Source organism: Nocardia amikacinitolerans NBRC 108937 (genome assembly GCF_001612615.1).
Taxonomy (GTDB): Bacteria; Actinomycetota; Actinomycetes; order Mycobacteriales; family Mycobacteriaceae; genus Nocardia; species Nocardia amikacinitolerans.
Genome location: NZ_BDAU01000020.1, coordinates 57,672 through 113,735, shown reverse-complemented (window position 1 = coordinate 113,735; position 56,064 = coordinate 57,672). Strand labels below are relative to the sequence as shown.

At 68.5% G+C, this 56,064-nt stretch carries 49 protein-coding genes and 3 tRNA genes; 26 read left to right on the top strand and 26 right to left on the bottom strand.

Annotation, left to right across the window (positions count from 1 at the left end; all coding sequences use genetic code 11):
* Window positions 1-146 precede the first annotated feature (146 nt).
* Complete coding sequence (locus NAM01S_RS17170) at window positions 147-923, bottom strand: RDD family protein (RefSeq protein ID WP_067786402.1); 777 nt, start codon at window positions 921-923, stop codon at window positions 147-149.
* Window positions 924-967: 44 nt separating this feature from the next.
* Between NAM01S_RS17170 and NAM01S_RS17165 the strand changes: the two genes are divergently transcribed.
* On the top strand, window positions 968-1,987 hold the full coding sequence (locus tag NAM01S_RS17165; protein ID WP_067786400.1) for a stage II sporulation protein M: 1,020 nt from the start codon (window positions 968-970) through the stop codon (window positions 1,985-1,987).
* A gap of 330 nt (window positions 1,988-2,317) precedes the next feature.
* On the opposite strand, the gene NAM01S_RS35060 is transcribed toward NAM01S_RS17165, so the two are convergent.
* The gene (locus NAM01S_RS35060; RefSeq protein ID WP_157107771.1) at window positions 2,318-2,746 is read right to left on the bottom strand and encodes a hypothetical protein; all 429 of its coding nucleotides are present in this window, start codon (window positions 2,744-2,746) and stop codon (window positions 2,318-2,320) included.
* Window positions 2,743-4,923: an MMPL family transporter gene (locus tag NAM01S_RS17160; protein ID WP_253798929.1), complete on the bottom strand. Its 2,181-nt coding sequence runs from the start codon at window positions 4,921-4,923 to the stop codon at window positions 2,743-2,745. Before NAM01S_RS17160 ends, NAM01S_RS35060 begins: the two co-directional genes overlap by 4 nt.
* A 40-nt stretch (window positions 4,924-4,963) precedes the next feature.
* Here NAM01S_RS17160 and NAM01S_RS17155 point away from each other — a divergent pair, with 40 nt between their 5' ends.
* Window positions 4,964-5,659, top strand: a complete 696-nt coding sequence (locus NAM01S_RS17155; protein ID WP_253798931.1) for a TetR/AcrR family transcriptional regulator — start codon at window positions 4,964-4,966, stop codon at window positions 5,657-5,659.
* Between the two features lie 547 nt (window positions 5,660-6,206).
* Here NAM01S_RS17155 and NAM01S_RS17150 read toward each other — a convergent pair.
* Window positions 6,207-6,974: an SDR family NAD(P)-dependent oxidoreductase gene (locus NAM01S_RS17150; RefSeq protein ID WP_067786394.1), complete on the bottom strand. Its 768-nt coding sequence runs from the start codon at window positions 6,972-6,974 to the stop codon at window positions 6,207-6,209.
* A 474-nt stretch (window positions 6,975-7,448) separates the two neighbouring features.
* A tRNA-Leu gene (locus NAM01S_RS17145) sits at window positions 7,449-7,531 on the bottom strand.
* A gap of 236 nt (window positions 7,532-7,767) precedes the next feature.
* On the opposite strand from NAM01S_RS17145, the gene NAM01S_RS17140 reads away from it, so the two are divergent.
* From NAM01S_RS17140 to NAM01S_RS17105, 8 genes are all read left to right on the top strand, one after another.
* Window positions 7,768-9,183 carry an FHA domain-containing protein gene (locus NAM01S_RS17140; protein WP_067786392.1) on the top strand — a complete coding sequence of 472 codons (1,416 nt, stop codon included), beginning with the start codon at window positions 7,768-7,770 and terminating at the stop codon, window positions 9,181-9,183.
* A 204-nt stretch (window positions 9,184-9,387) separates the two neighbouring features.
* Window positions 9,388-9,855, top strand: a complete 468-nt coding sequence (locus NAM01S_RS17135; RefSeq protein WP_067786390.1) for an FHA domain-containing protein FhaB/FipA — start codon at window positions 9,388-9,390, stop codon at window positions 9,853-9,855.
* Window positions 9,852-11,354: a PP2C family protein-serine/threonine phosphatase gene (locus NAM01S_RS17130; protein WP_067786388.1), complete on the top strand. Its 1,503-nt coding sequence runs from the start codon at window positions 9,852-9,854 to the stop codon at window positions 11,352-11,354. The genes NAM01S_RS17135 and NAM01S_RS17130 overlap by 4 nt, the downstream gene beginning before the upstream one ends.
* Window positions 11,354-12,826 carry an FtsW/RodA/SpoVE family cell cycle protein gene (locus NAM01S_RS17125; RefSeq protein ID WP_067786386.1) on the top strand — a complete coding sequence of 491 codons (1,473 nt, stop codon included), beginning with the start codon at window positions 11,354-11,356 and terminating at the stop codon, window positions 12,824-12,826. The genes NAM01S_RS17130 and NAM01S_RS17125 overlap by 1 nt, the downstream gene beginning before the upstream one ends.
* Entirely contained in the window at window positions 12,823-14,289 is a 1,467-nt protein-coding gene (locus NAM01S_RS17120; RefSeq protein ID WP_067786384.1) for a peptidoglycan D,D-transpeptidase FtsI family protein, read from the top strand. Before NAM01S_RS17125 ends, NAM01S_RS17120 begins: the two co-directional genes overlap by 4 nt.
* A gap of 37 nt (window positions 14,290-14,326) precedes the next feature.
* Entirely contained in the window at window positions 14,327-15,835 is a 1,509-nt protein-coding gene (locus tag NAM01S_RS17115) for a protein kinase domain-containing protein (RefSeq protein ID WP_067786382.1), read from the top strand.
* Complete coding sequence (pknB, locus tag NAM01S_RS17110) at window positions 15,832-17,736, top strand: Stk1 family PASTA domain-containing Ser/Thr kinase (RefSeq protein WP_067786380.1); 1,905 nt, start codon at window positions 15,832-15,834, stop codon at window positions 17,734-17,736. The genes NAM01S_RS17115 and pknB overlap by 4 nt, the downstream gene beginning before the upstream one ends.
* 131 nt (window positions 17,737-17,867) lie before the next feature.
* A complete protein-coding gene (locus tag NAM01S_RS17105) occupies window positions 17,868-18,287 on the top strand; it encodes a CBS domain-containing protein (RefSeq protein ID WP_067786378.1) in 420 nt (139 codons plus the stop codon).
* Between the two features lie 110 nt (window positions 18,288-18,397).
* Here NAM01S_RS17105 and NAM01S_RS17100 read toward each other — a convergent pair whose 3' ends face one another.
* From NAM01S_RS17100 to NAM01S_RS17090, 3 genes are read right to left on the bottom strand one after another with little or no spacing between them, the layout of a single operon-like run.
* A complete protein-coding gene (locus NAM01S_RS17100; protein ID WP_253798933.1) occupies window positions 18,398-18,871 on the bottom strand; it encodes a deaminase in 474 nt (157 codons plus the stop codon).
* Between the two features lie 30 nt (window positions 18,872-18,901).
* Window positions 18,902-19,591 (bottom strand): RibD family protein, encoded by a 690-nt coding sequence (locus NAM01S_RS17095; RefSeq protein ID WP_067786376.1) that lies wholly within the window; start codon window positions 19,589-19,591, stop codon window positions 18,902-18,904.
* A complete protein-coding gene (locus NAM01S_RS17090) occupies window positions 19,588-20,232 on the bottom strand; it encodes an aminodeoxychorismate/anthranilate synthase component II (RefSeq protein WP_067786373.1) in 645 nt (214 codons plus the stop codon). Before NAM01S_RS17090 ends, NAM01S_RS17095 begins: the two co-directional genes overlap by 4 nt.
* A 198-nt stretch (window positions 20,233-20,430) precedes the next feature.
* Here NAM01S_RS17090 and crgA point away from each other — a divergent pair, with 198 nt between their 5' ends.
* The gene (gene crgA, locus NAM01S_RS17085; RefSeq protein ID WP_067786371.1) at window positions 20,431-20,694 is read left to right on the top strand and encodes a cell division protein CrgA; all 264 of its coding nucleotides are present in this window, start codon (window positions 20,431-20,433) and stop codon (window positions 20,692-20,694) included.
* A 91-nt stretch (window positions 20,695-20,785) separates the two neighbouring features.
* Complete coding sequence (locus NAM01S_RS17080) at window positions 20,786-21,250, top strand: PH domain-containing protein (protein ID WP_067786369.1); 465 nt, start codon at window positions 20,786-20,788, stop codon at window positions 21,248-21,250.
* A gap of 124 nt (window positions 21,251-21,374) precedes the next feature.
* On the opposite strand, the gene NAM01S_RS17075 is transcribed toward NAM01S_RS17080, so the two are convergent.
* Together NAM01S_RS17075 and NAM01S_RS17070 are read right to left on the bottom strand one after the other, a co-directional pair.
* Complete coding sequence (locus NAM01S_RS17075; RefSeq protein WP_067786366.1) at window positions 21,375-22,244, bottom strand: rhomboid family intramembrane serine protease; 870 nt, start codon at window positions 22,242-22,244, stop codon at window positions 21,375-21,377.
* 4 nt (window positions 22,245-22,248) lie between these two features.
* Window positions 22,249-22,776, bottom strand: coding sequence for a peptidylprolyl isomerase (locus NAM01S_RS17070; RefSeq protein ID WP_067786429.1), 528 nt, complete (start codon window positions 22,774-22,776; stop codon window positions 22,249-22,251).
* 169 nt (window positions 22,777-22,945) lie between these two features.
* On the opposite strand from NAM01S_RS17070, the gene NAM01S_RS17065 reads away from it, so the two are divergent.
* Window positions 22,946-23,158, top strand: coding sequence for a hypothetical protein (locus NAM01S_RS17065; RefSeq protein ID WP_067786364.1), 213 nt, complete (start codon window positions 22,946-22,948; stop codon window positions 23,156-23,158).
* Window positions 23,159-23,164: 6 nt separating this feature from the next.
* Here NAM01S_RS17065 and NAM01S_RS17060 read toward each other — a convergent pair whose 3' ends face one another.
* The 4 genes from NAM01S_RS17060 to NAM01S_RS17045 form a co-directional block, all read right to left on the bottom strand.
* Entirely contained in the window at window positions 23,165-23,983 is an 819-nt protein-coding gene (locus NAM01S_RS17060; protein WP_067786427.1) for an ABC transporter permease, read from the bottom strand.
* Between the two features lie 35 nt (window positions 23,984-24,018).
* Window positions 24,019-25,071 carry an ATP-binding cassette domain-containing protein gene (locus NAM01S_RS17055; protein ID WP_067786362.1) on the bottom strand — a complete coding sequence of 351 codons (1,053 nt, stop codon included), beginning with the start codon at window positions 25,069-25,071 and terminating at the stop codon, window positions 24,019-24,021.
* 829 nt (window positions 25,072-25,900) lie between these two features.
* The gene (locus NAM01S_RS17050) at window positions 25,901-26,827 is read right to left on the bottom strand and encodes an acyl-CoA dehydrogenase family protein (RefSeq protein WP_067786360.1); all 927 of its coding nucleotides are present in this window, start codon (window positions 26,825-26,827) and stop codon (window positions 25,901-25,903) included.
* 48 nt (window positions 26,828-26,875) lie between these two features.
* Window positions 26,876-27,373, bottom strand: coding sequence for a pyridoxamine 5'-phosphate oxidase family protein (locus NAM01S_RS17045; protein ID WP_067786358.1), 498 nt, complete (start codon window positions 27,371-27,373; stop codon window positions 26,876-26,878).
* A 79-nt stretch (window positions 27,374-27,452) separates the two neighbouring features.
* On the opposite strand from NAM01S_RS17045, the gene NAM01S_RS17040 reads away from it, so the two are divergent.
* The 3 genes from NAM01S_RS17040 (at window position 27,453) to NAM01S_RS17030 (ending at window position 30,191) form a co-directional block, all read left to right on the top strand.
* Window positions 27,453-27,878: a winged helix-turn-helix transcriptional regulator gene (locus NAM01S_RS17040; RefSeq protein ID WP_067786356.1), complete on the top strand. Its 426-nt coding sequence runs from the start codon at window positions 27,453-27,455 to the stop codon at window positions 27,876-27,878.
* A 197-nt stretch (window positions 27,879-28,075) separates the two neighbouring features.
* Window positions 28,076-28,801: a YoaK family protein gene (locus NAM01S_RS17035; protein ID WP_067786354.1), complete on the top strand. Its 726-nt coding sequence runs from the start codon at window positions 28,076-28,078 to the stop codon at window positions 28,799-28,801.
* A 37-nt stretch (window positions 28,802-28,838) separates the two neighbouring features.
* Window positions 28,839-30,191: a TIGR01777 family oxidoreductase gene (locus NAM01S_RS17030; RefSeq protein WP_067786352.1), complete on the top strand. Its 1,353-nt coding sequence runs from the start codon at window positions 28,839-28,841 to the stop codon at window positions 30,189-30,191.
* 8 nt (window positions 30,192-30,199) lie between these two features.
* On the opposite strand, the gene NAM01S_RS17025 is transcribed toward NAM01S_RS17030, so the two are convergent.
* On the bottom strand, window positions 30,200-31,036 hold the full coding sequence (locus tag NAM01S_RS17025; RefSeq protein ID WP_067786424.1) for a MerR family transcriptional regulator: 837 nt from the start codon (window positions 31,034-31,036) through the stop codon (window positions 30,200-30,202).
* A 136-nt stretch (window positions 31,037-31,172) separates the two neighbouring features.
* On the opposite strand from NAM01S_RS17025, the gene NAM01S_RS17020 reads away from it, so the two are divergent.
* From NAM01S_RS17020 to NAM01S_RS17010, 3 genes are all read left to right on the top strand, one after another.
* Window positions 31,173-31,772, top strand: coding sequence for a lipocalin family protein (locus tag NAM01S_RS17020; protein WP_067786350.1), 600 nt, complete (start codon window positions 31,173-31,175; stop codon window positions 31,770-31,772).
* 103 nt (window positions 31,773-31,875) lie between these two features.
* Window positions 31,876-33,189: a cryptochrome/photolyase family protein gene (locus NAM01S_RS17015; RefSeq protein WP_067786348.1), complete on the top strand. Its 1,314-nt coding sequence runs from the start codon at window positions 31,876-31,878 to the stop codon at window positions 33,187-33,189.
* A 45-nt stretch (window positions 33,190-33,234) separates the two neighbouring features.
* Window positions 33,235-34,422 carry a DUF1444 domain-containing protein gene (locus NAM01S_RS17010; RefSeq protein ID WP_157107770.1) on the top strand — a complete coding sequence of 396 codons (1,188 nt, stop codon included), beginning with the start codon at window positions 33,235-33,237 and terminating at the stop codon, window positions 34,420-34,422.
* A gap of 50 nt (window positions 34,423-34,472) precedes the next feature.
* On the opposite strand, the gene NAM01S_RS17005 is transcribed toward NAM01S_RS17010, so the two are convergent.
* The 11 genes from NAM01S_RS17005 to dnaA form a co-directional block, all read right to left on the bottom strand.
* Window positions 34,473-34,545: transfer RNA gene (locus tag NAM01S_RS17005), tRNA-Ala, on the bottom strand.
* 24 nt (window positions 34,546-34,569) lie between these two features.
* On the bottom strand, window positions 34,570-34,677 hold the full coding sequence (locus tag NAM01S_RS36150; protein ID WP_218018413.1) for a DLW-39 family protein: 108 nt from the start codon (window positions 34,675-34,677) through the stop codon (window positions 34,570-34,572).
* Between the two features lie 29 nt (window positions 34,678-34,706).
* Window positions 34,707-34,780 (bottom strand) — tRNA-Ile (locus NAM01S_RS17000).
* A gap of 410 nt (window positions 34,781-35,190) precedes the next feature.
* Entirely contained in the window at window positions 35,191-36,294 is a 1,104-nt protein-coding gene (locus NAM01S_RS16995; RefSeq protein WP_067786344.1) for a DUF3566 domain-containing protein, read from the bottom strand.
* Window positions 36,295-36,335: 41 nt separating this feature from the next.
* Complete coding sequence (gene gyrA, locus NAM01S_RS16990; protein ID WP_067786342.1) at window positions 36,336-38,849, bottom strand: DNA gyrase subunit A; 2,514 nt, start codon at window positions 38,847-38,849, stop codon at window positions 36,336-36,338.
* 55 nt (window positions 38,850-38,904) lie between these two features.
* On the bottom strand, window positions 38,905-40,950 hold the full coding sequence (gene gyrB / locus NAM01S_RS16985; RefSeq protein ID WP_067786340.1) for a DNA topoisomerase (ATP-hydrolyzing) subunit B: 2,046 nt from the start codon (window positions 40,948-40,950) through the stop codon (window positions 38,905-38,907).
* Window positions 40,951-41,253: 303 nt separating this feature from the next.
* Complete coding sequence (locus NAM01S_RS16980) at window positions 41,254-42,159, bottom strand: alpha/beta fold hydrolase (RefSeq protein WP_067786338.1); 906 nt, start codon at window positions 42,157-42,159, stop codon at window positions 41,254-41,256.
* A 187-nt stretch (window positions 42,160-42,346) separates the two neighbouring features.
* Entirely contained in the window at window positions 42,347-42,910 is a 564-nt protein-coding gene (locus NAM01S_RS16975; protein ID WP_067786336.1) for a DUF721 family protein, read from the bottom strand.
* A gap of 366 nt (window positions 42,911-43,276) precedes the next feature.
* Complete coding sequence (gene recF, locus NAM01S_RS16970) at window positions 43,277-44,458, bottom strand: DNA replication/repair protein RecF (RefSeq protein ID WP_067786334.1); 1,182 nt, start codon at window positions 44,456-44,458, stop codon at window positions 43,277-43,279.
* A 54-nt stretch (window positions 44,459-44,512) separates the two neighbouring features.
* Window positions 44,513-45,688 (bottom strand): DNA polymerase III subunit beta, encoded by a 1,176-nt coding sequence (dnaN, locus tag NAM01S_RS16965; RefSeq protein ID WP_067786332.1) that lies wholly within the window; start codon window positions 45,686-45,688, stop codon window positions 44,513-44,515.
* An 843-nt stretch (window positions 45,689-46,531) separates the two neighbouring features.
* Window positions 46,532-48,535, bottom strand: a complete 2,004-nt coding sequence (gene dnaA / locus NAM01S_RS16960; protein ID WP_067786330.1) for a chromosomal replication initiator protein DnaA — start codon at window positions 48,533-48,535, stop codon at window positions 46,532-46,534.
* A gap of 606 nt (window positions 48,536-49,141) precedes the next feature.
* On the opposite strand from dnaA, the gene rpmH reads away from it, so the two are divergent.
* From rpmH to NAM01S_RS16930, 7 genes are all read left to right on the top strand, one after another.
* Complete coding sequence (rpmH, locus tag NAM01S_RS34085) at window positions 49,142-49,285, top strand: 50S ribosomal protein L34 (RefSeq protein ID WP_006550910.1); 144 nt, start codon at window positions 49,142-49,144, stop codon at window positions 49,283-49,285.
* A 21-nt stretch (window positions 49,286-49,306) separates the two neighbouring features.
* Entirely contained in the window at window positions 49,307-49,771 is a 465-nt protein-coding gene (rnpA, locus tag NAM01S_RS16955; RefSeq protein WP_084483016.1) for a ribonuclease P protein component, read from the top strand.
* Entirely contained in the window at window positions 49,768-50,121 is a 354-nt protein-coding gene (gene yidD, locus NAM01S_RS16950; RefSeq protein ID WP_067786328.1) for a membrane protein insertion efficiency factor YidD, read from the top strand. Before rnpA ends, yidD begins: the two co-directional genes overlap by 4 nt.
* A gap of 4 nt (window positions 50,122-50,125) precedes the next feature.
* Window positions 50,126-51,202, top strand: coding sequence for a membrane protein insertase YidC (gene yidC / locus NAM01S_RS16945; protein ID WP_067786326.1), 1,077 nt, complete (start codon window positions 50,126-50,128; stop codon window positions 51,200-51,202).
* A gap of 124 nt (window positions 51,203-51,326) precedes the next feature.
* Window positions 51,327-51,833 (top strand): Jag family protein, encoded by a 507-nt coding sequence (locus tag NAM01S_RS16940; RefSeq protein ID WP_245910296.1) that lies wholly within the window; start codon window positions 51,327-51,329, stop codon window positions 51,831-51,833.
* Between the two features lie 232 nt (window positions 51,834-52,065).
* Window positions 52,066-52,860, top strand: coding sequence for a 16S rRNA (guanine(527)-N(7))-methyltransferase RsmG (gene rsmG, locus NAM01S_RS16935; RefSeq protein WP_084483015.1), 795 nt, complete (start codon window positions 52,066-52,068; stop codon window positions 52,858-52,860).
* Window positions 52,861-54,333: 1,473 nt separating this feature from the next.
* Window positions 54,334-55,107 carry a DUF5984 family protein gene (locus tag NAM01S_RS16930; RefSeq protein ID WP_067786418.1) on the top strand — a complete coding sequence of 258 codons (774 nt, stop codon included), beginning with the start codon at window positions 54,334-54,336 and terminating at the stop codon, window positions 55,105-55,107.
* The last annotated feature ends 957 nt before the right edge of the window (window positions 55,108-56,064 follow it).

The following is a 56,064-nucleotide window of genomic DNA, read 5'->3' as shown; positions in this document are numbered from 1 at the left end:
AGCGACTGCCCGACAACGAACGAGACCCAGCGCAAGCGGCGCGTGAGAGCGACTACGCGACACGAACGAAGCCCAGCGCAAGCGGCGCGCGAGGGCGACTGCCTGACAACGAACGAGGCCCGGCGTAAAGCGGCGCGTGAGAGCGACTACGCCACGCGGACCAGGCCCGGCGCGGGTGGGGTGAGGGCGCGGCGTTGGCGTTCCGCGACGATGGCGCCGAGTATCTGCACGGGCGGGTAGCCCTGGGGAGGAGGCACGCGCAGCTGTGCGCAGAGCGCGGTGACGAGCGCGTGGCCGAGGCTCGCCTGGGCGGCGGGGGTCAGGGTGCGCAATCGCGTCAGGTACTGGCGGATGGCGAGGGCCAGATCCTCGGGGATGCCGGAGAGGTCGAGGCGGGCGGCCCAACCCGCCAGCCAAGGGGGCGCGAAAGCCAGTGCGGGGGCGGGCAGGCCGCGCTGGGCGTGCACGACGACGGTGCCCGCGAGCACGTCACCGACGCGGCGGGCGTTCGGCGAACACATCGAGGTGATCACCGCGATCGCGCCGAAACCGCCGAGCATCCAGAAATCGACGATGGCGCCCGCCAGTCCGCGCGTCATGGCGTGCCGGAAGTCGATGGGTCCGCCGTCGGTGCGCACGACCCGCAGCCCGAGCGCCAGCTTGCCGAGCGACCGGCCGCGACTGAGCGTCTCCCACGCCACCGGATAGCCGACGAGCACCACGACGACCGTCGCCAGCATGATCGCGTCCACCCACGCCGAGTCGGCGTCCGCGCGCACGACCAGGACGCCCGCCAGCGCCATCAGCAGCACGCCGAGCGTCAGTTGCGCCACCAGGTCGATGAGGAACGCGGTGGCGCGCGTCGGTATCCGCGCGATCGGAAGCTCGAGGGCGACCGCTTCGCCGGTGGTGAACTCAGCCATCTCGATAGCATTCTTGCGACCGGCGGTAGTGGGAGGCAACCGATATGGACGTAGACGCATACAGTTACGCGCACCGGCGGTCCTGGGACCGGCTCGACCAGCTGTCGCGCAGGCGCAAGCTGACCGGCGCCGAGTCCGACGAACTGGTTGCGCTGTACCGGCGGACTTCCCAGCAGCTGGCCCGGTTGCAGTCGCACAGTCCCGACCCAGAACTCATCGCGGGCCTCAGCGCCCTGCTGGCCAGGGCGCGCGGACGGGTGCTCGGCACCAAAGCGGACACGTGGGGTGAGATCGCCCATTTCTTCACCCACCGCTTCCCGGCCGCCGTCTACCGCGCGTGGCCGTGGTGGGCGTCGGTGGCCGCGCTGTTCGTTGCCGTCACGGCCGGGCTCGCGATCTGGATCGAGGGGTCGGGCCGCGCCCGCGAGCTGCTCGGCATCAGCGGAGACAATTCCGCGATCACCGCGCCGGGCGGGGCCTTCGAGACGTACTACACCGAACACCCGAACGACGCGTTCGCCGCGCAGGTGTGGACCAACAACGCGTGGGTGGCGGCGATCGCGCTGTTCACCGGCGTGCTGATCCTGCCAGCGGTGTATCTGCTCTTCATGAACGCGCTGAACGTCGGCATCACCGCCGGTCTGATGGCCGAGGCCGATCGGCTCGATTCGTTCTTCGGTTTCATCCTCCCGCACGGAACCTTGGAGCTGACCGCGGTTTTCGTCGCGGGCGGTGCGGGACTGAAGCTGGGCTGGACGCTCGTCGACCCCGGTCGGTTGAGCCGGATCGAGGCGGTCGCCCGGCAGGGCAGGGCAACGGCGACCATCGCGCTCGGTCTGGTCGGCGTGCTGTTCGTTTCGGGGCTGCTGGAGGGTTTCGTGACGCCGAGCCCGCTTCCGGCCCCGGTGCGGATCGGGATCGGCTTCGCGGCGGAGGCGCTGTTCTTCGCGTACGTGTTCGGCGCGGGGCGTCGCGCGGCCCTCGCACAGGATGCGACGGCGAGTTCGGCGATCGAGGAGATCACTCCGGCGGAACGCTGGCAGACAACCCCGGGCACACGCTGACTGGAAACGCTTCGGACAATCGGCAGCAACGCCGTGTCACGGATCGGTTGCGATATCCCCCATTTGAGTTCCGCTGGCCGCAGCGAGTCGTGCTCGAGCTGCGGCCAGCGTTGCCGTCAACTCTACACAATCGTTATGCCCGCGCAACCCTCCACGCCGGTGTCGAGCGTATAAAGCAGCGCGCCAGCAAACCCCTCTGACCACACGGTTTTTCAGACTCGCAGCAAACTCGTGGCTGCCGCTCGGACGGTCGGATTTCGACCCATCCACGATCCTCCGAAGCGGAGTTGAAAACCACTACTGAAACCTGTCCGCGAACCGAACAATTGGCTACGTAATGGTTAGCCGAAGCGGCTCGCGCACATCGGTATGTAATCCTCCCGGCGCATCTACCAGGTAGTTTGTCAACTGGTTTTCGGGTTGCCATACGTTCTTGAAGCTCAAAGCGACCCCAAGTATGTTTATGGCCGAATAAACAAGATTCCCACCCCGCCGGGGCGGCATACGGTGTACACGCATCAAGCCGATCCGGATGATTGCCAGACGCGCAATTGGCCGCCAGCGACCGAACATCGAGCGATACCCCAGCACCGAAACCGCAACCGAAACCGCCCGTGTGATCTTCGCCTCACCATCTCGCTCAGCGGGGCGAAAGCCCAGGACCGGGCCGGTTTCCGGTAATGAAACGACCACGTCCGGCCGAGCTCGAAAACTCGGCCGGACGCATTCGGCGGCGCGGAATAAAGTGGCCTGGATCACGCTTCCGCGAGGCCGAGCCGCGCGTGCACCAACCGCAGCGGGCGCGGCGCGAACCAGGCCGCCGGACCGAGCAGTCGCATCGCCACCGGAACCAGCACACCGCGCACCAGGGTGGCGTCGATGAGGATGGCCAAACCGGCGCCGAGCCCGAAGAACTGGATGAACCGAACGTCGCTGGTGACGAACGCGAGGAAGCTGATCGAGATCAGCGCCGCCGCCGTGGTCACCAGCCGGCCCGTGCGCGCGAGTCCCTCGACGACGGCGTCCCGGGTGGACGCGCCCCTGTCGTGCATCTCCTTGATCCGGCTGACCACGAAAACCTCGTAGTCCATGGACAACCCGAAGGTGATGCAGAACAACAGCAGCAGCATCGACACGTCCAGCGGCGCGGGCGTGAAGCCGAGCAGACCCGACAGGTGCCCGTCCTGGAAGACGAAGACCATCAACCCGAGCGTGGCCGCGAGGCTCAGCACGTTCGACAGCAGCGCCCGCAGCGGCTGCACGATGCTGCCGGTGAACAGGAAGAGCAACACGAAGGTGGTGAGCACGATCCACGCCACCGCCACCGGCAATCGCGACCCGATCGAGGCCAGGCTGTCGCGCAGCTCGGCCACCTGACCGCCGACCAGCGCCGTCGCGGGCGCTGGCACGTCGCGCACCCGGTCGACGAGTTCGCGCGCCTCGGCCGAATCGCGGTCGAGCTCGGTGAGCACGGTGAGTCGCTGCGCGTCCGGCTTGGCGAACCTGGCGTCCGCGGGCGAACTCGCGGTGCGCTCACCGCGCACGAAAGTGCCCGCGCTGGAATCGACCTGGGTGACGTGGGTCACGCGGGAGAGCGCCGCCGCGTACTCGGCGAGCGGGCCCGCCTCGACGCCGGAGGTGGTGACCACGGAAAGGGCGTTGCTGTCGCCGCCGCCGAAATCCTCGCGCAGCGCGTCGCCGACCTGACGAACCTCGGTGCTCGTCGGCAGCACCCGATCGTCGGGGGTGCCGAACTGTACGTTCAGCAGCGGAGCCGCCGCGAGCAGCAGCGCCGCCACCACCGGAACGCCGGTCAGCAGCGGTCGCCGCATCGCGAAGCCCGCGACTCCCGCCCAGAACGGCGCCGCGTCACCGCGAATGCCGCGCACGCCGGGCACTTTCCACGCGTCGGCCTTGGCGCCGAGCGCGACGAGCAGCGCGGGCAGCGTGAGCACGGCGGCCGCCGCCGAGATGGCGACCACGCCGATGCCCGCGTAGGCGAACGAGCGCAGGAAGTACTGCGGGAAGATCACCAGCGAGGAGAGCGCCGCCGCGACGGTCGCCGCGCTGAACACGATGGTGCGCCCGGCCGTGGCGACCGCGCCGACCACCGCGTCGTCCGGCGACGCGCCTGCCGCGCGCCGTTCCCGGAAGCGGCTGACCATGAGCAATCCGTAGTCGACGGCGAGGCCGAGGCCGAGCGCAGTGGTCAGGTTCACCGCGTAGACCGACACGTCGGTCACCGAGCCGAGGATCGAGAGCTCGGTGAAGGTGCCGAGGATCGCGACGCCGCCGACCACCATCGTGAGCAGCGCGGCGACCACATTGCCGAAGGCGAGCACCAGCAGCGCGAGGATGAGCGGCACCGCGATGCCTTCGGCGATGCCGAGATCCTTGCCGATCTGCTCGGTGATGGCGTGGAAGATCGCGTTGTTGCCGCCGACCTGGACGTCGGCGATCGGCCCGTCCGAGCGGTATTCGGCGACGACATGCTCGGCGATCTCGGTCGCCCTGGTCGGGTCCTGGTCGGCGCCGCCGGCCAGGACGACCGCGGCAGTGCCGTCCGCGGACCGCATCGCAGGCGAGCCGGTGTCCCAGTACGAGACGACGTTGGTGAGCCGGTCGTCGGCGGCCAGCCTGCGCGCGAGTTCCCTGCCGAAGCCCGCGGTCGCCTCGGCGTCGACGCCGCCCTGCTCGGCGCGGATCAGGAAGACGTAGTCGGTGTCGGCGCCGAACTTGTCGGCGAGTTGCGCTGTGGCGGTGCTGGATTCCGCGTTCGGGTCCTCCTGACCGCCGGGTTGCATCTTGCTGAACGCGGTGACGCCGAGCGCGCCACCCGCGATCAGGGCGAGCACGCTCGCCACGAGTATCCAGCGGGCGTGTCGGGCGACGAAGCGGCCGAGTCGTTCGAACATGTCGAGCCTCCAGGCGAGCATGTTGGCATACGTAAACTTTATGGGCGTTAACTTGCCATCGATGTGTGCGAGTGTCAACATCGAGGAGATGACGAGATCCGAGCGAGAAGGGCCCTATCACCACGGTGACCTGCGCAATGCCCTGGTGCGCGCGGCCGCCGAACTCGCCGAGACCGGCGGACCAGAGGCGGTCACCGTGCGGGCCGCCGCGCGCCGGGTCGGCGTCACGCCCACCGCCGCCTATCGGCACTTCACCAATCACGAGCAGTTGCTCGGCGCCGCGCAGGAGCAGGCGCAGCAGAGCCTGTTCGACGCGATGGCCGAGACCATCAAGACATTCCCGCCCGACGCCGACGCGGTGACCCGCCTGTTCGCGGTCGGGCGCGGCTATATCGTCTTCGCGCTGCGCGAACCCGGCCTGTTCCGCACGGCGTTCTGCAACAGCGAGCAAGAGAGCTCGGAGAACTGGAACTCCCCCGCCTTCGACCTGCTCTCGAAGCTGCTCGACGAACTCGTCGAGATCGGCTTCACCGATCCCGAGCACCGGCCGGACGCCGAATTCGCGGCATGGTCGGCGGTGCACGGCATCGCGTCGCTGCTCATCGAGCGGGCCCTGCCCGAGCAGGATCCCGAGGTGCGGGATCTGGCGATCGCGCGTGCCCTGGCGGTCGTCGAGCGCGGACTCGCGACCGGCCCGAAGGCCGCTGAGATCCGCGGCGGTACACGGCACACGGCGATGCCGGAAGCGGCGGGCTGAGCACCGCGCCGCACACAACCTGTGGATAAACGCACGTAGGTCATTGTGAGCGGGCGCGGTTCCGTGTTCCCACCCGGATATCCACAGGCCGCGCCTGCGGTCGGCGCTTCGAGAATATTCGATCTACCAGCAGAATGTGGCGTACCGCCGGTGTGGACAACGCACTCACGCTGGCGCGCAAGGACTTTCACAGGCGACGGTTCGAGTTGTCCCCAGCTCGCCCACATCGCCTGCGCCGCACACGTTTTCCACAGGAAGGCCGGGGATATCCACAGGTTGTCAGCCGACCCACAAACACCGGCAACCGTCCTTCCGCTCGGGCCGCCGAGATGCTGTTGACCACCAGCTCACCAGCCACAGCCTGCGATGCTGCCGCGCCCGCTTGCCGCCGAGCGCAAAGAACTCGAAGCGGCGAAGCGCGCCGCCGCCGCGACCACCAGGGGGAGCCGGTCGACGATGCCAGGCCGACGGACCAGTCTGTCGGCGCACGCGAGCGATGCTGCCCGTAGGACTTACGAAATTGGAGTGCGCGCCCCCGCGAACTCGCTCACATCAGCGCGCCGCCGTCGATGCGGATCTCGGTGCCGGTCATGTAGCGACCGTCGTCGGAGGCGACCATCGCGACAACGCCCGCGATGTCCTCCGGCGTGCCGAGCGCGCCGCCGTTGAGCCACCCGGTCAGCCGTGCGAACAGGCTGTAGTCCACACCTTCCGGCTGGTCCAGGATCGACTTGGTGGTGATGCCGCTCGTGATGCCCGCGGGCACGATGTTCACCGCGCGCAACCCCTGCTTGGCGTACTCGAGCGCGATCGAATGCGTGAACGCGCTGACCCCGCCCTTCGACGCGGCGTACGCCGCGAGATAGGGAGCCGCGCTGTAGGCCGCGGTCGACGACAGATTGACCACCACCCCGTGCCCCGACTCCACCAGCGCGGGCAGTGCGGCCTGCGTCATCAGGAAGGTCCCGGTCAGGTTGACCGTGATGACCTGATTCCACGCGTCCAACGGCATCTCGTGCGTCCGCGCGGGCCGCAGAATCCCCGCCGCGTTCACCAGCACGTCCAGCCCGCCGAGAAACTCGAGCGCCGCCGCCGTCCCCGCCCGCACCGACTCCACATCGGCGATGTTCACCTCGACGGCCCGAAACCGCTCCCCCGCCTCCCCCGCCTTCTCAGCGGTGACATCCAACCCCGCCCGATCGATGTCCACCCCCACCAACTGCGCCCCCTCGTCGAGCAGCCGCAGGGCGATCCCCTGCCCGATCCCCGACCCAGCTCCGGTGACGACAACCCGACGACCCTCGTATCTACGCATGCCCAAAATTAGAACAGGTTCCTACAAGGAATCAACCCATCCCACCACCATATTTCCGGTCGAACCCCCTGCAACCGGTTCCCAAACCACACGAGCCCCACGCACGCCCGCGACGCACACATATAGATAAGGCCATCCACCTCGACCCCACCCGCGGGCACCACGAAGCAACGCACTCGTTCAGCGCCGAGGACTCGCCGCGCCAATCCTGCGGGAACAGTGACCAACGGCCGAAGCCCCACGGGGCGGCCACCAGATCCAGAGCCCTACTACTCGGCACCCATCGAGTCGATCCGCTCCGCCACCAAAGCCCCATTCGGCACCTACCAAATAGCGCCCACTCGGCACCTACCAAACGGGGGGCTAGGGGGCAGAGCCCCCAGGCGGGGTGTGGGGGTCGCACCCCCACAAAACACACAGAAACGAGAAGAGGCTCATGCTCTCAGTGAGCATGAGCCTCTTATCGAGTTGACGTGGGCGAAGGGGGACTTGAACCCCCACGTCCCGAAGGACACTGGCACCTGAAGCCAGCGCGTCTGCCATTCCGCCACTCGCCCGAGCGACTCCGGAACACTATCACGCGGCCGGTCGAGAAACGAAATCGGCTGCTCAGTGGGGCTTGTGATGCCTAATGGGCATCAGGGGAACCTCCTGGGATTTCCAAGAGTTACAGGTGTGGAGGATCGTGGATATCATGCAATGAACGTGTTCGTCGGACGACACGCCATGCGCGTGTGTCGTTGTTATGAAGCTGGGAATGACATAGGAAGACGCTCACCGAAGGGAGGCCGAGATGGGCATCGTTTCGCGGTTCGAGCGTCGCCTGCAGGGCGCCGTCGGTGATGTGTTCGCCCGGGTCTTCGGGGGCAGCGTCGTGCCCCAGGAGGTGGAGGCGGCGCTGCAGCAAGAGGCCGCCGATCACGTCCAGGACGTGGGCGGTGGTCACCTGCTGGCTCCGAACAGCTATGTGATCACCATCAACTCTTCCGACCACCAGCAACTGGACGCCGATCACGACCTCACGACCCGCGCGTTCGCCAAGCACCTCCAGGACTACATCCGCGATCAAGGGTGGCAGACCTATGGCGAAGTACACGTAGCGTTCGAGGCATCACCTACGCTGCACACCGGACAGTTCAGGGCGAGCGGCCGCGTCGATCCGGACGTCGGCCGTCGAGCTGCACCCGCTCGAAGCCCGGAACCCACGCCACAACGACCTGCAAACCCGCAACCAGGAGCTGGCCCCATGACGCAGAACTCTGGCTACGACCCGAGCCGTGAGCCCGCGGAGTCCGATCCACGCAATCGCGGGTACGCACCTCCGCCAAGCGGGCGGGCCGGTGGTCCCCAGAACGGTGCGTACCGCGACGAGTACGGGCGTGGCGCCGCGCCTTATGGCGCCTCGGAATACCAGGCGCCGGATTCGCAGCAGGCATACGGCGATTACCAGAACGGCTACGACTACCAGCAGGGCGGCCAGGGTTACGGCCAGCAGGGCGGGTACGCCGATCAGGGGTACGGCCAGCAGGGCTACGGCGAGCGCGGCGGCTACGGCCAGCAAGGTTTCGGCGACCAGGGCTACGGCGCGCAGGGCTACCAGGAGCCCGGCTACGGCCAGCAGGGCGGCGGCTACGGCGAACCGGGTTACGGTCAGCAGGGCTACGGCCAGCAGCAGGGCTACGGTGACCAGGGCTACGCCGACCAGAACTACGGCCAGCAGGGCTACGCGGGCCAGCAGGGCTACGGCCAGCAGGGCTACGCGGAGCCCGGTTACGGCGAGCCGGGTTACGCCGACCCGAGCTACGGTTCCGAGGAGCAGGCGGGCTACGGCCAGGCCTACTCGCAACAGTCCGGCTACGGCGGCCAGCAGGCGGGTTACGCCGCGCCGTCGTACAGCGGTGGCGCCGCCGCCGCGGGCTCCGGCTACTCGGCCACCCTCCAGCTGGACGACGGCAGCGGCCGCACCTACCAGCTTCGCGAGGGCAGCAACATCATCGGCCGAGGTCAGGACGCGCACTTCCGGCTGCCGGACACCGGTGTCTCGCGCCGCCACATCGAGGTCCGCTGGGACGGCCAGACCGCTATGCTGTCCGACCTCGGTTCGACGAACGGCACGCTGGTCAACGGCTCCCCGGTCCAGGATTGGCAGCTCGCGGACGGTGATGTGATCCGCGCCGGGCATTCCGAGATCCTCATCCGTATCGTCTGATCCCGTAAGCTCGCGGTGCAGGTCACGACATGGCTCTCACGGTTTGGTCGGTCGTATCGTGATCGGAATCGACTGACAGCCCTATGATGCTGCCAACGCGCGCGGCCCCGAAACCGGGGCCGGCAAGCCCGGCAGGCCGTGGGGGTGGGTCGAACCGCACCTACGGCACCGACATACCTACGGTCGAACAGGAGGTGGAACGCCGTGCAGGGACTGATCCTGCAATTGACCCGTGCGGGGTTCCTGCTGCTGTTGTGGCTGTTCGTGTGGGCGGTCCTGCGGACCTTGCGCAGCGACATCTACGCGGCATCCGGCATACGGATCCAGCCCAGGGCCGCACGCGGTTCCGCGGTGCTGCCTTCCTTCAGCCGAGGCCAGAAGGGCGCCAAATATCTTGTGGTGACTCAAGGTTCACTCGCCGGCACTCGCATCTCACTCGGCACCCAACCGGTGCTGATCGGGCGTGCGGACGATTCGACGCTGGTGCTCACCGATGATTACGCCTCCACCCGACACGCGCGACTGTCCCCGCGCGGTGACGACTGGTACGTCGAAGACCTCGGCTCGACCAACGGCACCTACCTGGACCGTGCGAAAGTCACCACCGCCGTGCGGGTTCCGCTCGGCACTCCCGTCCGTGTCGGCAAAACAGTGATCGAGCTCCGATCGTGACACTCGTTCTCCGCTACGCAGCGCGCAGCGACCGCGGTCTGGTCCGAGGCAACAACGAAGATTCCGTCTACGCGGGTGCCCGCCTGCTCGCACTGGCCGACGGCATGGGCGGACACGCGGCGGGTGAGGTCGCGTCGCAGTTGATGATCGCCGCGCTGGCGCATCTCGACGACGACGAGCCCGGCGACGATCTGCTCGGCAAGCTCGACGCGGCGACGCGGGCGGGCAACGCCGCCATCGCCGATCAGGTCGAGGAGGAGCCCGAGCTCGACGGCATGGGCACCACGCTCACCGCGATCCTGTTCGCGGGCAAGAAACTCGGGCTCGTGCACATCGGCGATTCGCGCGCCTACCTGTTGCGCGGCGGCGAGCTTGCGCAGATCACCCGCGACGACACGTTCGTCCAGTCGCTGGTCGACGAGGGCCGGATCACGCCCGAGCAGGCGCACACCCACCCGCAACGTTCGCTGATCATGCGCGCCCTCACCGGCAACGAGATCGAGCCGACGCTGATCATGCGCGAGGCCCGCGCGGGCGATCGCTACCTGCTGTGCTCGGACGGTCTCTCGGACGTGGTGAGCGACGAGACCATCGCCAACACCATGCGCGAGGGCAGCACCGACGAGTGCGCCGACCGACTCATCGAACTCGCGTTGCGCAGCGGCGGTCCCGACAACGTGACCGTGGTGGTGGCCGACGTCATCGATCTGGACTACGGCCAGAGCCACCCGATCGTCGCGGGCGCCGCCTCCGGTCAGGACGAGGACACCCCGCCGCCGAACACCGCCGCTGGTCGCGCCGCGGCCATGCGTCCGCCGCGCGCCGCACCGCCGCGCCGGGCCGCCGCGCCGGAACCGCCGCCGCCGAGCAAGTCGCATCGGCTGCGCTGGATCATGCTCGCGGTCGCCTTGGTGGTCGCCGTCGCCGTCGGTCTGCTGGTCGGCTACAAGATGATCCGCAACAACTACTACGTGGGCGCGGACAACGGCCAGGTCGTGATCATGCGCGGGCTGCCCGGTTCGGTGCTCGGGTATTCGATCCACGACGTGGACACGGTCGGCTGCGTCGACCGTGGTGGCGACCTGACCATCGTCAAGTCCGGATCGGATCTGCCGTCCGGCTGCCGCCAGCTGCGGGTCAGCGATCTCGAGCAGACCGGTCGCGACAAGGTCAACGCGGGCCTGCCGCCCGGTTCCCTCGGCAAGGCCGAGGAGCAGATGCGGCTGCTCGCCCAGCAGGAGCTGTTGCCGCCGTGTCCGGCGCGGGAAACCACCCAGCCGCCGCAGCCCGGCGTGCCGCAGCCCGGTGTCGTGCCGCCCGGCGAGCCCGCGCCGGGTCCGGTCGCGCCGGCCCCTACGCCGAACCCCGCACCGACCACCGACCCGGGTGACACCGGGGGCACCGACGCGGCGACACCCACGAAGGTGGAGCAGGCGCCGACGACGACCCCGGCGCCGAACCCCCAGATCTCGGGGGAGAACTGCCGGGTGACGGACTGATGTCCGTACCGGCACCACCGTCCGCGGGGGCCTTCCCGAGTCCCCCGGGCGGGTTCGCTCCAGCACCGCCTCCGTCCACCAGACGCAACGCCGAACTGCTTCTGCTCGGGTTCGCCGCGCTGATCACGACCGTCTCGCTCTTCCTCGTCGAGGCCAGCCAGGAACAGTCGGTCACCTGGGACATCGCCAAGTACGGCCTCGCTTTCCTCGCCCTGTTCGGCATCGCGCACCTGGCCGTGCGCCGGTTCGCGCCGTTCGCCGACCCGCTGCTGCTGCCGATCGTCGCGCTGCTCAACGGTCTTGGCCTGGTGCTCATCCACCGCCTCGATCTCGGCGCGGCGCAGAACGCGGAATTCAATTCCGACCCGATCCCCTCCCCCGACGCCAACCAGCAGATCCTGTGGACCGCGCTCGGCATGGTCGTCTTCGTCACGCTGCTGATCGTGCTGCGCGACTACCGCACGCTGGCCCGCTACAGCTACACGCTCGGCCTGGTCGGGCTGGTCGCGCTGATGATTCCCGCCCTGCTGCCCAGTGCGTACTCGGAGACCAACGGCTCCAAGATCTGGATCAGGCTGCCCGGATTCAGCGTGCAGCCCGGCGAGTTTGCCAAGATCCTGCTGATCATCTTCTTCGCCTCGGTGCTCGTCGCCAAGCGCGACCTGTTCACCACCGCCGGACGGCACATGCTCGGCATGGAGTTCCCGCGCGCCCGCGACCTCGGCCCGATCCTGGTGGTCTGGGTGGTGTGCATCGCGGTGCTCGTCTTCGAGAAGGACCTCGGCACCTCGCTGCTGATCTTCAGCACGGTGCTTGTGATGCTCTACATCGCGACCGAGCGGGTCGGCTGGCTGATCATCGGCGGCAGCCTGCTCGTCATCGGGTTCGTCTTCGCCTACCAGGCGTTCAGCCACGTGCGGGTGCGCACCAACACCTGGCTCGACCCGTTCGCGGATTACCACAACACCGGGTACCAGATCTCGCAGTCGCTGTTCGGCCTGGCCACCGGCGGCCTCGCGGGCACCGGGCTCGGCAGCGGACGGCCGAACCAGGTGCCGTTCGCCAACACCGACTTCATCGTCACCACCATCGGTGAGGAGCTCGGCCTGATCGGGCTCACCGCGGTGCTGATCCTGTTCCTCGTCTTCGTGATGCGCGGCCTGCGCACCGCCCTCGCCGTGCGCGACAGCTTCGGCAAGCTGCTGGCGGCCGGGCTCTCGTTCACCATCGCCGTCCAGCTGTTCGTCGTGGTCGGCGGCGTCACCAAGCTGATCCCGCTGACCGGTCTGACCACACCGTTCATGTCGTACGGCGGTTCCTCGCTCTTGGCCAACTACGCGTTGCTCGCGCTGCTGATCAAGGTCTCCGACGCGGCCCGCGCACCGGCGCCCGCGCGCAAGAAGGACCCGGCGCCGATCGCGGACGCACCGACCGAGCTGCTGCGCCGCTCGGAATCGAGGCCGCAGGAATGAACACTCCTCTACGGCGGGTCGCGGTCGCGGTGATGGTGATGGTCGTCGCGCTGCTGGCCAACGCCACCTACATACAGGTCATCAAGGCCGACGACTATCGAAGCGATCCGCGCAACTCGCGCGTGCTGCTCGACGAGTACTCGCGCCAGCGCGGCCAGATCTCGGCGGGCGGCACGGTACTGGCCAACTCGGTCGAGACCGACGACCGCTACAAGTACCTGCGCACCTACCCGACCGACCCGGAGGCGTACGCGCCGGCGACCGGCTTCTACTCGATCCAGTACGGCAGCGCCGGACTCGAGCGCTCCGAGGACCAGGTGCTCAACGGCTCGGACAGCCAGCTGTTCGGTCGCCGCCTCATCGATCTGGTCTCGGGCCGCGATCCGCGCGGCGGCAACGTGCTGACCACCTTGAACCCGGTGATGCAGCAGGTCGCCTACGAGCAGCTCACCGCAAAGGGTTACACCGGCTCGGTGGTCGCCATCGAGCCGAGCACCGGCAAGATCCTGACCATGGTGTCCACCCCGAGCTACGACCCGAACCTGCTGGCCGGGCACGACGGCGCCGCGACCACGCGGGCGTGGGAGTCGCTGAGCCGTGATCCAGACCAGCCGATGCTGAACCGGGCCGTCTCGCAGACCTACCCGCCTGGCTCGACGTTCAAGGTGGTGGTCACCGCGGCCGCGCTGGCCAACGGCGTCGCGACGCCGGACGACCAGTTCACCGCCGCGCCCAACATCACCCTGCCAGGAACGAGCACCACGCTGGAGAACTACAACGGCTCGAACTGCGGGTCCGGCCCGACGGCCTCGTTGACCGAGGCTTTCCGGCTGTCCTGCAACACCGCGTTCGTCGAGCTCGGCATCAAGGTGGGCGCGGCGAACCTGAAGGACGAGGCCGCCGCGTTCGGCATCGGCCCGCACCGCGGCATCCCGATCCCGGTGGCGGAGAGCACGGTCGGCACCATCTCCGACAACGCCGCGCTCGGCCAGAGCAGCATCGGTCAGCGCGACGTGGCGCTCACCCCCCTGGACAACGCGGTGATCGCCGCGACCATCGCCAACGGCGGGGTTCGGATGGAGCCGTACCTGGTCGACGCGACGCAGGGACCGGATCTGAGCGTGTTGTCCAAGACGAAGCCGGTCTCCGTCGGACAGGCGGTGAGCGCCCAGGTAGCGTCTCAGCTGACCTCCTTGATGGTCGCCTCCGAGGAGAACACCGTCGGATCACGCCAGTCCCGATACACGATCGCGTCCAAGACCGGAACCGCCGAGCACGGCAGCAACCCGCGCAATACGCCGCCGCATGCCTGGTACATCGCCTTCGCGCCCGCGCAGAACCCCAAGATCGCCATCGCGGTGATCGTGGAGAACGGCGGGGATCGGGCGCTGGCAGCCACCGGCGGTTCGGTGGCCGCACCCATTGCCAGGGCCGTGCTCGACGCCGGTCTGCAGGGGGGCTGAACGATATGAACGAGCGAGTTGAAGTTCGGGGGCCCCGATGCTGAACAACGGTGCGATGATCGCCGATCGCTACCGCCTGCAACGTCTGATCGCCACCGGCGGCATGGGTCAGGTGTGGGAGGCGCTGGACACCCGCCTGGACCGCCGGGTCGCGGTGAAGGTGCTCAAGGCGGAGTTCTCCGCCGACCCGACCTTCCGGCACCGGTTCCGCACGGAGGCCAAGACCACCGCGCAGCTGAACCACTCCGGGATCGCGGGCATCTACGACTACGGCGAGACCTACGACCCGAGCGCGGGCGAGACCGCCTACCTGGTCATGGAGCTGGTGCAGGGCGAGCCGCTCAACACCGTGCTCAACCGCATGGGCAGGCTCTCGGTGCTCCAGGGCCTCGACATGCTCGAACAGACCGGCCGCGCGCTCGACGTCGCCCATGCCGCTGGCGTGGTGCACCGGGACGTCAAGCCGGGCAACATCCTGGTGACGCCGACCGGTCAGGTGAAGATCACCGACTTCGGCATCGCCAAGGCGGTCGACGCGAGCCCGGTGACCAAGACCGGCATGGTGATGGGCACCGCGCAGTACATCGCGCCGGAGCAGGCCGTCGGCGAGGACGCGACCGCCGCCAGTGACGTGTACTCGCTCGGCGTCGTCGGTTACGAGGCGCTGGCCGGACAGCGGCCGTTCACCGGCGACGGCGCCATCACCGTGGCGATGAAGCACGTCCGCGAGAATCCGCCGCCGATGCCGGAGGATCTGCCGCCCAACGTCCGCGAGCTCATCGAGATCACGATGGCCAAGGACCCGAACATGCGCTACGCCACCGGCGGCGAGTTCGCCGACGCGGTGGCCGCGGTGCGCGCGGGTCACCGTCCGCCGCCGCCGCTGAGCGCGGGTTCGGCCGCCGGGCCGCTCACCGCGGGCGCCACCCGGGTGCTGCCGCCCGGCCCGACGGTCATCCTGCCCGCGGGTCAGGCCGACGGGGCGACCGTGCGGTACAGCACGCCCGCGGCCGCCGCCATCGGCGGCGCGGCGGCGAGCGGGCCCGCGACCATGATGAACCCGGGCGGATCGAACGATCAGCCGCCCGGCAAGAGGCCGTGGACGACGACGCAGAAGGCGCTGGCCGGTCTCGGCGCAGGCGCGGTGCTGCTCGGCGGCGCGGCGATCTGGCTGCTGTTCGGCGGCGACACCAACCCGGATCCGGTGCGCGATCCGGTCACCTCGTCGGTGGCACCGCCGCCCGCGCAGATCACCACGACGGTGCCGCAGACCACCACCAGGTTCGTGCCGCCCCCGCCGCCGGTCACGTCCGACGAGCCGACGCCGACCACCACCGAGCCGCCGACGACGACTCCGGAACCCACGACGACGGCGCCGCCGAGCACTACGGCGCCGACTACGACGAAGACGACCAAGACGACGAGTCCGACCACCACCCGCACCCTGTTCCCGACTTTCGACTTACCATTTCCGGAGAATCCCGGTGCCTCGGGTCCCGGTAACACTCGCAGCGCGCCCGCTACTCCTTCACAAGGACAACGATGACGACCCCGAAGAATCTCTCTTCCCGCTACGAGCTGGGCGAGATCATCGGCTTCGGCGGTATGTCGGAGGTCCACAAGGCGCGCGATCTGCGGTTGAGCCGGGATGTGGCGATCAAGGTGCTGCGCGCCGATCTGGCCCGCGACCCCACGTTCTACCTGCGCTTCAAGCGTGAGGCGCAGAACGCCGCCGCACTGAACCACCCGGCCATCGTCGCGGTCTACGACACCGGCGAGGCCGAGGTGGACGGCGGTCCGCTGCCCTACATCGTGATGGAGTACGTGGACGGCGAGACGCTGCGCGACATCGTGCGCGGCAAGGGTCCGCTGCCGCCGCGGCGCGCGATGGAGATCATCGCGGACGTCTGCGCCGCACTGGATTTCAGCCACAAGGCCGGGATCGTGCACCGCGACATGAAGCCCGCGAACATCATGATCAACCGGGCGGGCGCGGTGAAGGTGATGGACTTCGGCATCGCCCGCGCGCTGGCCGACAGCTCCAACCCGATGACCCAGACCGCGGCCGTCATCGGTACCGCGCAATACCTTTCGCCGGAGCAGGCCCGCGGCGAGACCGTCGACGCCCGCTCGGACGTGTACTCGGTGGGCTGCGTGCTCTTCGAGATCCTCACGGGCGAACCGCCTTTCACCGGTGACTCACCGATCGCCGTCGCCTATCAGCACGTGCGCGAGGATCCTCGGCTTCCCTCGCACGTGCACGCGAGCGTGCCGCGCGAGCTGGATTCCGTTGTGCTCAAGGCGATGAGCAAGAACCCGGCCAACCGGTACCAGACCGCCGCCGAGATGCGCGCGGATCTGATCCGGGTGCTCGGCGGCCAGAAGCCGAGCGCGCCAATGGTGATGACCGACGAGGATCGCACCACCGTATTCGGCAACACCGAGCCGGCGCCGCGCAGCTTCCGCACCGTCGAACGCAACGACGACACCGCCGAGCAGGAGCCCGCCGAACCGGGCGACTCGCGCCGCACCGCCTACCTCGCGCTCGGCGCGGCCGCCGCGCTCGCCGTGGTGTTCGGGCTGTTCTGGGTGCTGATCGGTCCGGGAAGCAAGCCGGACCAGGTGGCCGTGCCCGATCTGTCGAACAGGTCGCAGTCGCAGGCGCAAGACGCGCTGGAGAAGCTCGGCTTCACGGTGGCCATCCACCAGAAGGCGGACAGCAAGGTGGCCGACGGCAACGTCATCGCGACGCAGCCGCTCGGCGGTTCCCGCATCGACAAGGGCAGCACGGTGACGCTGCAGGTCTCCAGCGGGCCCGACCAGGTGCAGGTACCGCGGTTGGACGGACTGACGGTGCAGCAGGCCGAGCAGGAACTCAACGCCCTCGGCTTGCGGATGGATCCGAACGTGGTGCGCAAGGAGTCCAGCGCACAGGATCTGGACAAGGTGATCGGCACCGAGCCTTCGGCGGGCGCGCGGGTCGACGTGGACCAGGCGATCGTGGTCTGGCTCGGCAAGGGGCCGGAGAAGGTCCGGGTGCCGAGCCTGGTCGGGCAGGACATCAGCGTGGCCCAGCCGAACCTGGTGGACAGCGCCGGTTTCAAGATCGTCATCGAGGAGGTGCAGTCCCCGCGGCCCAAGGGCGAGGTCATCGGGACGAACCCGGCGGGCGGCACCAACGCCGACAAGGGCTCGACGGTGACCGTCCGGGTGTCCAGCGGCGACATCAGCATGCCGAGCCTGGTCGGCCTCACGCCATCCCAGGCGGTGGAGAAGCTGCGCCAGAGCGGCTGGACCGGCAGCACGAGCCAGATCAACCAGAACACCACCGGCACCTTCGACGCGGGCAGCGTCGGCCGCATCATCAGTCAGCAGCCGTCGCCCGGTTCGTCGATCTCCAACAACGGCACGATCACCATCACCACCGGAGTGCTCGGTCCGCCGTGATGCCGGGGCCGGTCTGACCCGAGCCCGGCCCGATCGTTATCGGAAAGAGGCGACCGGTCGGTGTGATCGGCGCGAGAATTGTGGCTGCTCCATCCGAACCCAGCAATCAGCATGGAACAGGAGGCAGCCCCATGACCACTGCCAGGGACATCATGAAGCCCGGCGCTCAGTGGATTTCCAAGGACGAGACGGTCGGCAAGGCGGCGCGCATGATGGCCGAGCTCGGCGTCGGATCCCTCGTCATCGCGGACGAGAACGAACGGATGTGCGGCATCATCACCGACCGCGACATCGTGGTGAAATGCGTGGCGCAGGGCCGCGCACCGGCCAACACCCGCGCGGCCGAACTGTGCGAGGCGACCCCGCGGTGGATCGCGGCCGACGCCGATGTCGAGGAAGTGCTCGAGGAGATGGAGAGCCATCGCATCAAGCGCATGCCGGTGATCGACAACAAGAAGCTGATCGGCATGATCAGCGAGGCCGATCTGGCCAGGCACCTCGACGACAACCAGCTCAGCGAATTCGTGACGGCGGTCTACGGCAGGCCGTGACCAGGTAGCTGCCTCAGCGGAGGCGGAAGTGTGCCCGTCGTCCGGAGCCGCAGACTTCCGGGCGGCGGGTTCGGAAACCCGTCCGACTCACCAACGGCACGGTGCTGTTGTTACGACAGATCCAGGTGCCGATTCATCGACATCGCCTCGTCGGCCAGCTCCGGCAGTTCGACCACCTCGACGCCGTGCTGCCGTAGCTTCTCCACGCCGACGCAGTTCACCACGAAGGTCGTCGGCTCCCGCCAGGCGATGACGACGCGCCCGATCCCGGCGCGCAGGATGCGATCGGTGCACGGCGGCCTGCTCGCCGTCGCGCGCCGCGAACACGGCTCGAGTGTGCTGTAGATCGTCGCCCGCGCCAGCCGCGGATCGTCGGCGGGCAGCTTGTTCAGCGCGGATTCCTCGGCGTGCACCTTTTCGTCGGTCTCCCGCGAGTAGCCCGTCGCGATCTCCGCGCTGTCGGCGACGACGACCGCGCCGACCGAGAACGCGGTGTCGCTCGGCGGGCACTGGCGCGCGAGTTCGATCGCTCGGCGCATGAAGCGGCGGTCGGCCTCGGACCGATCGGTGTGGTCGGCGTTCACGACACAGCTCCGTTCATGACCGAGCTCCGTTCACGAGGCGGCTCCGCTCCCTGGACGGAGGAGGTAGCGCAGCACGGCCATATCGCCGACCCTCTCGACCCCGGCGAGCGTCCTGCGGCGGGTCGAACCGCCGGGGAATCGAGCGTCGGCGAGGAACCGGGGCGCGGCCGAATCACCGACGACGATCGGCGCGACGGCCAAGTGCAGTTCATCGGCGAGATCCGCCGCCAGGAACGCCGTGTGCATCGCGGTGCCGCCCTCGACCATCAGACGGCCCACACCGCGGCGGCCGAGATCGTCCAGCAGCGCCCCGAAGTCGAGCTCCGCGCCGAGCGCGACCACGTCGGCGATGCCGACCAGCCGATCGGCGAGCCGCGCCGCGCCGGAATCGGTCGTGTAGACGACCTTCGCCCCGCTGTGGTGCCAGAAGTTGAGCTCACGGTCCAGATCGCCGCGCGCGGTGACGGTGACCTTGAGCGGGAACTCCGGCTTGCCCGCCGCCACCCGCGCCGCCCGGCGCTCGGCACTGTTGACCAGCAGCCGGGGATTGTCGCGGCGCAACGTCTCGGCCCCGACCAGGATCGCGTCGGACTCGGCGCGTACCCGGTCGACGCGGTCGAAATCCGCCGGGTCGGAGAGCAACAGCCGCTCCGGACCGGCGTCATCGATGTAGCCGTCCAGGCTGACCGCCACCGACAGCAGCACGTACGGCCTTGTCACTGCAACACCAGTGCCGCGACCTCCGCCTCGAGCATCTCCACCAGACCCTCGGCGGGCCGCTCGCCGCAGACCTCGAGCCAGTTCGCCAGCATCCGGTGCCCGCCCTGGGTGAGCACCGATTCGGGATGGAACTGCACGCCGTGGATCGGCAGGGTGCGGTGCCGCATGGCCATCACGATCCCGGATTCGGTGCGGCCGAGCACCTCGATGTCCTCGGGCAGGGTGTCCTCGAGCACGGTGAGCGAGTGGTACCTGGTCGCGGTGAACGGATCGGGCAGACCGGCGAGCACGCCGGCGCCGACGTGGAACACCGAGCTGGTCTTGCCGTGCAGCAGTTCGGGCGCCCTGGTGACGGTCGCGCCGAAAGCCTCGCCGATCGCCTGGTGCCCGAGGCAGACGCCGAGCAGCGGCGTGTTGCTTCGGGCGCAGGCGTGCACGAGGTCGATGCTCGCACCCGCCCGATCGGGCGTACCGGGGCCGGGACTGATCAGAATGCCGTCGTAATCGGCGGCCACGGCGTCCACGTCGGCGAGCTGCGGATCGTCGTTGCGCCAGACCTCGGCCTCGGCCCCGAGCTGGCCCAGGTACTGCACCAGGTTGAAGACGAAGCTGTCGTAATTGTCGACGACCAGTACACGCATGGTTCGAGATTACGTGGCGACGCGGGAGGCCGTCGCATCCATTACCAGTTGGGATAGCCTAGGGGGAACACCGGAGGGCCTCCGAGCCTCGCCCCGGCCGTTCGCGCTGTCGCCGGAACGGCCGCGGCGACGTCGCTCGGTAGACAGTCAACTGAATCAGCCGCCGGTACCGACCTGAACGCCGAATACGAGGACGTCATGCCCAAGTCGAAGGTCCGTAAGAAGACCGACTACACGATCAACCCCGCCAGCCGGACCCCGGTGAAGGTGAAGGCGGGCCCGTCGCCGGTCTGGTACGTCACGATCATGCTCGGCTTCATGCTGGCCGGTCTGGTGTGGCTGCTGGTCTACTACCTGGCCGCCGAGCAGATCAGCTGGATGAACGACCTCAACGCCTGGAACTTCCTGATCGGTTTCGGGCTCATGGTCGTCGGACTGATTATGACCATGCGGTGGCGCTGATCCACCTCCTTCGGGATTACAGACGTGTCATTCATGCACACCTGTGGATGACCCTGTGGACAACTCGAGGACCGATTGGGGAGAGTGCCGCGTGAACCCTGAATCCCCCTCTGTGGAACCGCGTCTCGCGTGGACCACGCCGACCCCCGCGCTCGTCGCGGTGGCCGTCGGCGGTGTGATCCTCGCGGGTGCGGCGATCTTCGCAGCGGATGCCGCGAGTCGGCTGCTCATCGGGTTGGCCGCGGCGGGTCTGCTCGCCCTGGCCGGGCTCGGTTTTCGGCAGCGACCGCGCCTGTCCATCCATACCGGCGCCGATCCTCGCCTGGTGGTGCGGGGTCTGCTCGGACCTGCCGAGTACCGGCCCGAGCAGATCGTCAAGGCGCGGGTGGTGAGCTACCGCCGCCTCGGGCGCAAGTCGCCGATGCTCGAGATCGATGTCGAGCACGAGGGCCAGGAGCGGCTGTTGATCTTCGGCCGTTGGGACCTCGGCACCGCGCCGCAGGACGTCTTCGAAGCGCTCGTCGCGCACCGGCTCGCGTACCTGCCCTCGGATTAGGCATACCTCCGCATTCGCTCCGGCCATACGCGGAGGTCGGATGCACTCTCGCCGACAGCGGCTCGGCGCACACGATCAGACCTGCGGCAGCGGATGTTTCACGTGAAGCGAGCCGAAAGCCGGCTCAGGACACCATCGCCGCCGCGACGCCGATGACCGCGAGCGAGACGGCGCCGACCGCGCCGATGGCGACCCACCCGATGGTGCGAGCCGACTCGGGGCTCTTCGCGCGCACCCACTGCGGCAGGAACAGCACGCCCATCGTCGCCAGCGTGCCCGCGACGAGTCCGCCCAGGTGCACCCACAGCGACACGCCTGGCAGCGAGAGGCTGAGCAGCACGTTGATCGCGATGATCACCAGGATCTGGGTGGCGTTCATCCGCAGCCGGATCAGCAGCACCGCGACCGCGCCGAACATCCCGTACACCGCGCCGGACGCGCCCGCCCCGATCGTGTTCACCGGCTCGAGCAGCATGCCGCCCGCCGAGCCGCCGACCAGGGCGACCATATAGATGGCGAGCATCCGTGCCCGCCCGAGGAACGGCTCCAACTGGATGCCGACGATGTAGAGCGCGAACATGTTCAGCGCCAGGTGCAGCGGCCCCCAGTGCAGGAAGCCGGAGCCGATCACCCGGAACCACTCGCCGTCGGCCACCAACCGAGGGACCAGCGCCCAGCGCAGGAACAGGCTGGACCGGTAGTTGTCGGCCAGGCTGCTCGCCTGGACCGCGGTGATCGCGTAGAACAGCACGTTCAAAGCGATCAACCCGTAGGTCACGAGCGGGGCGGTCGAGGTGGCGACCGGCGCGCCCGCGACCGTGCGGACCGGACGGACCTGGGTGCCCGCCGCACGCACGCAGTCGACGCAGTGCTGCCCGACCGCGGCGGGCCGCAGGCAGTCCGGGCAGGCGGGCCGCCCGCAGCGAGTGCACGCCAGGCCGGTCGGTCGATTCGGATGGCGGGCGCACGTCGGTGCGGGCGGCTGAGGATTCATCGCTTCAATCGATCGTGATGGTGGAGATACGGACGGGCTCTTTGGGACGGTCGTTGCGATCGGTCGGCGTCGCCGCGATGGCGTCGACGACCTTGCGCGAATCCGGGTCGACGACCTCGCCGAAGATCGTGTACTTGCGATTCAGGTGCGGCTGCGGGCTCACCGTGATGAAGAACTGCGAGCCGCTGGTGCGGGCGCCGACGTTCGCCATGGCCAGCAGGTAGCCGCGGTCGAAGCGCAGCTCGGGGTGGAATTCGGCGGCGATGTCGTAGCCGGGGCCGCCGCGACCGGTGTCACCGGGATCGCCGCCCTGGATCATGAAGCCGTCGATCACCCGGTGGAAGGCGGTGCCGTCGTAGAACGGGCCGGTGGTGCCTCCGCTCGCGTTCTCGGTGGTGTACGCCGCCGAGCCGTCGATCAGCCCGAGGAAGTTCCGCACCGTCTTCGGCGCGTGATAACCGAAGAGCGCGAGCTTGATATCGCCGTGGTCCGTGCAGAGCGTCACACCGGCGGTCTGAATCGGTGAGGTCACGACCGCCATGCTAGATCAGCGCCGCAGGACGAAGCCCGTAGCCGCGCGTGGCCGCGGCGATGGCGGAGGTACGCCGGGCGATCCGGCGCACCGCCCGGGCGGGCTCGGGGCGCGTCGAGACCGGTCGGCACTTACTGCGCTATTCACCCGGCTGTGCCAAAGTGGTCGAATGAGCTTGGGGCGTCTACGCGTATCCGCACGTTCTCGAAACCGGCTGATCGCCGGGGGTCTCGCCGCGCTGGCGGGCGGCGTGGCCTGGCTGGTCCGCAGCAAGCGACCGCTGCCGCCGCAGCCCGCGCCGGAGCCGCCGCGCATCGGCTACTCCCGAAACGGCTCCGCGCCGACCCCCGTCGCGGGAGCCGGCGCGGAAAACAGCCGCTGACCTCGGTCAGCGGCTGACCGTGCGCTTGTACTGGCGCAGGGCCAGCGGCACGAACACCACCAGGATCACGACCACCCAGATCAGCGTGGTCGCCACCGGATGCTGCATCGACCAGGCGTCCGAGACCGGCACCATCGGGCTGGTGTTGCCGAACAACTCGCGGGTCGCCTGGGTCAGCGCGGAGACCGGGTTCCACTCGGCGAACACCTTCAGCACGGTCGGCAGGTTTTCCATCGGCACGAAGGTGTTGGCCAGGAAGGTCAGCGGGAACATGACCATGAAGCTGGCGTTGTTGAACACCTCGGGCGCCCGCACCAGCAAACCGACGACGGCCATGATCCAGGACACCGCGTAGGCGAACAGCAGCAGCAGGACGTAGGCGAGCACCGCGTCGAAGAACGAGCCGCGGATCCGCCAGCCGACGAGCAGACCGGTCAGCGACATGACCACCAGGCTGACCACGTTGATCACCACATCGCTGACGGTCCGGCCGACCAACACAGCCGACGACGCCATCGGCAACGAGCGGAACCGGTCGATGATGCCCTTCTGCATGTCCTCCGCGAGACCCGCGCCGGTGAACGAGGAACCGAACACCACGGTCTGCGCGAAGATGCCCGCGATCAGGAACTCGCGGTAGCCGCCCTCCATGCCGGGCACCTGGATCGCGTTCCCGAACACGTACGCGAAGAGGAGCACGAACATGATCGGCGACAGCGTCGAGAAGATCAGCACGTCGGGCACGCGCTTGATCTTGATGACGTTGCGCTTGGCGATGGTCACGCTGTCGCTGACCACGATGGAGAGGCGTTCGCCGAGACCCATGCTGGGCGGGGCCTCCACAACTGTCGTCGTCGCGGTCATCGGGACTTTCCTTCCGTAGCTTCGAGTCGTTCGGCGGCTTTCGCTCCGCCGGAGCCGTTCGCCGCGGCGTCTCCCGCGCGCTTGTCCACGGCATCGCCACCGACGAGCTCCTCGGCCTCGTGCCCGGTGAGCGTCAGGAACACGTCGTCGAGCGACGGACGACGCAGGCCGACGTCGTGCACCTGCACGTCGCTGGCCGCGAGCAGGCCGATCGCGTCGACGAGCGCCTGGGACCCGTTGCTGACCGGCACCGTGATCCGGCGCAGACCTGGTTCGAGGTGGATCTCCCCGTCGGCGAGGCCCTTCAGCGCCTGCTGCGCGATGGCGAGCTTGTCCACGTGGTCGACGGTGAGTTCGACACGATCGCCGCCGACCAGGGTCTTCAGCTCGTCGGCGGTGCCGCGGGCGATGACCTTGCCGTGGTCGATGACGGCGATCGAGTCGGCGAGCCGGTCGGCTTCCTCCATGTACTGGGTGGTGAGCAGCAGCGTGGTGCCGCCCGCGACCAGCTCCTCGATGACGTCCCAGAGGTCCAGCCTGGCCCTCGGGTCCAGACCGGTGGTCGGCTCGTCGAGGAACAGCACCGGCGGGTTGGCCACCAGCGCGCCCGCCAGGTCGAGCCTGCGGCGCATGCCGCCGGAGTAGCCGCGGACCGGCCGGTCGGCCGCGTCGCTGAGCCGGAAGCGTTCCAGCAGCTCGCGGGCGCGCTCCTTACTGCGCTGCACGCCCATGTGATAGAGCCTGCCCACCATCTCGAGGTTCTCGAAGCCGGTGAGGTATTCGTCGACGGCGGCGTACTGGCCCGACGCACCGATCCTGGACCGCAGGGCCTGCGGATTCCGCAGGACATCGATGCCCGCGACGGTCGCCCGGCCCGCGTCGGGAACGAGCAGGGTGGTGAGCACCCGGACCGTGGTGGTCTTGCCCGCGCCGTTGGGGCCGAGCAGGGCGGTGACGGTGCCCTCCGGCACCGTCAGGTCGAGTCCATCGAGGGCAACCAGCTGGCCGTAGCGTTTGACCAGACCCTCGGCGACTATTGCGTCGGGCATGATTCTCCTGACGTTCGTGAATTCTCGATGTCGAATGACGTTCGACGCCTCCCGCCCGGGCGTCGAGGCGTTGTCAACGGATCGGACGACCGACCGATACGGGGGTCAGTATTGTCCTGACTCCGGTTGTGCGCATCCCCTTTGTTCGGGGGCCGCTCACCTCGGGCCGGACAGCGAAAGGCCGCATCCCGGTCCAGGCGGTGCTCGGGGGTACCGGAACGGGATGCGACCGGTTCGATGGTCCCGCGCGCGACCCAGCCGGGTCGCGGGTAGGCGACTACCCGTTTCCCGCGCGCGCGGTACTCACGCCGCGCCGTTCCGCACGCGGCGGCCGCCGTACCGGTTCCAGTGACCACCGGCACATACTCGCACCGGGGTACGACAGATTTCGGCAGCCGCCCGACATGCCCAGACCGCCGCGACACGCGACAAACCCGGCAGAATCAAGCCCGCTCGCGGGTCGGCGGAGGGATTCGCGCCACACTGCGACCACTCGGAATGTTTCCGCTCGGAACCGCTTTTCGCGCCGCCGCTCCGGAATCGTCCTGGAAAGGGCTGCACCGCAACGTCTTTGACAAACGCCAGGTCACGGACCTGCCGCACGACTCGCACGGGGCGCGCGGTCGACGCCGCGACCGAGCAATCGCACCGCGTGCCGCCGTGCCAAATTTCTTCGAAAGTGGCTACCCCCATGCGCACACAATCCCAAATCTTCGCGTAGGATCAGTCACGTCGGCCCCTCCCCCCCGGGCCGACCTTACGCGGGCCTCGGCTAACTCCCCCCCTTCGCCGAGGCCCGCTCCCCATTTCCGGACCTTTTCGCTCGCCTTCAGTCGGTGCTCTCGGTGTCGAAGCCGACCGCGCGCCAGGCGGTTGCCAGCCGCTGCGCCCGCACCCGGCCCGCGGTGCCGAACAGCGGGCGATCCCGCTCCCAACGGTCCCGCGCGACCGGATCCGCGATCCGCCAGAGCGGCGCGAGCTCGTCGACCACCCGGCCGAACTCCTCGAAGACGCCGCCGAGCGCGATGTGCACACCGGGCGATCCCGACCGGTTCAGATCCAACCCGCGCACCGCCGCCACCAGCGCGAGCAGTTGCTGAAGCACGGGGCGCGGCCAGGACGACTCGCGCGCGACGCGCACCAGCCAGCCGAGCGCGGCGGCGAGCACGTGCACGTCCTCGATGGTGCGGAACGGCTTGAGGAAATCGGTGTAGCCGTCGCCGGGCAGCACGGTCGCGGGCGCGTCGGTGAAAGTGACGGTGGCGTGCGGAATCTCGGGTGCGAACGGCGCGGCGGGCAGATCCGTCACCGCGACGCCCGGCGCCGAGGTCTCGACGAGGGCGGCCCGCAGGATGTTTCGGCCGTCGTCGGCGCCGCCCGCGCTGGCGACGACAAGGAGCTTGCGCGCCAGACTGCCCAGCGTGGTGAATGTCTTGGTGCCGTTGATCGTCGCCGCGCCGTCGCGCTCGGTCAGCGCGGTGCGGATGGCCGAGGGATGCGCGCCGCCCGCCTCGGTGGCCGAGACCGCGACGGCGTCCTCGGCAGGCAACTCAGGCAGCAGGGCGCGCAGCGCCTCCTGGTAGCCGGAGAGGAAAGCGAAGCCGAGCCGGTCGGCCGCGAAACCGCCCGCGATCGCGGCATCCACCGGCGACGCGAAACGGGCCGCGACCGCGCGGTGCCCGGCCCAGGCGGCCGTCACGGAGTCGACCGGTGCGCCGGGCGGTTCGGTCAGGAGATAGTCGAGCACAGAATCCACTCCTGCACGCTAGCCCGATCGAAGGCCGCGTCCGACCGACTCGAGCACTTACCCGGTCCGCGCGACCTCGACGGCGGGCTGCCAGATCCGGCTGCGCAGATCGGCGCCGCGAATCACCTGGACGCGCCACGGTTCCAACCGCATGATGTGCAGCGTCGGATCGTCCGGCGCGCGCCAGAACTGGCCGAGGTGATAGCCGGCGCCCGGCGGGCTGGTCTGCGCGTACAGGTCCCAGACCCGTCGGCGCGTTGCGAGGTCGTCCACCCACTCGGCCGTCGCGTCCACCGCGACGGAGTTGTTGCCGCGCGCCAAGTAGGAGAAGTTGACGTGCGGGTTCCGCGCGATGTGCGCCGCCTTGACCGGCGTCTTGTAGGTGGCGAGCCAGCCGAGCGGAGCCCCGTCGACCCGCTCCCAGACCGGGATGAGCACGCGGGTGCGCGGGCGGTTCTTGCTGTCGACGGTCACCATCGTCGCGTACACGATGCGCCCCACGTAGGCGTTGAACTCCGCCTCGATCTCGTCGAAATCCTCGACCTTCTGGGTCATGCCGAAGTCCTTTCGGTTCCCGATGCGACTGTCGGTTACTTCTTGTAACCAAGGGCATCATCGGACACCATGAAGAGCTGTGGAAGACGGCACTTCTGAGTCACTCGGTTACTGCGCGGATACCGAGGACTACACCGCACGCCAGTGGGACACCCGCGAGGACTGCGATGTGCGCCAGATCCTCGACCGCATCGCCGACAAGTGGTCGCTGCTGACCATCGCGCTGCTCGCGGAACGCACCATGCGGTTCACCGAATTGCGCCGCGAGATCGACGGGGTCAGCCAGCGCATGCTCACCCGTACGCTGCGTCACCTGGAGCGCGACGGCCTGGTGCGACGCACCGTGTATCCGGTCGTCCCGCCGCGGGTCGACTACGAACTGACACCGCTCGGCGGCAGCCTGCACGAGACCATCCAGGCGCTGGTCACCTGGACCGAGGATCATCAGCGCGAGATCGCCGAGGCGCGGACCGCCTACGACGCGGCCGCTGCTGCGCCGGTGTGATCCGAAGAGCAGGTCCGCAGCCAGGCGACGGCAGCACGGCGCCAGTGTGATCCGGCCGCCGAGTCCCCAGCAGGGTGACGGGGTCGACAGCACAAGTCCGGCAAACCCCTGGACACACCCAGCGTCGGGTCAGCTGATTCTCAGGACGCGCGGGTATCACTGGGGAGGTCGCATCCACCGCGTGAGGAGTCTGACCTGTGAAACAGCCGGATGAGGACCGCAGAAAGGAACTCTTCGACGCCGATGCCCGACTCTCCTGGGTACTGGCCGCGCTGGCCGGTTTGATCGGCGCCGCGGCGTTCATGCACACCGCCGGCTACTTCGTCACCTTCATGACTGGCAACACCGAGCGCGCGGTACTCGGCGCGTTCCACGACGAACCCGACCTGGCCGTCGCGGCCGCGCTGCTGTTGACCGCGTTCCTGTCCGGCGTGGTCGTGGCCTCCTGGTGCCGCAGGCACTACTGGTCGGGTCATCCGCACGGACCCACCCTGCTCACGACCGTGTGCCTCGCGCTGGCCTCGATCATCGACCTGGTGCTCTACAACGTGACCGATACGTCCCGGATCGATTTCGTCCCGATCCTGTTCGTCGCCTTCGGCGTCGGCGCGCTGAACACCTCGTTCGTCAAGGACGGCGAGGTCTCGGTGCCGCTCAGCTACGTCACCGGGACACTGGTCAAGTTGGGCCAAGGCATCGAACGCCATATCGGCGGCGGCGATTACGCCGACTGGCTCGGGTATTTCCTGCTGTACCTGTCCTTCGGGCTCGGCGCGCTGATCGGCGGTCTGCTGAGCTTGCTGGTCGCGGGTTGGGCGATGCTGATCACGGCGACGGTGGTGTGCATGCTCGTCACCGGCTACACGTACCTGCACCTGGACAAGCACGGTCCGCTGCCGATCGAGAAGCCGAACGACGCATAAACGTTTCATCCGAGCGGCACGCGACTACAGTCGAGACATGGGCATCGAGTGCTCGAGCGTTGTCGCCGCGCCCCGGTCCGAAGTCTTCGCCTGGTACGCGCGCCCAGGCGCGTTCACCAGGCTCGCGCCGCCGTGGCAGCCGGTCTCCCCGATCGCCGAGGCCGATTCGCTGGCGGGCGGACGCGCCGTGCTCGGTCTGCCCGGCGGGTTGCGCTGGGTGGCGCGGCACGATCCCGACTGCTACCTCCCACCGCAACGGTTCGTCGACGCCGTCGCCGCGAACGGACTCGCCTCGCTGCCCGCCGCGGGGCTGCTCCGCTGGCGGCACGTGCACGAATTCGAGGAGGTCGGCGCCCGCCACACGCGCGTGATCGATCGGGTGCGGACGCCGATTCCCGAGTTCGTGCTTCGCCCGATGTTCGACTACCGGTACCGCCAGCTGGCCGACGACCTGCTCGCCCACCACCGCGCCGCCGAGCACGGCTTCGGTCCGGCGACCATCGCGGTGACGGGCGCGTCCGGCCTGGTCGGCACCGCGCTGTGCGCCTTCCTGAGTACCGGCGGCCACCGTGTGCTGCGGCTGGTGCGTCATCCGGCCCGCACGCCCGAAGAACGCCAGTGGAATCCCGCCCATCCCGACCCCGCGCTGTTCGACGGTGTCGACGCGGTGGTCCACCTGGCGGGCGCGTCGATCGCGGGACGGTTCACCGAGGGGCACAAGCGGGCGGTCGCCGACAGCCGGATCCAACCGACCCGCAAGCTGGCCGAACTCGCCGCGCGCTCCGGACTTTCGGCATTCGTCAGCGCCTCCGCCATCGGCTACTACGGCTACGACCGCGGCGACGAGACGCTCACCGAGGAGGCGGACTGGGGCGACGGTTTTCTCGCCGACGTGGTCGCGAACTGGGAGGCGGCGACCCGCCCCGCCGAGAAGGCCGGAGTACGGACGGTCCGTATCCGCACCGGCATCGTGCAGTCTCCGCGCGGCGGCACCCTGCGGCTGCTGCGCCCGCTGTTCACCGCGGGCCTCGGCGGACGGATCGGGGACGGCAGCCAATGGCTTTCCTGGATCGCGCTGGACGACCTGGTCGACGTCTACCACCGCGCGCTGTGGGACGAATCCCTAGCGGGAGCGATCAACGCCGTCGCGCCGTATCCCGTACGCAACAGCGAATACACCGAGGTGCTGGCCCGCGTGCTGCACCGTCCCGCGCTCCTTCCTGTGCCCGACTTCGGCCCGAACCTACTGCTCGGCAAGCAGGGTGCGCGCGAACTCGCGGCCGCGGGCCAGCGCGTCCTGCCGACCCGGCTTGTCGCGGCGGGACACGAATTCCGCACTCCCGGCCTCGACGCGGCGCTGCGTCATCTGCTCGGGCGGACCAGGCACTGACAAGGAAGTCAGCGCAGCCGATCGACGGCGTCCGCCAGACTCGCCACCCGCGCGGCGGCGTCCGGCAGGATCACGTCGTCCCAGCCCGGACCGCCGAGGAGTACGCGCGCACCTGCCGCGAGACACGCGCGAACAGCCGAGGTCAACGCCGTGGACTCGCGCTGCGACCAGAGCAACACCGCGGCCGGATCCCGCTGCCTGGCAAGGGCGTCCACCAACGCCGCGGTCGGAACGTCGGGCCCGAGCATCCGCGCGCCGACACCGCGTTCGGCCAGCGCGGCGCGCAGCACATCGAGTGGCAGCGAATGCGTTTCGCCGCTGGTGCAGGCGAGCACGGTGCCTGCGGGACCGACCGGCGGATTCGTTCGTTGCATGGCGGCCGTGACGCACCAGGAGAGCAGGTGTTCGACATCGACGCACCCCTCACCACTGCCCTGTCGCGCGACGATCTCGGCAAAAGCCGGGCGGCACAGGCGTTCCCAGGTGTCGACCACGCCGTGGGCGCGAACGTGCGATTCGACGAGGGCGGTGACCGTGCCCGTCTCCAGGGCGAACGCGGCGGCGAGCAGCGCGGTCCGATCGCCGAGCGCCAGCACGGGCCCGCGTGCGGCCGCGGCGGCGCCCGCCGGGCTCGCGCCGCCGCGGATCAGTTCGAGCATCCGCTCCAGCAGCGCGATGTCGGATTCGGTGTAGAGGCGGTGGCGCCCGGGGCGATCCTGGGCGGGCCCGATCTCGTAGCGGCGGTTCCAGCTGCGCAGCGTCGCCGTCGGGATGCCGAGACGCTCGGCCACCGCGCGCACCGTGTAACCGGCCGCGTCGGGAACGGAGGCGGAACCGGCGGTCATCGTCTCATTCTGCCCGGTCGGGGTCGTCCGGTTCCGCATGGACGCCCGGATTCGCGTCGAACCCGGCGGAGAACTTGCATCGTTTCTGCATCGTTGACTGATAGCATGGCCAGAGTCGCCGATCCGAGGAGGTCCCATGGACTCGCGCCGAACAGCACGATGGTGTGCGCGTCTGGCGACCGCAGTCGTCGCGGTCGCCGGTGCGGCAGCAGGAACGGCCACGGCCGAGCCGCCCGCCCCGGTGCCCAGTTTGGAACTCGACCGCTACCTCGGCCAGTGGCGACAGCTCGCCGCGATACCGCAGTACTTCAACCTGGCCTGCGCCCGCGACACCACCGCCGACTACGCGCTGGACCCGCGCGGCGATATCGCCGTGCACAATCGCTGCATCACTTGGACCGGTACGGTCAACGAGATCCGCGGCACCGCGCGGGTGAACGATCGAGCGACGAACGCGCAGCTGCACGTCAGCTTTCCCGGCGTCCTCACCCAGGATCAATTGGACGGTCCGACGAACTACATCGTGACCGCGCTCGGCCCGGACTATTCGTGGGCCCTCGTGACCGACCCGGACCGCACCTCGGGCTTCGTGCTCGCCCGCGAACCCGCGCTTGACCAGCGATCCTGGTCGGACGTGCGGGCGGCGATCGCCGCGGCGGGCCAAGACTCGTGCTTCTACCTCACCTCGCCGACGACGGGCGGGTTGTCCACGATCGAGCCGCTGTGCACGGCGTGATGTTCGACAGCGTGCGGACCCCGCGAGGGTCGCGTTCGCGCCGGTACGGAAGAGCCGCCCGTGCCCGCGCGGCGCGACCCTCGTGGGGCCCGGGAGCCGGCCGATGACCACCTCGGTGGCGCTGTTCACCCGCGACCTGCGGGTGCACGACAATCCGGTGCTCACCGCGGCGCACCGGACGGGCGACACGGTGGTTCCGCTGTTCGTCGTCGACCGCGAGCTGGTGCCGGATCGCTGCCCGCCCAACCGCGCCCGCTTCCTCGCCGCCGCCCTCGCCGAACTCGACGACGAACTCCGTGCGACCGGCGGAAGACTGGTACTGCGCCGCGGTGACGTGGTGGACGAGGTCGATCGCGTGGTCGTCGAAACCGGCGCCGCCGGCGTGCATCTCGCCGAGGATGTGAGCGGGTACAGCCGATCGCGAGCGCGGAGATTGCGAGAACGCTTGCGGGACCGCGACTGTCGCGTCGACGAGCACGCCGCCACCGTCACCGCGGTCGACCCGGAGCTGCTCGTGCCGTCCACCGGTCGCGATCACTTCTCGGTCTTCACTCCTTACTTCCGGCGGTGGACCGAAGCGCACCGGCGCAAGCCCCTCGGCAAACCACGCGCCCTCACCCTGCCGCGAATAGCGGGCGACCCGCTGCCGAAGCCCGAGGATCTGTGCACGGGTGAATCCTCGCCGCACTTGGCCGTCGGCGGCGAGACGACGGGCCGGAAACTGCTGCGCGACTGGCTGTCCGGTCCGCTGGCCGACTACGCGCGGCTCGGCGACGATCTGGCCGCCGACGCCACCTCCCACCTCTCGCCCTACCTGCACTTCGGCTGCCTGTCCCCCGCCGAGGTGGTGCACCGCGTCGACATGTCGACCGAGGGTGGTCAGGCCTTCGCGAGGCAATTGGCTTGGCGCGACTTCCACCACCAGCACCTCGCCGCCCGGCCCGACGCCGCCTGGCACGACTACCGCGCGCGCCAGATCCGATGGCGCGACGATCCGCGCGCGGTCGACGCCTGGCGGGATGGCCGCACCGGTTATCCGATCGTCGACGCGGGCATGCGCCAGCTGCGCGCCGAGGGCTGGATGCCCAATCGCGCACGACTCATCACGGCCAGCTTCCTCACCAAATCCCTTCGGGTGCATTGGCGCATCGGCGCGGACCACTTCCTGCACTTGCTCGTCGACGCCGACCTCGCCAACAACCAGCTCAACTGGCAGTGGGTGGCGGGCACCGGCACCGACACCAGGCCGAATCGCGTGCTCAACCCACTGCGCCAAGCCAAGCGCTACGACCCCGACGGCGATTACGTCCGCCGTTGGATACCCGAACTCGCGCACCTGGAGGGGCCGCGTATCCATCTGCCGTGGCGCGCGGACGCCGACTACCCCGCCCCGATCATCGACTGCGTCGGCATGTGAGCGCACCGGGCTGCGGTTGTCGGTGCGGGTGATTACGTTGGCCGAGTGGATAATTCATCAACGCCGACGCCGAGCGAGTTCGCCGCGTTGGTGCGCCGCAGGCTCGACGACCTCGGCATCGATGGCGCGAAGTACCAACCCGAGGAGTTCTGCTTCGAACTGCCCGATGGCCTGGTCGTCAACCTGCACAACATCTTTCGCGATACCGCCGACCTGACGGCCGAGGACCGGTCGGAGCGCGTCACGCGGTTCCTCTCGGCGTTGCGCGCCGACGAGGAAGTCCCCACGGATTGGGAAAGCGCGCGGCCCACGCTGTTTCCGGTGCTGCGCCCGTCCACCTACGGCGGGCAGGCCATGCGCCCGCTCTCGCGCCCGGCCTTTCCTTTCATAGACGAGCTGATCGCGATCGATATGCCCGACAAGCGCGTGCTCGTCACCACCGATCACGTGACGGGTTGGGGCGTCACCGTTTTCGAGGTGTTCGAGGCCGCGCGGGAGAACCTCGCCGCGAAACCGCCTTCGATCGACCTGTCCGATGGCGGGCTCACCCGAATCGTCGACACCGGCGACTTCTACGCGACGTCCTGGCCGCTCCTCCCCGGCTGGCTCGCCTCGCTCGGCGCCGAGGGCCGCCGCGCGGTCGCCTTCATCCCCGAAGACGACGCCCTCATCCTCACGCTGGACGAGCCAGAACTCCTCGAGCAGCTCTTCGACGCCGTGGAGGACCAGTACGTCGACGCGGTGCGCCGCCTCTCCCCGCAGGCCTACACCACCGACGAGCGCGGTGTGGTCGTCCCGTTCGACCGGGCAGGCCCGCATCCGCAACTGCCCGCCGCCAACCGGGCGCGCTGCGGCCTGGCCACCACCGAGTACCAGGCACAGCACCAGGAGCTCATGGAGGCGCTGGAAGAGGAAGACGGCTTCGCGCCGTTCGGCATCGATCCCGCGTACCCCTGCGAGCTCCTCTTCGCGCACAGCGACAATGGTTTCTACACCATCGCCCCCTGGGCCGCCGAGATCGATACCCTGCTCCCCGAAGCCGACTACATCGACCTCTGCCTGACCGACGACAACGACGAGATCATCGAAACCCTCGCGATCCCCTTCGCCACCCTCGTCGCCAACGCCGACCTCGTCCCGGTCCGCACCCTCTCCCCACCCCGCTACCTGGCCAAAACCTGGCCCGACACCCCTACCTTGGCCCGCCTGCGCGCCGCCGCCGTCGACCTCTAGCCCGGAAACGAGAATCGGCGCGTGCTCTGAACGAGCACGCGCCGGTTGAGTGGAGCCTAGGGGAATCGAACCCCTAACCCCTGCCTTGCAAAGGCAGTGCTCTGCCAATTGAGCTAAGGCCCCGAGTCCCCGAGGGTGGAATGATTTTCAGCGGGTGGTGACCTCGTGCCACAGGTCCGCTTCGTCACGCTTGCGCAGCTTGGTTATTCCGAAGAGAACCGCGACCACGACGCCGACCGTGAGGAGAATCTTCATGGTTCCCACCCTACTGTCATGTTCGGGAGTGGGCCTAGGAGGACTTGAACCTCCGACCTCTTCGTTATCAGCGAAGCGCTCTAACCGCCTGAGCTATAGGCCCGTGTGGCATCCGTTCAATGTCAAGTACCTGAACCCGCCGAGGAGAAAGGTTACCCGACGCCACCGTAATCAACCAAAACGGCTGGTAGCGGGCTCGGCGCGGCCACCTGCCGCAGCGTCGCCACCACGACGACCGTCGTGCTGACGTGGGTACCTCCCGCCCCTCGAACGACAACGGCCGGCGCCGGCCTGCCACGGTCTCCCACCACGAGACCGGCGACGGTCGGCGTCGACCTGGCGGGTGCTCCCGCGCCCCACGCCCGCGTCGACCTGGCGTGATGCCCCTACGAACGACAACGGCCGGTACCGCCCTGAATGGGAGGTACCGGCCGCTGCCGAGAAGTTTCGCGGACCGGGTAGATCCGCCTTCCCTCCGGCCGTACGCGGAGTCGACGACGCCCGAGTGGGGACTTAGTCCGGATCCGCCAGCGTCACCTGAATACCGCCGACCAGATCACAGCACTGGTTGTAGATGAACGTGCCGACCGTGCCGAGCGCGGTGAACAGCACCACGTTGATCAGCCCGATGACGCCCGCGTAGCCGAACACCGTGCCCGCGTCGATCAGGCCCACCGAGCCGCTGTCCTGGGACACCATGTCGGTGAAGGTGTTGTTCAGCCGCTCCCACACGCCCATGCCCTCGAGCACGATGTAGAGCAGACCGACGGCGAGCATCCACACGAAGAACAGCGCCACGCTGATCACCAGCGAGATCTTCAGCGTCGACCAGGGGTCGATGCGGCGGATCTGCACGGTGGCGCGCAGCGGCTCGCCGGAGGCGACGGCCGCCGCGACCGCGACCGGCGCCGCGGGCGAGACGTGCGCCTGCGGGCTCATGCCGACCGGCTCGGGGTGCGGTAGCGGGTGCCGGATCTCGGACAGGTCGGGCATGTCCTTGATCAGTTCCGGCCGCGCGATGCTGCGGGTGGGTCCGTCGATGCCGACCGACTTCACCATCGCCGCTTCCTTGCGAGCCGCCTTGGCCGCGAGGTCGGCCGTGGTGCGCGCGTTGGTGACGCCGCCGTTCAGGCCGACATTGCCCGCGCCGCCCGAACCGGCGCCGAGCCCGCCGCCACCGTCCGCGGGCGGCCTGCCCGCCACCGGCGCCTGACCTGGGCGGTACAGGTTCGACTGCGGCTCGCGCTGCGGCAGCTGCGACCAACCGTCCTTGTACTGCGACTGACCGCCGCCCGGCGCGGGTTTCGCACCGTCGGGACCGCCGGATTCACCGGGCGAACCCATCCGAACGGTCTCCTGATCGAACCCTTCCTGCCCGCCGCCGGACTCCGGCGCGCCCTTGGGCGCTCCCTGGTTGGGCGCACCCTGCTTGGGCCCGAAATCGCCCTGCTGGCCGACGTTCTGCTGCGGCTGGCCACCCTGCTGGCCCCCGCCCGGCTGTCCGGTTTCGCCCGCGCCGGGCCGGGGGATCGGCCGCGGCGGAATCGGAGACGGTGCGATCCGTTCGGTCACACCGTTCGTCTGGTGTCCGTCATTCGGCTGATTCGGAGTGGTCAATGGGAATCCTTAGATCCGTTCGTTGCCGCCGCTTGGAAGGGTTACTGCTCAGAGGAACCGGTGTCGTCGCCACCGTCGACCTGATCGGGCTCGTCGGCGTTGCGCGCGATAGCAAGCAACGTATCGCCCTCGGCGAGGTTCATCAATCGAACGCCCTTGGTCTGTCGCCCAGCCTTACGAACCTGCTTTGCCGCCGTCCTGATGACTCCGCCGACGGAGGTGATCGCGTAGAGCTCATCCTCGTCGTCGACGATGAGCGCACCGACCAGAGTGCCACGCCGAGCGTCGAACTGGATAGTCAATACACCTTTACCGCCGCGTCCCTGCGCGGTGTACTCCTCGATCGCGGTGCGCTTCGCGTAGCCACCCGAGGTCGCGACCAGCAGATACGTTTCCGGCCGAACGACGTTGAGCGACAACAGTTCGTCCTCGGCGTTGAACCGCATGCCCTGCACGCCGGAGGTGGCGCGTCCCATCGGACGCAGCGCCTCGTCGGTGGCCGAGAAGCGGATCGACTGACCCTGCGCCGAGACGAGCAGCAGATCGTCGTCGGCGGAGCAGAGCACGGCGCCGACCAGCTCGTCCTCGTCGCGCAGGTTCACCGCGACGATGCCGCCGCTGCGGTTGGAATCGAAGTCCGAGAGCCTCGACTTCTTCACCAGACCATTCTTGGTGGCCAGCACCAGATACGGGGCGTCTTCGTAGGATTTGATCTGAATGATCTGGGCGATCTTCTCGTCCGGCTGGAAGGCGAGCAGGTTGGCCACGTGCTGACCGCGCGCGGTCCGGTTCGCCTCGGGCAGCTCGTACGCCTTGGCGCGGTAGACCCGGCCCTTGTTCGTAAAGAACAGCAGCCAGTCGTGCGTCGAGGTGACGAAGAAGTGCTTGACGATGTCGTCCTGCTTGAGACCCGCGCCCTGCACGCCCTTGCCGCCGCGCTTCTGCGAGCGGTAGAGGTCGGTCTTGGTGCGCTTGGCGTAACCGGTCTCGGTGATGGTGACGACCACGTCCTCGCGGGCGATCAGGTCCTCGTCGGCCACGTCGCCGTCGGCGGCGATGATGCGGGTGCGCCGCTCGTCGCCGTACTTCTCGACGATCTCGGCCAGCTCGTCGCGCACGATCGCGCGCTGACGTTCCGGTTTGTCCAGAATGTCCTTGTAATCGGCGATTTCGCTTTCGATCTTGGCCAGATCGTCGACGATCTTCTGCCGCTCCAAGGCGGACAGACGCCGCAGCTGCATGTCGAGGATGGCGGTGGCCTGGATCTCGTCGATCTCGAGCAGCTGCATCAGGCCCGTACGCGCGGTGTCGGTGTTGGCCGAACGCCGGATCAGCGCGATGACCTCGTCGAGCGCGTCGAGCGCCTTGACCAGACCGCGCAGGATGTGAGCCCGCTCCTCGGCCTTGCGCAGCAGGTAGCGGGTGCGCCGGACGATGACTTGCAACTGGTGATCGACGTAGAGCCGGATCATCTGGTCCAGGCGCAGCGTGCGCGGCACGCCGTCGACGATGGACAGCATGTTGGCGCCGAAGCTGGTCTGCAGCTGGGTGTGCTTGTAGAGGTTGTTGAGCACCACCTTGGCGACGGCATCGCGCTTGACCGTCACCACGATTCGCATGCCCGCGCGGTCGGAGGACTCGTCGTGGATATCCGAGATACCCGCGATCTTGCCGTCCTTGACCTGCTCGGCGATCGAGTTGATGAAGTTGTCGGTGTTGACCTGGTACGGCAGCTCGGTGATGACGATCGTGGTGCGACCGCGGTTGTCCTCTTCGATCTCCACAACACCGCGCATGCGGATCGAGCCGCGACCGGTGGTGTAGGCGTCGTTGATGCCCTGGTTGCCGACGATCAGGCCGTGCGTCGGGAAGTCCGGGCCCTTGACCCGCTCCATGCACGCGGCGAGGGTGCTCTCCTCGTCGGCGTCGTAATTCTCCAGCGCCCAGTAGATCGCCTCGGCGAGCTCGTTCAGGTTGTGCGGCGGAATGTTGGTCGCCATACCGACCGCGATGCCGTTGGAGCCGTTCATCAACAGGTTCGGCACCCGGCTGGGGAGAACCACCGGCTCCTGTGAACGACCGTCGTAGTTCGGCGTGAAATCGACCGTCTCGTGGTCGATCTCGCGCAGCAGCTCCATCGCGAGCGGCGTCAGGCGGCACTCGGTGTATCGCATGGCGGCCGCGCCGTCGTTGCCGCGGGAACCGAAGTTGCCCTGGCCGTCGACCAGCGGGTAGCGCAGCGACCACGGCTGCGCCATGCGGACCAGGGTGTCGTAGATCGACGCGTCACCGTGCGGGTGGTAGTTACCCATGGTCTCCGCGACCGGGCGCGCGGACTTCACGTAGCCGCGGTCCGGGCGGTACCCGTTGTCGTACATCGCGTAGAGCACGCGCCGGTGCACCGGCTTGAGGCCGTCGCGCACGTCGGGCAGCGCGCGGCCGACGATCACGCTCATCGCGTAATCGATGTAGCTGCTCTGCATTTCGTTCTGGATGTCGACCGGCTCGATCCGGTCGCCTGCACCGCCGTTCGGTGGCAGCGTTGTCTCAGTCATGCGGTCTCCTTAGCGGGGCGTGAAAAGGCTGAATAGCAGCGGGTTCTCACGCCGGCTACACGTCGAGGAAGCGAACGTCCTTGGCATTGCGGGTGATGAAGCTGCGACGCGCCTCGACGTCCTCGCCCATCAGAACGGAGAACAGCTCGTCGGCCGCGGCCGCGTCGTCGAGCGTCACTTGACGAAGCACCCGCACCGCCGGGTCCATCGTGGTCTCCCACAGCTCCTTGGCGTTCATCTCGCCGAGACCCTTGTAGCGCTGGACGCCGTCGTCCTTGTTGATCTTCTTGCCCGCGGCGAGACCCGCCTCGAGCAGGCCGTCGCGCTCCCGGTCGGAGTAGGCGAACTCCGGATCGCTGCGCTGCCACTTGAGCTTGTACAGCGGCGGCTGCGCCAGGTAGACGTGGCCGTGCTCGACAAGCGGGCGCATGAAGCGGAACAGCAGCGTCAGCAGCAGGGTCGAGATGTGCTGGCCGTCCACGTCGGCGTCGGCCATCAGCACGATCTTGTGATAGCGCAGCTTGGCGATGTCGAACTCGTCGTGGATACCGGTGCCGAAGGCGGTGATGATCGACTGGACCTCGTTGTTCTTGAGGACCCGGTCGATGCGCGCCTTCTCGACGTTGATGATCTTGCCGCGCAGCGGGAGGATCGCCTGGTACATCGAGTCGCGGCCGGACTTGGCCGAGCCACCGGCGGAGTCGCCCTCCACGATGTAGATCTCGGACTTGCTCGGGTCCTTGGAACGGCAGTCGGCCAACTTGCCGGGCAGACCGCCCAGGTCGGTGGCGGACTTGCGGCGGACGAGCTCGCGCGCCTTGCGGGCCGCGACGCGCGCCTGGGCCGAGGAGACGGCCTTCTGCACGATGGTCTTCGCGTCGGCCGGATTGGCCTCGAACCAGTGCGCGAGGTGCTCGTTGCATGTCCGCTGCACGAACGACTTGACCTCGGTGTTGCCGAGCTTGGTCTTGGTCTGGCCCTCGAACTGCGGGTCGGAGATCTTCACGCTCACGATCGCGGCGAGACCCTCGCGGATGTCGTCGCCGGTGAGGTTGCCGTCTTTCTCCTTGAGCAGCTTCTTGTCTTTGGCGTACTTGTTCACCACCGTGGTGAGCGCGGCGCGGAAGCCCTCTTCGTGGGTACCGCCCTCGTGGGTGTTGATGGTGTTGGCAAAGGTGTGGACAGATTCCGAATAGCCGGAATTCCACTGCATCGCGACCTCGAGCTCGTGCCCGGTTCCCTTGCCGGTGAAGCCGACGACCGAGTTGTGGATCGGCTGCTTCGTGCGGTTGAGGTGCTTGACGAAGTCCTCGAGCCCGCCCGGGTAGTGGTAGGTGCGGACCTTGACCTTCGGCTCCTCGGCGACGGGCGCGTTCTCATCGAGATGCTTGGGCGCCTCCGCGGTGTCGCTGACGACCTCGTCGGTCACCTCGCTCTCGGAGACCCGCTCGTCGGTGAGGGTGATGGTGAGGCCCTTGTTCAGGAACGCCATCTCCTGCAGACGCCGCGCGACCGTCTCGAAGTTGAAGGTCGTCGTCTCGAAGATCTCCGGATCGGGCCAGAACCGGATGGTGGTTCCGGTGCGCTTGGTCGCCTCGCCCTGCACCAGTTTGCCCGGCTTGGAGTCCTTGTACTCCTGGGTCCAGTGGTATCCGTCGTTGTCGATCTCGGCCTCGAGCCGGGTCGACAGCGCGTTCACCACCGAGATGCCGACGCCGTGCAGACCGCCGGACACCGAGTACGCCTCGGAGTCGAACTTGCCGCCCGCGTGCAGCTGGGTCATGACCACCTCGATGGTGGGGATGCCCTGCGCGTGCATGCCGGTCGGGATGCCGCGGCCGTCGTCGACCACCTCGACGCCACCGTCGGCAAGCAGCTTCACATCGACGCGCGTGGCGTAGCCCGCCATCGCCTCGTCGACGGAGTTGTCGACGACTTCCCAGATCAGGTGGTGCAGGCCGCGCTCACCGGTCGAGCCGATGTACATGCCCGGGCGCTTCCGGACGGCCTCGAGTCCCTCGAGGACGGTGATGGAGGAGGCACCGTAGTCCTGCTTGCCCGATGTCGCCTTGGTCGAATCGTTGGAGTCCTTGGCAGCCACTGGTCGGTAGCTCTCCTTACTTGCTGACCCCGGCGCAACGATCGCCACAGCGCAAGCGCGGCCCGTGTCTTGACAGGTCGAGATTCACGGGCCCACGCGGGGGCTGTGCGGAACGCACCGAAGGGTTCGCCGCTAGTTACGTCACCATCCTACTGGTAGACCCGCGCCACAATGCACCTACGACACCCCTGACGGCTTCATGGCTGCGAGAAATCGACCGGCGACGAGTCCGGTCTTCCTCGCGACCGTTTCAGGGACTCTCAGATGTGCTCAGCACGCCGTGCCGAACGGTCGCCGCGATCATCAGGAGACCGCGACCCGATCGACGAATTCGGCGGTGCGGTCGGCGAGCGCATCGGGGTGCGAGATCGGCGACCAGTGCCGGGCCGCGATCTCGGTGCGGGTCAGGTTGCCGACCCACTGCTCGGCCTCGGCATGCACCACCGGACGCACCGCGCGGTCGCCGGTCGAGACGATCAGCTGCACCGGGACACCGATCGGGCGCGGGCGCGGATTACGCAGGCGCCCACGGATATTCGCGCGGTAGAGCTTGAGGTTGTTGATCATGTCGGCGCGCAGCGTCGGCGCGGTCTGCACCAGCGCGGGATCGAGGCCGTCGAAGAAGGCGAGGAAGCGCGGCCAGCGTCCGGACAGCGCGCGCAGCACCGGATTGGGCAGGCCGGGAATCTGGAAGGCGACGGTGTACGCCGAGGCGAGGCCCTGCGCTAGCGCCCCGCGCAGCCGCGCCGCCGAGAACGGGCCGCGCAGGTACGCGCCGAGGAAGTCGAGGTTCGGGCCGGAGACGGAACTGAACGACGCGATCCTGGTTTCGGCGCCGGGGTCGCTGACGAGCTCCCAGCCGATCACCGAACCCCAGTCGTGCCCGAGCACGTGCACGCGCTGCCCGGGAGCCACCGCGTCGACGACCGCGCGGACGTCGGCGGCCAGTTCCTCGATGCGATAGGCCGAGACCTGGGTGGGCACCGTGCTGTCACCCGCGCCGCGGTTGTCGAAGGCGATGACGTGATAGCGATCGGCCAGGCGGGCGGCGACGCGATTCCACAGGATGTGGGTGTCGGGCCAGCCGTGCACGAGCAGGACGGGCGTGCCCGTGGGATCGCCGCATTCGAACACCGCGAGCTCGACGTCGCCGCGGCGGACGGTGGTGGTGGCCGTGGCGGGGAACGGGCCCGCGGTGCTGATCGTCATCGATCCGTTTCTCCTGTGCATATTCGATCCGGGCCGCAGGCGCGGAATCGGACGTTCCACGGGAATCCGCAGGTCCCGAGGCTGGGGACTGTGGAGATACCTGTGGATATGTGGATAAACGTAACATCGAGTATCGGGTAGTTGCCAGAGTGGCCCCGGCGGCTCCGGCGCGACCAGCCCTCGCCGATCAGCCGTAGGTGTCGCGCGGACCGCGGCCCTTGATGTGCCGCTCGCCCTTGCGCCAACTCGGCGCGGCTGGGCCGGAGATCTTCAACTGCGTCACCACGCCATGACCGACGGCGGCGTTGATCTTCGCCAGGATCTGGCCCTGCAACATGCGCAACTGGGTCGCCCACGCGGTCGACTCGGCGGCAATGTTCAGCACACCGTCCTTCAGCGCGATCGGAGTGGCGTGCGAGGCGATGTCCTCGCCGACGACACCGGCCCAGCGCCCGAGCACCGTGCCTTCGGCGACCTTGCCGTCCCAGCCCCTGCTCTTGGCGATGCGGGTGGCGAGCTGGGACAGCAGCTGGGGATCGCGATCGTCCGGGCGCGCGCCGGACCAGCCCGTGCGCCTGCGGCCGCCGGTGCGCAGCTTCCGTACCGGCGAGGCACGACCCTGGCCTACCGACTTTCCGCTGGCCTTCGCCGCGGCGCGCGCCTCCTCCAGTGCGCGCCTTGCCAGATCGATGCCGCGCAGCTGCGGCTCGCCGCCGGGCTGCTGTGCGCCCGGTTCGGGCTGGTCGGTCATCGTCCCGCTCCGTTCGACCCTCGGGTTTGTCCCCAGATCTTGCTCTGTTGTCCCCAGCCGGTGCGCGGCCGGGTTCGGCGCCGAAACGCCCGGTCGGCACGATCGCCGGACCGGTGTCGAACGCCTGTTCGTGGCGTTTTCCGGAACCACGGCGGCGACTGTCGAACGATCACCGCAGCACCTTGGGAAAACGCCTCGGGGGCAAGGTTCTCCACAGGTACTGGGGATGAATCGGCGGCTCCGACCAGGCCCCGGTGCAGGGCAACTGTACGGGAGCCCGCCGACGAACCGTCGCAGACGGCCCTTCTGCGTCGGCATTCCCCACCTGTGCACAACCCGGGCGGCCATCTGTGGAGACCGTGCGATTCAGGCGAAGCCGGGCGCGGGCTCGTCGATGCGGGAAGTGCGGTGCGTGGCCTCGCCGCTGGTCTCCACCCGCAACGGCACCGCGGCAAGCTCGGCGGGCACGTCCTCGGGGACGGCGGCCGTGATCAACACCTGTTCGGCGCCCGCCGCCACTTCCGCGAGCGCGGTGCGTCGGCGGCGGTCCAGCTCGGCGAAGACGTCGTCCAGCAACAGCACCGGCTCAGCTCCGGTGGTCCGGAGCAGCTCGAACGCGCCGAGCCGAAGGGCGAGAGCGAAGGACCAGGACTCGCCGTGACTGGCGAAGCCCTTGGCGGGCGCGTCACCGAGCATCAACTCGAGGTCGTCGCGGTGCGGGCCGACCAGGCAAACACCGCGGTCCAGCTCCTTGGACCGCGCCGCGGCGAGCTCGCGCAACACGATCCCCTCCAGCGCGGCGACGTCGTCGGCCTGGGGCTCCCTGGCCGGATCGAGGAAGTCCGGTGGAAGATACGAGCTGCGGTATCCGATTGCGGCGGGCCGGGATTCGGGCGCGATCGACCGATAGGACTGTGCCAGATGGGGATACAGATCGTGCACCAGCCGTAACCGCTCGGCGAGCAGCACCGAGGCGTGCGCCGCCAAATGCCCGTCCCACACGTCGAGTGTCCCCAGGTCGGTCTTCGATCTGGCTTGCCGCCCAGCGGTTTTCAACAGGGCGGAGCGCTGCCGCAGCACCCGGTCGTAGTCCGAGCGCACACCAGCCAACCTGGGGAGCCGGGCTGTGCACAACTCGTCGAGAAACCTGCGGCGCTCCCCCGGGTCGCCGCGCACGAGCGCGAGATCCTCCGGCGCGAACAACACCGTTTGCAGAATGCCGAGAATCTCGCGCGTTTTGCGCACCGGCGACCGGTTGATCTGCGCGCGATTGGCCGCGCCTTGATTCAGCTCGACATCGATCCGCAGTTCGCGGCCGGTGTTGACCACCGTCGCACCGATTCGCGCCCGCTGCGCGCCCATCCGGATCAGCGGCGCGTCGGCGGCCACCCGATGGGAACCGAGCGTGGCGAGGTAGCCGATCGCCTCGAGCAGGTTGGTCTTGCCGTTGCCGTTCGATCCCAAGAAAACCGTTCGGCCTGGGGATAATTCGAGTTCCGCGTGCTCCCAGGAGCGGAAGTCGCGCAGCGACAGCGCTCGGATGAACATTCGCTACACCGTCCCGGTCACCGCGGGCGACGGCACCCGATCACGCACAGATGCTCAGCCCGGGAGCCGGACCGGCATCAGCAGGTAGATGTAGGAGCTGGCCAGCGCGGCGAAAGCGCCGGAGTCGAGCACCTCGGGCTCCTCCTCGCTCGCCGGGAGCAGCACCGCGGGACGGCTGGGGGTGGTGAATCCGAAGGTGACCCGATCGGAGTGCAGCGCGGACAGGCCGTCCACCAGGTAGCCGGGGTTGAAGGCGATGGTCAGCGCTTCGCCGCGGAAATCGGCGGGCAACCATTCCTCGGCGCGGCCCGCGTCGTCACCGCCCGCGGACAGCAGCAGGCCCTCGCTGGAGAACTCCAGGCGCACCTGCGCACCGCGCTCGGCGACAAGGGCGACGCGCTTGATGGCCTCGGTCAGCGCCGCGACCTCGAGCGTGGCGATGGAGGTGTGCTCCTTGGGGAGCAATTGGCGGAACTTGGGGAATTCCGCGTCGAGCAGCCGCGTGGTGGTGCGGCGGCCCGCGTTGACGATGCCGAGCAGGCCGTCCGAGCCTGCACCGGTGCCGAGCGACAGCTGCACGGGCGCGTCCGAGGGGCCGAGCGTCTTGGCGGCTTCGGAGAGCGTACGGGCCGGGATCAGCACGGCGGTCTCGATGTCGGTGCGGGCAGGCTGCCATTCGATGTGGCGCACGGCCAGCCGGAAGCGGTCGGTGGCCGCGAGAACGACCTGGGGGCCTTCGATCTCGACGCGAATGCCGGTGAGCATCGGCAGGGTGTCGTCGCGGCCCGCCGCAACGGCGACCTGGCCGACGGCCTCGGAGAAGACGTCCACACTCAGTTCACCGGTCTGCTGCGGCACCTCGGGCAGCTGGGGATAGTCCTCGACCGGCATGGTGGGCAGCGAGAACTTGGCACTGCCGCAGGAGATCAGCACGCGCGTGCCGTCGACGGAGACGTCCACCGGCTTGTTGGACAGCGCCTTGGTGATGTCGGCGAGCAGGCGGCCGGAGACCAGGACCTCGCCGGGACCGGCGACCTCGGCCGCGACGCGCATCTGCGCGGAGACCTCGTAGTCGAATCCCGAGACGGTCAGTCCGTCCTCGCTCGCCACCAGCAGCACGCCGCCGAGGACCGGCACCGGAGGCCGGGACGGCAGGCTGCGCGCGACCCAGGCGACGGACTCCGCGAAATCCTCTCGGGCGACCCGAAACTTCATGCTCGCAAGCTCCATCGCCCGATCTGTCCTCTCCCGGTTCCGTGATCCGTGTGTGGCGTCCGTCCGAGCACTGTTGGCTCGACAGCATGTTGGCTCGACAACGTGTGGTTCTCGTCAGGGGGTGCTGGATCGGCCGCGCCAGCAGTCTGGCACAGGCGACCGACATAAAACGTACCCGTGTGTGGCCCGGGTACCTAGTCCGACCCTCGATTCGCGCTCGCGTGTCCGAAACGGGTGTCCGTGTATCCGCGAGTGCCCATCCCCTCTTCTCCTTGCCTGGGTAGACGAGTGGCTCCCGACCGGACGCTCCCCGACCGACTTTCCACACACCCTGTTTTGAAGAGAGATCTATAAGAAGAAGAACTGAAGTAGTAGTAGGCACTGTGGAATCTGTGGACTGAGCCCGTTTTCGCTGGTCCGGGGGTGTGGTGCCGTGGGGATGGCCGTCGGGTGACTCGAGGATGAACCGGAGGCATCTGTGGAGGTTCGAAAACTGTCCCACGTTCATCCTCGAGCCGTCCTCGAGTTGTTCCACCGGATTCACCCTGTTGTTCACACGTGTGCACCGAACGGTGGACAGCTCGAGGAATCCTCGAGGACTCCACACGGACTCCTCGAGGAGTCCACAAGCCTCCGACCGAGACGTGGCTGGTCAGACCCTGTGGGCAGAAATCGATGGGGATGATGTTGATAGCAGGCTGTGAGCGACGGCCGGTCCACTCTTCCGCGAGCCTGTGCACGAATCGGTGGACAAACCGGGGGATTCCTCGAGGACTCCACAGGGAATCCTCGAGGAATCCACAACGCACAAAAAAGCACCGCCCCTGGTCAGGGGCGGTGCGGGGTTGTGGAGGACGCTCAGCGTGAGCGCTGTTTGATTCGGGCTGTGAGTTCTTGAACCTGGTCGTACACACGGCGGCGCTCGGTCATCTCCTTGCGCACCTTCTTCTCCGCGTACATGACCGTGGTGTGGTCGCGGCCGAACGCCTGACCGATCTTGGGCAGCGATAGGTCGGTGAGTTCACGGCACAGGTACATGGCGATCTGCCTGGCCTGCGCCAGCGGCCGCGCCTTGCCTGGCCCGGTCAGCTCCTCGAGCGTGGTGTTGAAGTACTCCGCGGTGACGGCCATGATCGTCGCCGCGTTGATCTCCAGCGCCGCGGTGTCCGGCATCAGATCGCGCAGCACCACCTCGGCGAGCGGCAGATCCAGCGGCTGACCGTTGAGCGAGGCGAACGCGGTGACGCGGATCAGTGCGCCCTCCAACTCGCGGATGTTGCGCTCAACCCGGCTCGCGATCAGTTCCAGCACGTCGTGCGGCACGTCGAGCCGATCCATCCGCGCCTTCTTGCGCAGGATGGCGATGCGGGTCTCCAGTTCCGGCGGCTGCACGTCGGTGATCAGGCCCCACTCGAACCGGGTCCGCAGCCGCTCCTCGAGGGTGGCCAGCTGCTTGGGCGGACGGTCGGAGGAGACCACGATCTGCTTGTTCGCGTTGTGCAGCGTGTTGAAGGTGTGGAAGAACTCCTCCTGGATGCCTTCCTTGCCCTCGATGAACTGGATGTCGTCGACCAGCAGAATGTCGGTCTCGCGGTAGCGCCGCTTGAACGCGACCTTCCTGTCGTCGCGCAGGCTGTTGATGAAGTCGTTGGTGAACTCTTCGGTCGACACGTACTTCACCCGCATGCCGGGAAACAGCCGCTGGGCGTAGTGTCCCGCCGCGTGCAGCAGGTGCGTCTTGCCGAGACCGGAGGCGCCCCAGACGAACAGCGGGTTGTAGGCGCGGGCGGGCGCCTCGGCGATGGCGACCGCCGCGGCGTGCGCGAAGCGGTTGGAGGCGCCGATGACGAAGGTCTCGAAGGTGTACTTCGCGTTCAGGCTCGCCGACGAGTTCGCCGGAGCAGGCGTCTCCTGGCTCTTGGTGAAGTAGGTCGGCCAGTTGTTGCGGACGTTGACGACCGGTTCGTCGTCGGGCTGCTCGGTGCGCAGCGCCTCACCGGACTCGCGGACCGAATCGTGCGCGGCGGCGGGCGCGGCTTCGCGCAACGGCATCCGCGCGGGTCCGCGCATCGGAGCGGGCTCGGGGTTGAACAGCGACTCCTGGCCGGGCGGGGTGGAATCCCTTCGCGAACCCATCCCCGGCCGCGGCGCCGTCGACACCTCGGGCACCGCGGCGGAATCGGGGTAGTCGCCCGCGCCCGGCGCGCGGTAGGCCGCGGTCGGATAGTCGTCGGCCGGGTAGTCGACGCCGGACTGGTAGTCGGCCGGGTAGTCCGAACTCGGCGGGTAGTCGGGCGCGGGGGTGTACTCGGTGGCGGGCGCGTAGTCGCCGGACTGGGGATAGTCGGACGGCCCCGGATACTCCGGCGCGGGCGCGAAGTCCTGCTGCGCGTAGCGCGGGGCCGGGTAGTCGGTGCGGCTCGGCGGATCGGCCGGGAAGCCGACGGGGCCGCGCGACGCCTCCCTGGTGCGCTGCGTGTCCCGGTTCCGCTGGGCGGCCTCCCTTGTTCGCTCCGGACGACTGGTCATCCTGGCGTGCCGTGGGTTGGCGGCGGACCGATCGGTGTTCGGCGTCGCGGGCGCCGCGATGCGCACACCGAGGCCCTCGACCTGGGGACCGAGCCGGCGGGCGAGGGAGCGCAGGATGGGTTCGCGCAGATCGCGCTCGATGGCCTCCTGGGCCAGCGACGAGGGCACCGACAGCAGGGCGAAGCCCTGTGCGACGGTGATCGGCTTGACGAGTTTGAGCCAGGCCTGCTGTGCTCGGGTCACCGCCGGGATCGAGCCGTCGTCGGAACCGGTGGTGAGCTCGGCAATCACCTCGGGCCACACGGTGGCCAGCACGTTCTGCTCGTCGTCCATGCAGTTTCCTCCCCGGAAGTAGGTCGATAGGAGCAGACGGCCGGGGTACGCGAGCAGGTTCGTGGATGGGCTATCCTGTGATCCCGCGTACGTCCGTAGCCGCGTGGACGCTGCTCGGATTCCCCCGTACCAAGGCAGCGGCGTTGGCGCCGTCGGCCTACGAATATGCCACTCCAGGGGTCTTTCCACACAATTATCCACAGATGTGGAAAACCCTGGGGAAATGTGAAACGGGCTCGAAGTTCGCGGGGATCACGCCTCGACCTGCGGATCTGTAGCAACCATCTGGCAACGCATCGCTCGTGGGCCCGCTCGGCACGCCTAGGGGTGTGGACGAAGTCACGAAGAAGCCCGGGCGCGTCGCCCGGCAGCGCACCGGATCTCCCCGGGGGCCGAGTTTGACCCGTCTCCAGCTGATCAGTACCCTCGTACAGTCACCCCTTGGTGCGGTGGCGGTCCCGTGCTGACCGCGTTAGGTCGTTTGACGACCGTTGTGCGCCAGGACCGACGCGCGCCGATGATGACATCGCGATTCATCGCGCACATACGTATCACCGACAAGCTTCGGGCGCCGCACGGCGCCCACCAACTCGAGGAGTGTTGACCGTGGCCAAGGGCAAGCGGACGTTCCAGCCGAACAACCGTCGTCGGGCGCGGGTTCACGGCTTCCGCCTCCGGATGCGCACCCGTGCGGGTCGCGCCATCGTTTCGGCGCGTCGCCGCAAGGGCCGCGCTTCCCTCACTGCCTGATCCTCGCTCTCGGACGCTCGGGTGTTGCCTGAGCCGTATCGGTTGCATCATCGTGCCGACTTCTCCCGGACGGTGCGCCGCGGCCAGCGAATCGGGAGGCGAGATCTGGTCGTACACGCGCTCGTGCACGGGTATGACGGAGTCGTGGGCACTGACGAACGACACGGTGCTCCGGTAGCCACCGGAGCGCTCGTTCGCGTCGGTGGGCCGAGGTTCGGATTGATTGTCAGCAAGGCGGTGGGCTCCGCGGTGGTTCGACACCGGGTGGCCCGCCGCCTGCGTCATATGTGCGCCAAGGTGGTCGGCGAACTGCCCGCCGAGGCCGACATCGTCATCCGGGCGCTGCCCGGCGCCGCGACCGCGGAATCCGACGAACTGCTGCGGCAGTTGCGCAGCGGGTTGCGCAAGCTCGGCGTCGCTGAGGCCCCCGCCCGAACCGGCGCACGGGTCCGACCCGTCGCCGTCGACGCGGACGTTTCGTCGTGAGATTCGTCGCCGTCCTCGGCAGGCTGCCCACCCGCACGCTGATCTTCCTGATCGAGCTCTACCGGACCTATGTCTCCCCCACCCGCATGCCGGTGTGCCGTTTCACCCCGACGTGCAGCGAGTACGCGGTCACCGCGTTGCGAACCCGAGGACTGTTCGTCGGCCTCGGACTGACGGTCGTGCGATTGGCCAAATGCGCGCCCTGGCACCCTGGTGGGTGGGACCCCGTTCCCGAGCGCGGACATCGCGCACGGAACGAGGCTGCGGCCGACGCCTCCACGTCGGCGCCACACGCTTGTAAAGGATCGCCGCACGCGGTGATCGGCGACACGAACGACGGGAGTGCATAGAGCCGTGCTCGACTTCATTTACTACCCGGTGTCCTGGATCTTGTGGTTCTGGCACCGTGCTTTCGCGGCCATCCCGGGCTTGGGCAAGGACAACGGCCTGGCCTGGGCGCTGGCGGTGGTGTTCCTGGTCTTCACGCTGCGCGTCGTGCTCTACAAGCCGTTCGTGAAGCAGGTGCGCACCACCAAGCAGATGCAGGAGCTGCAGCCCCAGATCAAGGAGCTGCAGAAGAAGTACAAGAACGACCGCCAGAAGATGGCGCTGGAGATGCAGAAGCTCCAGAAGGAGCACGGCTTCAACCCGCTGATGGGCTGCCTGCCGATCCTGGCGCAGGTGCCGGTCTTCCTCGGTCTGTTCCACGTCCTGCGTTCGTTCAACCGCACCGGTCACGGGTTCGGTCAGCTGGGCATGACGCCCGAGGAGAACGCGAACACCGCGAACTACGTCTTCAACGCGGCCGACGTCCAGTCCTTCCTGAGCGCCCGTATCTTCGGCGCGCCGATCTCCGCGTTCATCACCACCCCGGCCAACGAGCTGCTCGCCTTCGCCGACTACGGCGGCATCCCGAGCCGGGTGAGCATCGCCCTTGTCGCCATCCCGCTGATGGTGATCGCCGGTCTGGCGACCCACTTCAACGCCCGCGCCTCGGTCGCGCGGCAGACCCCGGAGGCCGCGGCCAACCCGCAGGCCGCGCTGATGAACAAGCTGGCGCTATGGGTCTTCCCGCTCGGCGTGCTCGTCGGTGGTCCGTTCCTGCCGATCGCCATCCTGATCTACTGGGTCTCCAACAACATCTGGACCTACGGCCAGCAGCACCTCGTCTTCGGCCGGATGGCGAAGGAAGAAGAGGCCAAGAAGCAGGCCAAGCTCGAGCAGCGCGCACAGAACGCGCCGAAGCCGGGCGCCAAGCCGGTGAGCACGAAGAAGAAGCCGGCGGCCACCGCCGTCGACGCCGAGCAGGCCGAACCGTCGGCGAACGGCACCCAGAAGACCGCGGCAAGCAAGGCCGCCGGACAGCGCAAGCCCGGTGGGCAGAAGCGTTCGGGTCAGCGCGGTCGGGCCAACCAGAAGCGTCGCCGCTGACCGCCGAGCAATCCCGTGATCGCGCAACCGCCCGGCGCCGAGCGCCCGGCGCCCGCGATGGACAGATGAAGGAATCCAAATGACTGTTGAGACCGACGGAGGGGACGCCACCGTGGCGACGACGATGGTGAACGCCGGAGCGGATGCCGGCGATGTCGTGAGCGATGCCGAGGAAGCCCTGATCGAAGAGGGCGAGATCGCGGGCGACTACTTGGAGCAGTTGCTCGACGTGCTCGACTTCGACGGCGACATCGACTTGGACGTGGAGGGCGACCGTGCCGTCGTGAGCATCGACGGCGGCCGCGACCTGTCGAAGTTGGTGGGCCGCAACGGCGAGGTGCTCGACGCGCTGCAGGAGCTGACCCGGCTCGCGGTGCAGCAGGCGACCGGCGTGCGCAGTCGCCTGATGCTGGACGTGGCGGGCTGGCGGGCCAAGCGTCGCTCCGAGCTGAGCGCGCTCGGCACCGCCGCCGCCAAGCGGGTGCTCGAATCCGGCGCCCCCGAATCGCTCGACCCGATGACGCCGTTCGAGCGCAAGATCGTGCACGACGCCGTCGCCGCGATCGAAGGGGTCAGCAGCGAGAGCGAGGGCGTGGAGCCCAACCGCTTCGTGGTGGTCGTGCCGGGCTGATCCGCCGACTGTGCCGGAGGACCGCGCGTTTCGTCACGTTGACGATTGACGCTTGGATTGGGCGTACTCCGCCTTCGCTCCGTGCGCGGTCCGAGGGCGGACGGCCGTCCGATAGTGTCGTCTAGGCCTCCGGTCTTCGGACCGGGGGCCTTCTCCATGCCGGGGGCGCCGCGGCCCGTGGCCGAGGCGGATATCCCGCTGTCTTGCAACTGGTGACCTCGAGCTCGGAAGGATGTTTCACGTGGAACGAGAACTCGGTGGGAGCGCCGCGCTGCCGACCGAGCTGGAGCCGCCCGCGGCGGCCGCCACCGTCTTCGGCGATCGGCTCGACATCGCCCGCCGCTACTGCGCCGCGCTCGCGACCTCTGGCGTCGAGCGCGGTCTCATCGGACCGCGCGAGGTGCCGCGGCTCTGGGATCGGCACATCCTCAACTGCGCGGTGGTCGCGGAGCTCATGCCCGAAGGGGCGACCGTCGTCGACATCGGTAGCGGTGCGGGTCTGCCCGGCATCCCGTTGGCCATCGCCCGCCCCGACCTACGCATCACCTTGGTCGAGCCGTTGCTGCGCCGCACCGTCTTCCTGAGCGAGTTCATCGAGTCGGCCGGACTCGACATCACCGTCGTCCGCGGCCGCGCCGAACAATCCGGCGTGATGAAGGAAGCGGGCGGCGCCGACGTCGTCACCTCCCGCGCCGTCGCCCCCCTCGCCAAACTCGCCCAGTGGTCCCTCCCCCTCCTCCGCGACCACGGTCGCATGCTCGCCCTCAAGGGCGTGAGCGCGACCGAAGAACTGGAGCGCGACGGCGAAGCACTGACCCGCGCGGGCGCAGGCAACTTCGAGGTCCTCGAATGCGGTGTGGGAGTGCTCGATACGCCCACGGTGGTGATCAGCGCCGAACGCCTCCCGCGAGCGGAACGCACACCACGCCGCCGCACGGAGAAGGTCGGAAGCCGCCGCGCGGTCGGCCGCCCCGAGGGCGGCGTCCTCCGCCGCACCACCGAACGCCGTCGCTCGAGCGGGAAGTAGGGCCGCGAGCCCTCTTCTACGCCTGCGCGCTGTTTCACATGAAACAGCGTCACGATCCGCCGCTCCAGCCAGATCCATCGACCCGTTGGCGCTACCGGACGATTCGGCCGGACTCTCGCCCCCAGCGCAGCAGACCGTCTCGGCGCCATAGGTCGGTTGGCTGTGCTCCCCCGCCGGTTGCTTCGATGTCCTGACGGTGCGGCCTGACGGCTGGCTCCCGATCCTTGGCGGATAGCTTGGCCGGAGGGTGCGCTGCACGGCGGGACCGGTGTATTCCCGCCGGGCTGGTGCCTCGTAACCGCCGAGCGTGGCTCTGAGCGCCATACAGGGCGGCAGCCGTGCGGCTAGCTTGCCCCATTGCCACCATGATGGCTCAGCCTGGTGCGCGTCCTTGATCGCTCGCCGCACGGCGCGGTCCACAGTGCGGCGGGACGGTGGACCCGGTGGCAGGGCGAGTGGCTCGGCCCACGGCTCTTGGATGGTGGGGGCTCCCGATCGGCGGCTGGCGCAGTCCGACAGCACGCCCCGATGGCGCGGTCCGGCGGCACAAGCGGATGCGCGGTCCGACGCCGCGGCGGGAGGTGCGCCCGATCTGTAGCCGGGTGGCTCCGCCCCGCGGCGCAACTGGCTGGGTGCGCTCCCTCTGGCCCAGCCAGCCAGCTTGGGTGGGATGACTTCACGGGTGGCGCGCTCTCGATCGACGGTCGGCGCAGTCCGATGGGACGCCCCCGATGGCGCGCGCGGATGGCGCGCGCGGATGGGCAGTCCGACGACGCTGCGAAACGGTCGGCCGGATGACGCGCCGGTTGGTCACCCGGATCGCGCTGCCCGAAGGCAAGCGACTGGAAGGGGCGGCCGGATGGTTCGGTCCGACGCAGCGGCCCGTGCGGATCGACAGCGCGGTGCGCCGGCTATCTCGATCACCTGCCGCCGATTGCCCGGTGCGGTGGCGCGGCCAGAGAGCGTGACGAGCCGGCGCTTCCGATGGCGCGGGGATGGGAGCACCTCCGATGCCGGCCTTCCGATGCTCGGCCGGATAGCTGGATCGGATCGTAGGCTTCCGACCCCGGTAGTGCGGCTCTGCGCGATAGCTCAGGCGATGGCGCGGTTTTGCGGATCTTCACCGTCGGGTCCGGCCGCCGTCGACTCGTGCGACCGGCTCAGTTGTGCGGTTCGCTCTGTGGGCGAGAGTGTCTCGAATCGGGTCCGATTGGAATCGCTCGGCGGATGTTTCACGTGAAGCATCGCCCGGCGCTCGAACTCGCTGATGTCGAGTCCCGCTGAACGTCGACCCTGTCCGGTTCAGCCGTGACTCACGGCAGTGCCGAACCCGCGCTCACGCCGATTACATCGCGTCCTGTTCGATCTCCGTGCCAGTGCCACCAGTGAACGGTGCAGAACGTCCGCGGAGCGATCGACCCGCGACCCACGAATGTGGTCGGCAAAGCGCGGGGTGATCAGTTGGATCGAGGCATGATGCGTGTCCGGTTCGAGTTGGCGCCCCTCGAGGAGGTCGTTCCGTGGGGGGAGCATCGCCGTCTGCATTGGTTCGGGCTCACCCAGGGGTGGTACTGCCTGGAGGTTGGTGGTGTGGAGTTGCTGAGATATGCAGAGCGGCCCAGGAACTCGCCAGGCGATGGCGGCGCCGCCGTGACGTCATGGGTGGACTATTACGTGGTGCGGCTGTGGGAGGACCTGCTCGCCGTTCTGCCCTCGGCCCTCGAGCCGGTACCGGATGATCTGGCGAAGTTCTTCGCCGCTGGCGCCGAGGGGTGGGTCGATACCGGAGATCTGGCTCTACTCGACGATCCAGCGATCGATGCCGCCTCCGAGGCGTACGGCCTGCGCTGGACCGACACTTCGTATCTGCGTTTCGGCCCCGCGTTTCGCTGGTGGCGCACTCTCGGCCCCGAGGACACGATCACCGTGGCGTGGCAATTCACATCCGATCCCGACGGTGAGATCACGTTCTCCGCGCCGCCGTCGGGTGTTCGGACGGTCGGCACAGAGGAATTCATAGCCGCGGTAGCCGATTTCGACCACCGACTGCTGCAAGCCATGCAGGAGCGTGTGGACCACCTGGCTGCGGCCGGTGGTATCCGGGAGATCGAACTCGATATCCCTGCGCTGATTCGAGAACAGGCGCAGCGCCGGACATGGTTGCCGCGGGCGTCGGCGCGGCAAGACGACACCGACTGGGCCGCCGTACGCGCAGGGGCGGCCATCCTGACTCCGCATCTGGTGTGAACGCACGGAACTGGGGATCGTGGATGTTTCACGTGAAGCATCGCCCGACGTACGAATTCGGCGGTGCCTGAGGGCCGCTCGTCCAGTTCGCCAAACCGGGGACGCTCACCGCTGTTCGCGCGGCTGGGGCGTTGCCGCATCGCGCGACCGCGCTGGGCCACCTCTTCCGTTGGCGCGCGTCGGGAATGGCCGGACCGGAGGATGCGCGCCGCCGATAACTCGACCACCGCTCGGCCCGATGGCTCGGCCTGAATATTCGGCCCGATGGCGCGGGCGGATTGCTCCCCCGGATCGCGCGGCTCGGTTGCGAGACTGGCGGGCGCGCGGCCGGGGCAGCCCGCACCCCGCTGGAGTACCGCGATGGCTCGATGTTTCACGTGAAGCATCGCCGGGGATTCGAGCTTGATTGTGGGCAGCGCTCCATTGTGAGTCGGCCGCGAGAAGCGGACGTTCCAGCCGCGCCGCGCGCCCGCCATTGGTTGTGCGGCATCCCGCAACGAGGCACGACCGACGCCGCGTCATCGAGAGTGTCAGCGTCTTGAATGCGTGAATGGAAGGCGCAGCGCCACTCTCCGCAGGAGCGCGGCATTCCGCCCGTTCACGCAATGCTTCACGTGAAACATCGCCCGCCCGCGGCAGTCCCCGCACGAGCAGCGCAACCCGATGAAGCCCCGCGATTCCTCCTCCACGCAAGAAATCTGCGAGGGCGCGCAAAGTCCAACCCGTCGAACACACCCCAACCAGGCACCTCTGAACCCCTCGTCCGCCCAGTGGAAATCACCCTCCCCGCCGGAAATCCTGCGGCACGCAATGTTCATTCGCGTGGATCTGCGTGTCGCCGCGATTCAACTTTCTTCTAGCGCTCAGTGCTGGCAAGCTAGTGTGCGTCGGGCGTGAGCGTTGATGCCACGGTGGGATGTGGGTGTGCGGGACAGCTCCGCTCGGTTGATCGGGCGC

Coding starts and splice junctions, on each gene's coding strand:
- NAM01S_RS17170 (WP_067786402.1), bottom strand. CDS start 923: ATGGCTGAGTTCACCACCGGCGAAGCGGTCGCCCTCGAGCTTCCGATC.
- NAM01S_RS17165 (WP_067786400.1), top strand. CDS start 968: ATGGACGTAGACGCATACAGTTACGCGCACCGGCGGTCCTGGGACCGG.
- NAM01S_RS17160 (WP_253798929.1), bottom strand. CDS start 4,923: ATGCTCGCCTGGAGGCTCGACATGTTCGAACGACTCGGCCGCTTCGTC.
- NAM01S_RS17155 (WP_253798931.1), top strand. CDS start 4,964: ATGTGTGCGAGTGTCAACATCGAGGAGATGACGAGATCCGAGCGAGAA.
- NAM01S_RS17150 (WP_067786394.1), bottom strand. CDS start 6,974: ATGCGTAGATACGAGGGTCGTCGGGTTGTCGTCACCGGAGCTGGGTCG.
- NAM01S_RS17140 (WP_067786392.1), top strand. CDS start 7,768: ATGGGCATCGTTTCGCGGTTCGAGCGTCGCCTGCAGGGCGCCGTCGGT.
- NAM01S_RS17125 (WP_067786386.1), top strand. CDS start 11,354: ATGTCCGTACCGGCACCACCGTCCGCGGGGGCCTTCCCGAGTCCCCCG.
- NAM01S_RS17120 (WP_067786384.1), top strand. CDS start 12,823: ATGAACACTCCTCTACGGCGGGTCGCGGTCGCGGTGATGGTGATGGTC.
- NAM01S_RS17115 (WP_067786382.1), top strand. CDS start 14,327: ATGCTGAACAACGGTGCGATGATCGCCGATCGCTACCGCCTGCAACGT.
- pknB (WP_067786380.1), top strand. CDS start 15,832: ATGACGACCCCGAAGAATCTCTCTTCCCGCTACGAGCTGGGCGAGATC.
- NAM01S_RS17105 (WP_067786378.1), top strand. CDS start 17,868: ATGACCACTGCCAGGGACATCATGAAGCCCGGCGCTCAGTGGATTTCC.
- NAM01S_RS17090 (WP_067786373.1), bottom strand. CDS start 20,232: ATGCGTGTACTGGTCGTCGACAATTACGACAGCTTCGTCTTCAACCTG.
- crgA (WP_067786371.1), top strand. CDS start 20,431: ATGCCCAAGTCGAAGGTCCGTAAGAAGACCGACTACACGATCAACCCC.
- NAM01S_RS17075 (WP_067786366.1), bottom strand. CDS start 22,244: ATGAATCCTCAGCCGCCCGCACCGACGTGCGCCCGCCATCCGAATCGA.
- NAM01S_RS17065 (WP_067786364.1), top strand. CDS start 22,946: ATGAGCTTGGGGCGTCTACGCGTATCCGCACGTTCTCGAAACCGGCTG.
- NAM01S_RS17060 (WP_067786427.1), bottom strand. CDS start 23,983: ATGGGTCTCGGCGAACGCCTCTCCATCGTGGTCAGCGACAGCGTGACC.
- NAM01S_RS17055 (WP_067786362.1), bottom strand. CDS start 25,071: ATGCCCGACGCAATAGTCGCCGAGGGTCTGGTCAAACGCTACGGCCAG.
- NAM01S_RS17045 (WP_067786358.1), bottom strand. CDS start 27,373: ATGACCCAGAAGGTCGAGGATTTCGACGAGATCGAGGCGGAGTTCAAC.
- NAM01S_RS17030 (WP_067786352.1), top strand. CDS start 28,839: ATGGGCATCGAGTGCTCGAGCGTTGTCGCCGCGCCCCGGTCCGAAGTC.
- NAM01S_RS17025 (WP_067786424.1), bottom strand. CDS start 31,036: ATGACCGCCGGTTCCGCCTCCGTTCCCGACGCGGCCGGTTACACGGTG.
- NAM01S_RS17020 (WP_067786350.1), top strand. CDS start 31,173: ATGGACTCGCGCCGAACAGCACGATGGTGTGCGCGTCTGGCGACCGCA.
- NAM01S_RS17015 (WP_067786348.1), top strand. CDS start 31,876: ATGACCACCTCGGTGGCGCTGTTCACCCGCGACCTGCGGGTGCACGAC.
- NAM01S_RS36150 (WP_218018413.1), bottom strand. CDS start 34,677: ATGAAGATTCTCCTCACGGTCGGCGTCGTGGTCGCGGTTCTCTTCGGA.
- gyrA (WP_067786342.1), bottom strand. CDS start 38,849: ATGACTGAGACAACGCTGCCACCGAACGGCGGTGCAGGCGACCGGATC.
- NAM01S_RS16980 (WP_067786338.1), bottom strand. CDS start 42,159: ATGACGATCAGCACCGCGGGCCCGTTCCCCGCCACGGCCACCACCACC.
- NAM01S_RS16975 (WP_067786336.1), bottom strand. CDS start 42,910: ATGACCGACCAGCCCGAACCGGGCGCACAGCAGCCCGGCGGCGAGCCG.
- recF (WP_067786334.1), bottom strand. CDS start 44,458: ATGTTCATCCGAGCGCTGTCGCTGCGCGACTTCCGCTCCTGGGAGCAC.
- dnaN (WP_067786332.1), bottom strand. CDS start 45,688: ATGGAGCTTGCGAGCATGAAGTTTCGGGTCGCCCGAGAGGATTTCGCG.
- dnaA (WP_067786330.1), bottom strand. CDS start 48,535: ATGGACGACGAGCAGAACGTGCTGGCCACCGTGTGGCCCGAGGTGATT.
- NAM01S_RS16940 (WP_245910296.1), top strand. CDS start 51,327: ATGGTGAACGCCGGAGCGGATGCCGGCGATGTCGTGAGCGATGCCGAG.
- rsmG (WP_084483015.1), top strand. CDS start 52,066: ATGTTTCACGTGGAACGAGAACTCGGTGGGAGCGCCGCGCTGCCGACC.
- NAM01S_RS16930 (WP_067786418.1), top strand. CDS start 54,334: ATGATGCGTGTCCGGTTCGAGTTGGCGCCCCTCGAGGAGGTCGTTCCG.